Origin of the sequence: Campylobacter sp., from assembly GCF_030528245.1 — a bacterium.
Taxonomy (GTDB): domain Bacteria; phylum Campylobacterota; class Campylobacteria; order Campylobacterales; family Campylobacteraceae; genus Campylobacter_D.
In genome coordinates this window covers 56,101-105,003 of record NZ_JAUMZG010000001.1, presented here as the reverse complement: position 1 = coordinate 105,003, position 48,903 = coordinate 56,101, and the positions used below count along the sequence as shown (strand labels likewise).

The window sequence follows — 48,903 nt, the reverse complement described above, 5'->3', positions numbered from 1 at the left end:
CCATTTGACCGAACTCGTCATTGCCTTGAATTTTAATGGTGCTGATGCTTTTGCTTTTGTGGTTGAGAAAGTCGAAGAAGGCGACTATAGAGTCTAGCAGAATGTTGAGGCGTCGTCCTATCATGCGATTGATGATGAAGAAAATAGGCACAGAAACTAGAAGTATCATAACCAAAGAGGAAGCTATGACAATAAACTGCACTCGCCTCAAATCCTTCGTAACCTCATCGATAGGGACGGATAAGAGCATGTAGAAGGTATCGGAGTCTTTCACGCTGAATTTTTTCATGGCTAGGTAGGAAACATAGCCTTTTGAGGTGGTGAATTTATCGCTTACCATTTCTGTTTTTGGACTCGCCATAAAATCCCTGACAATCTGCTTAGATTCTTCATTGACAAAGTCATAAATAGGCTTTCCCCAGAGTTCTTTATTAGGATGGGAGGCGTAAATGCCGTTTCGGTCGATGATGCCTCTTAGGTTGTTTGGGTAGATGTCAAAAATGGGATCTTGTAATAATTTATTGAGCGTATCAAGGCGAAAAATGAAGCCTATCACGGCTATGACTTGATTAGCCCCATCGAAAACGGGATAAGAGATGTTGATCCCAAAAAATTCCTCGTTAGGAAGTGAAAACAACCTAGGCTGTCCGAAAGAAGGGCGCTTGTCCTCGATCACGCGTGCGAAAGCCTTTCTTTCGGTGATCCAAGTGTTGGGCTTGATGCCTTGGATGCCCCCTTTTTCTCCACATCATTGTCCTTAAAAAGCATCATCAAGCGACCATTGGGCGCGGTGTACATGGGATAGTGCTCTTTCATATTTGGCAGGGGCTTGGGGATGTATAAAAAGGCATAGGCCGCATGATCGCTCGCGTCTAGGTTGGCCTTAATCGTGTTTTCGATATCGTTCATTTCCCAATTGTTTTTAGAATACTGATCCTGCAATTCATTAGAAATGCTCTCAAGTAGGGTTGCTAGCTCTTGAAAATTGCCTTGAATGTAGTTGATGTAACGATTGACACTGGCTTCAAGTAGCTTATCGTTGGACCTTTGGATGGAGTCGGAAAAATTGTAAGAAACGATGGAAATTAAAACAGCCACATTGACGAAAAATACCGCAACGATGATGGTAACGAGTTTTGAACTGATCCTGTGGAACATATTGTAAGCCTTTCATCAATTTGATAATTCGCTGGTAATTTTACAGAAAATTTTGTAAACCAATGAAATCGTAATAGAAGCAAGAAAAATTTACAAGACGAATTGCGATTTTTTTCTCAATGCATCAAAAATTTTTCTTGGTTCTTCTTGATCTTCTACGATAACGCGTAAAAGAAAGCTTTGATATTTGCCATTTGTGCTAATGTTTGAGAGTTTGTATTCAAATTTCTTATGCTTTAAAATCTCTTCAAAAATTTTCTCGGCATTGTCTTCTTTTTTTAATATAACCTTAAATTCCAAAAAAGTGGAATGATGAATATCTTGTTTCTTATTGTGTAAATTTTCCAAATTTTCCATATAAAACTCTCAAAATCTTATTAATTTAAAGTTATAATTATTGCCATCAGCGATTGTAGCGAAAATATTTGCTACATCTATACTAAAGTTCGACATTATCATTAATTTTATAGGAGAAATCATGCCCTGGGATGAAGAAGATTTTATTGAGGATGGTGAAGATAGCTACGAGGAAGAGCAAGAGGAGCAAAAGCAATACAACTACGATGAGGACGATTACAGCTATGAGGATGATGGCGACGAAGAGGATTATTATGAATATTAGAATTTTAGCCGCCGCACTCCTGTTTTTAGACTTCGCACGAGCTAATTGCTCCAGTGCCGAGGTTACCGTTTCTACCGACCTGAGCACGCTTTCTTGCGATCCCTCCACTGCGCCCTACAAGCTGAATGTAACCGAAAGCGGAAAGCTCAAAAGCGTTACCCTCAAGGGCGATGCGGTCATTGAAAATAAGGGAAGCATCATTGATACCGACTCCGTAGTCCAGGGGTCCAATTCCGTAAATTCCTACGGCATCCGCGTCCATAACGCGCAGGCCAACATAAGTCTTACCAACTCAGGCACGATAAGCGGCCAACAATACGGCACCAATTTCGACTCCGTCACGCAAAAAATCACCCTTCAAAATTTCACCAACTCAGGCACCATCTCAGGAGATAACAACGAAGGGGTATTTTGGGGCGGTGAGGTCGAGGTGGAAAATTTCACCAACTCAGGCACGGTTAAGGGCTCGCAGGGGTTTTGGATCACAGAAAAATCAAGCAAGCGCCCCACTGTCAAAAATTTCACCAACTCAGGCACCATAGAGGGCAAAACTCGAGGCATAGTTTTGAACAAAGCCACCATCCAAACCCTCACAAATTCGGGCAAGATACAGGGAGAGACCCACGCTGCCATAGAAGTGCGCCAGGACTCCACCCTAAACAAGCTCATCATCGATGGCAGTGGTGCGGAGCTTAGCCAGAAAAACGGCACTAGCAACAGCTACAACGCCACGGATAATTCCTCTTCAAAGGGCGGCATCCACAATCGCGGGACGATTGAAGCGATAGAGCTTAAAAATACGGCTAAGGTGGTGGATTTGATCAACGCCAAAACCAACGGTCAAACGCCAAACAAAGAAGGGGTCATCAAAAATTTAAGTCTGGAGAGCGGCGCTTTGGTGAATTTGGTGGATAATGCTGGGCAAATTGACGCGATCAGGGTGAGTGGGGCGGATTCAAAAATCCAAAAGCTAGAAAATTCAGGCAGTATCCAAAGTATCACCTCTGAAAATGGGGGTGAAATCACCGAGCTTTTCAACAAACAGGGCGGCAAAATCACGGGCAGCATCCACCTCAATGAAAAAACCAAAAGCATCAAAAATGAGGGGGAGATAACGGGGAGCTTGAATTTCAACGAAAGCGTTACCAAGCTAGAAAATTCAGGCAGCATCGCTAATTTCATCGCGCACAAGGAAATCAGCGACTTGACCAATCACAAATCCCTCACCCTTCAGGGCTCAGGCCTCATCACAAGCTCCCTCAAGCAAGAAGCGGGAGCGACTTTGTCGGGGGTGGATATTCATTTTACTGGGGAAAATATTGCGTTTGAAAACAAGGGCAGCATCCAAAACAGGCTTTACAATCGTCAAAATTCCAAGCTCAGCACATTCAGTAACGAAGGAAGCGTGGAGTATCTCCACAACGATGGGCGCATTCACAGCTTTAAAAATAACCAAAACGCAAGCCTTAAAACCCTCATCAATGCCGGCCACATCAGCGGAGGGCTACAAAATAGCGGGAATATTGAGCATTTGGAGAATTTAGGAAACATCGAGCCCAATGCTACCAACGAGCACATCAAAAACGATGCGGGCAAGATAAGCGTGAAAAAATACTACATCCGCTCCAATCGGCGCATCCCTTTGGCGGAGCATAAAAATTTTGTCCATCCAGCGGATGTGGACTCGCGCCTTGTCATCACGGGAAATGGGGCTAGCGATGTCGATTTTAGCGCGGCGCAAATTTACATCGATGCGCATCAGTATGATTTCGGCGTGGAATACGACATCAAGCACAGCATTTTGCTGAAAAATTCCCCCCACAAGCCCAGCGCAGCCTCCCCTCTAAGCATCAGCAATTTCGCCGATGCCAAGCGCTACATCATCGTCTATAACAAGGCCTCAAACACCTTCGTGATCAACCCAAACTCCAAGGCCCTTTTCGGCGCAGTTTTTGCGGACTTTTTGGTCAATTATGTCCAAAGGCGCACCATATTTTTGGACACGCTTTTGAGCGATGAAAACACCAAGCTTTTGAGCCGCGAAAATCCTGAGGACAAGCATTGGTTTTTCCTACCCTTTTACGGGCACGATGATTTTTCTTTGAGCGCTAGGGAGGCCGACAGCAAGGCCAATACTCAGGGCTTTGTTACGAGCTTTAGCCATTTTGATAGCGCGTCTTTTTACGAGTGGTTTTTGGGACTCAGTCGGGCAAATTCCAAAACGCAAATCAACGATGCGGGGAGCTTTATCAGGTTGGATGGTAAGCATAAGGGCGCTTTTACGGGCCTGAAGGTCAAGTCTTTTTTGGCAAATAGCGACCCCTACGGGCTTGCCCTGCAGGGCACGATCAAGCTAGCCAAGCGCTCAGCAGATCTCACCCTGCTGCAACAAAGGGCCCATACGGTCCGCGATAAGGTTAGCATTTATGGTATGGGCGCGGCAGCGAATTTGGAATTCTACGCCAATGGGCTTGAGAATAGTTTGCGCCTTAAAAATGGCGTGGGCTATGAGGGCTTTAGGATAGGCGCTTTTGATTTGAATTTAAAAAACGAGGCGCAAAATATCAATCTGCTTCATAATTTTTTAAGTCTGAGCTGGGTGAAAAACTGGCAAAACAATCTTTCAACGACCCTGGAGCTTGGCAATAAATTTTTACTCAATAATAAAATCAAAACGCATTTTGAAAACGACAGCGACTCTTTCCGTTTGCCGCGAAACTATGCCTTCACGCAAACAAGCTTGCAGTATGCCCTGCGGAAAAATTTATCGCTTTCCCTTAGCTACAATGGCTCATTTGCGCACAATGGCAGCTCACATAATGGCTTTGCAAGTGTGAATTTTAAATATTAAATGAGGATCAATGAAAACGAAACTTTCTAAAAAACAGCTTAAAATTCTAGGCCTCTCCTCGCTGGGCGGTACCTTGGAATTTTATGATTTCATCATTTTTGTTTTTTTTGCCAGCATCATTTCTAGGCATTTTTTCCCCGAGAGCCTCAGTCAAACTTGGCGAGACATCAACACTTACGGCATCTTTGCAGCAGGATACTTGGCGCGGCCCTTGGGGGGGATTGTGATGGGACATTTTGGCGACAAATTTGGGCGTAAAAATATGTTCATGCTTAGCATTTTACTCATGGTCATCCCCACCTTTTTGCTAGCCATCGTGCCGACCTTTGAGAGCGTGGGCTATGCAGCGCCTATCTTTCTCATCCTTGTGCGGCTTTGTCAGGGCATAGCAGTGGGGGGCGAGCTGCCCGGAGCTTGGGTTTTCATTCATGAGCATGCCCCAGAAGGGCGGAAAAATCTTTATTTGGGTTGCCTCACGGCCTCGGTAACGGCTGGAATTTTACTGGGAGCCTTGGTTTATCTTGGAATTTACGCGGTTTTTGACGCGAATGAGGTGCAAGAATGGGCTTGGCGCGTGCCTTTTGCCCTGGGCGGGATCTTTGGAATCGTTTCGGTGTATCTGCGTAAATTTTTAGAAGAAACGCCCGTTTTTCAGCAGATGAAAATGGACAGCGTTTTGGTGCGATTCCCCCTCAAAGAAGTGCTTAAAAGCTCTAAATTTGGGGTGGTGGTCTCCATGCTCATTACCTGGATGCTCACGGCCTGCATTTTAATTTTCATCCTGATAATGCCTAATTTTTTGGTCGCGCCAGATGCCAATGGCGTTAAAATTTTGGATTTTTCCGCGTTTGAAAAGACCTACTTGCAAATTGGTGGCCTCTTTTGCCTCATAAGCGCTTTGATTTTCGGCGGCTTTTTGGCGGATAAATTCAAACCCCACAAGGTTTGCATGGCCTTCACTCTTGCCTTTGCCTTTTTTGCTTTTTCATTTTTTGCGGCCATTTACACGACCGATAAAAATGAGGCGCAAATCGTGTTTTTGTATTGCTTGGTGTGTTTGAGTGCGGGGGTGGCGAATTTTTGCCCGATTTTTATGAGCGATGTTTTCAAGTCCCACATAAGATTTAGCGGAATTTCGTTCGCCTATAACATCGCCTACGCGCTTTCTGGTGGCTTCACGCCCCAGCTCATCACTTATTTGCACATCAAGGCCCGCAGTGCGCAGGCGGGATCTTGGGCGAGTTATGGGCCGAGTGTTTATATTTTTTCAGTTTGTTTGGCGACTTTGCTGGCGAGCGTTTTGATGGCTAGAATTTATAAGGCTAATAATAGCCCACGCACAAAGAAGAGGTGATTTTTATCCGCCTCTCCAGTGGTGTGGGGCTGAAAAAATGGCACTTTTCAATGTAAATATGCTGATGATACTCAAGCCCCAAAAAGTCGTAAAATTTCCTCAAATGCACAAATTTAATCCCCGCAATTTCTTTGAGCTCCAAAAGTTTGTAAATGGCGGAGTTGTTTTTTTCGACCAAGTGCGAGGGCGAAAGACCCGTAAAAGAACAAAAAGCACTTGCAAGCACGAAGCCGCTTAAATCCGTGCATTTTTCCAGCGCGCCCTGATGTCTGGTTAAAATGGTGTTTTTATGCAAAAAAATGGTCCGTGTGCCCTGATACCTGCCAATCTCCACTTTTTTCCAAAATTTATAAGCGTTTTTGGAAATGCTTGCGAGGCGGCAAAATTCTGCGTTCAGGACATAGTGGTCTAAAAATTCATTGGGCGGCAAAATGATGCTTTTCATGCCATGTTATTTTTAGCCTTGGGCGGGAGTTTGTCCAGAAAATTTTCAAGATCAAACACAATCCCACTCCCCGCAGCCTCTTTAATCAAAGCGATCGCCGCCTCAACGTGAAATTTTGACGCACCGTCGTAGGGCGCGAAGATGTGGTTGGTGATGGCGAGGGCGTAGGCGGACTTTCTCACCGCATCCGAGGCAGAATGCGGGGCGCCAACAAAGCAAATGCTTTCTATGAGGCTTTCGTCAAAATTCCAGCGATGCAGTAAAAATCCCAAAAAGGCTATGTGATCCACGCCCAAAAATTCATTTTCAATCAAGGCGATGTTTGAAAAATTCGCCCCCTTGAGCCTTTCTAGGAATTCTTTATCCTTGCGATTTTGGATGAGAAAATTGGAAAAAATGATCATCCCCAATCGCAGCAGCATCGCGCAGGGCACGAGGGAGTGAGAGAGCTTTTTGTCCTCATCGCCCAGCCAGCTTGTGATGAAATTCGCCTCATCGTTGCAAGAACTCAAAAAGTCGCTTGTGTCCAAGCCATAGGGGCTCATATCGATTTTGAAATTGTCCTTGATGGAGTTGGCGATTACGATGTTTTTGATGTTTGCGATGCCAAGCAGGGTTATGACCTGTGTGATGGTTGTGATCTCCCTTGAAAAGCCGTAAAATGGAGAATTCGCAAGCTGCAAAAGTTTGGCCGTGAGGAGGGGATCTGCTCCGATGATGCTAGCGACTTTTTCGGTTCGCACTTCACCACCGGCTGTGTCGATGTATTCTTTGAGCTTGTTGACTGTGTTGGGCAGGGGGGGCAGAATTTCAACGCTTTGAAGTAAAAGTTCATTTATATCCATGCTTTTTCCTTTGGATAACAAATTTTGCGGGGATTATAATTTATTTGATTTAATGTGATCAGAAATTTGAAGCAAAGTGAGAGCCAAGTCTCACTGGTTTTAAAGGGCCTTTTTCACAGCCTCTGCGATCTTTGCAAAGGCGGCCGTGTCATTCATGGCTAAGTCGGCTAGGATCTTTCTATCCAGCGCGATGCCAGCCTTTTTAAGCCCGTTGATGAATTTAGAATAACTCAAATCATTGAGCCTGCAAGCCGCATTGATACGCACGATCCAAAGGCGGCGGAAATCCCGCTTCCTACGGCGTCTGTCGCGATAGGCATAGACCAAGCTTCTTTCGAGTTGTTCCTTCGCTTTTCTAAAATGCTTGTGGCGTCCGCTATAAAAACCACGCGCCGATTTTAAAATTTTCTTATGTCTGCGGCGCCTCACCACGCCCGTTTTCACTCTTGCCATTTTTATTTCCTTTCATAAAGTGGCGTCCAAATTTGGATCTTTCCCTTGAAATTTCAAGGGGAGCTTGAATGACCTCGGTCAAAAACTAAATCCCTAGCATCTTCTCCACAGCCTTAAAATTCGTGCTATGGACATATTTTACCGCGCGTAAATTGCGCTTTCTCTTTGCGGGCTTTTTCGTCAAAATATGGCTGCGAAACGCCGAGCCTCTTTTGATCTTGTTTTTGCCCACTTTGAAGCGTTTGACCGCGCTTTTAACGCTCTTCATCTTTGGCATCATGCTTTCCTTCATTGGGTAAATTTTTCCTTAAGAAAGGGCGGGATGATAGCAAATTTTTCTTTTTTTAGACTGAAATGCGGGTGAAATTTATGGCACGCATTTTGCTTGTCCATCCTATAAAATTTATAAAAAAAGTAAAAAGATGATCATCAATGCGGCAAATCCTTACCAAAATCTGTCCCTAGCAAACCCCGCTAAAAGTGCGCAAATTCCAAGAGCGACCCTCGTTGAAAAGACTCAGGATGCCCAAGAGGAGAGGCCAGAAAACTCAAACGCCACCTTCAAAAACACCTTCGCTAGCGAATTTGGCTTTAGGGTCGATGAGGGGGGCTTTTTTGAGGAGGATTTGAATAAAATTTCCAAACTCCCCCACTCCTATGCCATCCACATCAGCACCGCAAGGGCTCTGGCTAAGGAATTGGCGAGGCAGAATGAAAATTTTAGGCCCGACAAAATCGATCTCCCCCAGCTTTTAAACGAGCATCACAACGCCCTCAAAGCCCTCAATCCCACCTTCAAAAGCGAGGACAACGCCCCCCTAAGCCGCAGCGAGCTTGCCGAGCTTAACTGGGGCTTTTCCACGCAGGAGGGCGATTTTGCGGGGAGGATCGCGCGCATTTATGCAGACAGGGATCAGCTTCAAGCGGCCCAGAGCGATCTTGCCGGGCTCAACGCGCATTTTTTGGACAATAAAATCACAAGCTTTCAACTGGATAAAACCCTCAACAACACCGCCGCTAATGCCATTTTAAAGCCCTATTTGACAAAAAACGCAGAGCTTAGTAAATCGGGCGTTTTGGCCAATTTTGCCTACTGGAATTTAAAAGAGCAAAACGATAAGGCCTTGAATTTCTTCATGAAGCCCGTGAATTTAGACGTTAGTGCCCATCAAAATTTATACAAAATCCTCAAAGGCGAGCTAAAACCGGAGGACTTCATCAAGGAGAGCAACGAGCAAAAAATGAGCTTTGACCTCTATCTTTATGTCAATGGCGTGGATAAAAAAACCACTCCAGAGGACAAGCTTTCGGTATTTTTCCAGCAGTATGTCAATTACCAAAAAGATATGGATTTGAGGGAATTCACCCATTCGAGCTCCATTTACAAGCTTTATAGCGATGCTGTGGCGGAGGATTTTGCAAGGATGCGGGGGGAATTTGAAGCCCAAAGGGGCACGGCGCAAACCTTAGAGCGCATCAACCTCGAGCGAGAGCGGGGCAGAGAGGACTTTTTAGGCGATCGTCAAAGGCAGGCAAGGCTCAATCAAATCCTATCTTCTTACCTTTCCGTGATGTCCTAGGCTTTAACTTAAATTTATAAATTTTCGCTATCATCCACGCCATTTTAAGGACAAAAATTGTCCTAATTAAAGGAGCCCCTCCAGCGATGAAAGTTTATTTAGACAATAACGCCACCACCATGCTAGACCCCGAGGCCTACGCCCTGATGCTTCCCTTTTTCACCGAGCATTATGGCAACCCAAACAGCCTCCACCAGTGGGGCAGCGCCACGCATCCAGCCCTAAAAGAGGCTATGGATAAGCTTTACGCAGGGCTTGGGGCGAGCGATTTGGACGACATCATCATCACCTCCTGTGCGACGGAGAGCATCAATTGGGTCCTAAAGGGCGTTTATTTTGATCATATTTTAGACAGGGAGCGCGATGAGGTCATCATCTCGGGCGTGGAGCACCCGGCCGTTTCTGCGGCGGCGAATTTCCTTAAAAATTTAGGCGTGAAGGTTCTTGAGCTTCCCGTTGATGGCGAGGGCATCTCGGGCGTGGAGCATTTGCGCGAGCTCATCAGCGATAAAACTGCCCTTGTTAGCGTCATGTGGGCGAATAACGAGACGGGCATGATCTTCCCCATCAAAGAAATGGCCGAGCTAGCCCACGAATTTGGCGCCCTCTTCCACACAGACGCCACGCAAGCGGTGGGGAAAATTAAGGTCAATTTGCAGGCTTCAGGTGTGGATTTTGCTTCCTTCTCCGCGCATAAATTCCACGGCCCCAAAGGCGTGGGCGGGCTTTTCATCAAAAAGGGCTTGGAGCTCAGCCCGCTTTTGCATGGCGGCGAGCACATGGGCGGACGGCGCAGCGGCACGCTCAATGTCCCCTACATCGTGGCGATGGGCGAGGCCTTGCGCATAGCCAACGCGATGCTAGAATTTGAAGACTCCCACATCCGCCGCTTGCGCGACAAGCTCGAGGACGAAATTCTAAGCCTTGAGGACACTACCGTGGTGGGCAGCAGAGAAAGGCGCGTGCCCAATACCATCCTAGCTAGCATCAAGGGTGTCGAGGGCGAGGCGATGCTTTGGGATTTGAATCAAAACGGCATAGCCGCCAGCACGGGCTCGGCCTGTGCGAGTGAGGACTTGGAGAGCAATCCCATCATGGAAGCCATCGGCGCGGGGAATGACCTGGCCCACACGGCTTTGCGGCTTTCTTTGTCGCGCTTTAACACCGAGGCCGAAATCGACTACGCCGCCGCGCAAATCAAGGCTGCCGCGACGAGACTGAGGGCGATTTCTAGCACCTATGCTTACAATCCAAATAATTACAAATAAGGAACAAAAATGGCAAAACACAATCTGATCGGCGGTTCTATCTGGGATGAGTATTCTCAAAAAGTGCAGGAGCGCATGAACGCACCCTTGCATATGGGTGAATTTAACGAAGAGGACGCCAAGGCCAAAGAGGCCAAGCTCATCGTGGCCGATTTTGGCGCAGAGAGCTGCGGGGATGCGGTGCGACTTTTTTGGCTGGTCGATGAAAAGAGCGATACCATTTTGGACGCGAAATTTAAAAGCTTTGGCTGTGGCACGGCCATCGCTAGCAGCGATGTGATGGCCGAGCTTTGCATAGGAAAAAAGGTCGATGAAGCCGTGAAAATCACCAATTTAGACGTGGAATTTGCTCTTCGCGATGAGCCCGACACTCCCGCCGTGCCGCCTCAAAAAATGCACTGCTCGGTGATGGCCTATGATGTGATCAAGCAAGCCGCAGCCACTTACAAGGGCATTTCGCCGGAGGATTTTGAAGAGCAGATTATGGTCTGTGAGTGTGCGCGTATAAGCCTTGGGACGATTAAAGAGGTGATCAAGCTTAATGACCTGCATTCTGTGGAGGAGATCACGCAGTACACCAAGGCCGGCGCCTTTTGTAAGTCCTGTGTAAAACCCGGCGGCCACGAGGCTAGAGAAAATTACCTCATCGATCTCCTAGCGCAAACGAGGGCCGAGATGGACGGGGAGCGGCTTAAAAATTCCACCCAGGCCGACCTAGCCTTTGATGAAATGACGATAGTGGGGCAGCTCAAAGCCGTCGAAGCCGTGCTTGATAGCGAGATCCGCCCTATGCTACAAGGCGATGGCGGCGATATGGAGGTGATCGACATCCAGAAGGCAGAGGGCGCGGCGATTGACATTTACATCCGCTATCTTGGTGCTTGCAGCGGCTGCTCAAGCGGCAGCGGCGCGACCCTTTATGCGATAGAAAGCGTCCTGCAAGAAGAGCTCAGTCCTAACATCCGCGTCCTACCTGTGTGAGCGGTGAAGTTGATGTGATGTGTATTTTTTTAAATATTTTTCATTTCAAAGCTTCTTGCATTGCTTTTTTAAGCAATTCCCTTCTGTCTCTCACATTGAAAAAAAGCTCAAAGGCAAAAATGCCCTGCCACAAAAGCATATCAAGCCCGTCTTTACAAAAAATTTGATGTGTTTTGCACAATTTTAAGAAAGGTGTTTCTTTTCCGTAAATCACCTCAAAGGCGCAGGGTTTGTGCCGTAGAATTTCTGCAAGCAAATCCTGACTGCAGGGCAGATCGTCCCCACTTAAACCTGCTGCTGTGCTATTTACGACAAGGTCAAATTGAAATTCCCTCAAATCCTCATACAAGGCACAAGGAAAATCCTTAAATTCTGCAAATTTCGCCCCGCTGCGATTAGCGATTTGCACCTCAATGCCCTCCCCTCTCAAAGCATGGGCAAGCGCCTTAGCCGTCCCGCCAGATCCCAAAATAAGAGCCTTCTTAAGGCACTTAAATTCCTCTATGGCCTTCAAAAATCCGGGCGCATCGGTATTGTAAGCGTGAAGTTTAGAATTTTTTAAAACCAAAGTATTTGCCGCACCGATTTTCAAGGCCATCGGATCTTGGATGTCGGCTATTTTTAAAGCCTGCTCTTTAAAGGGTAGGGTGATGTTCGCCCCGCTCAGTCCAAGCTCGTAAAAAATTTGTCGCAGCTTTTCTTTATCCTGCAGATGATAGCGGGTATAGATGCCATCAAGCCCCAGAGATTTGATGGCATTGTTGTGAATTCTAGGCGACTTGGAGTGGTGGATGGGGTCGCCTATGACGCAAAAATATTTCATTTTAGCTCAAAAGAAAAAGCATCCTTAGCAAGCTCTTGGCGAATTTTTGCAAGCTCGCCAGCAATTTTATCCTTAGCAAAGGGACCGATGAGAATTTTTGTGATTTCCTTGCCATTCACGGTGGTTTTATAAAGCTTATAAGTATAGCCCTTAGCCTTCACGGCCGCGAGCTCTTTTGACTTTTGATCCACATTGCTCACAGAAAAAATTTGCACATAAATTCCCAAGGGCAAGCCGCTCGCATGCAAAGGCGTGGCATTGACATCCTTGAAAAGCTCTTTGGCATCGCTTGCTTTTGGACTGGCCTTTGTTTCGGTTTTTGGCGCTGGCTTTGGCTTTTCAGTTTTGGGCGGGGCCGCTTTGACAGGTTGCTCCGTCTGCGCAGTCTCTGTTTTTGGTGCGGCCTCTGTTTTAGGGCTTTGCTCCTCTAATGCTGCAGTCGGCGGCATGGTGAAATTTTCCTCAGCCACCGTGCTCTGGGTTGCCCCGGCGCTTTCATTGGCATCGTTTTGAATTTGCCTTCTCAAAAGATCAAATTGATCCTCAAGCTCATCCTGCACGATGGGCATGTTTTGAAATTCGCCCCCATCATTCTCGCTCGTCTGCACGCTCGTAGGCTCAGATGGCAGGATATTATCCTCACTCGCCTCATCGCCATTAATCAAACGCATCACTATCATCACCACCAAAAATAAAATAACTAAAGCGATCACCCTTAGCAAAATTTTTTTAATTTTCTCATTTTTATTGCTTTTTTCCAAAATGATGTCGTCAAATTCATTGTTTTTCTTTTCCATTATCTTCCTTTCACATGTGTTTTGACCATGAGCTGCCGCGTTCCTTTTGATAGACCTCGTAAGGCACAACCAAAATATTAAATTCCCTAGGCACATCCATACTCGGAAAAACCCTCCACTCCACGGGCATCTTGCTCGCAAACATTACAGAAAGCTTGGACGCCAAAGAATAACCCTCATTGAGGGCCGTGTGTCCCTTGTGGATGTAGAGATGGAGGTGCCCGGGTGTCCTCGTTTTATAGGCGGTAAAATTTATAAAGCCCTCCTCACGCAAAATGAGCTGTGCCCTGTGCCAAAACCTCTCGGCATTGAAGCCGTTGTAATCAAAAACGATATTTTCTACCTTGTTGTCCTTGGTGATCAAATCATGAGCGACAATGATTTTTTTGCTGGCGTGATCCCTTAGGATATTGGCATTCAAGGAGGCATCGACCCTTTCAAATTTATTGAAAAAATACCTCCCGCGATACTCGCACTTGCCGACAATCCTATCCCTTTTAATATAATAATGATCGCTTATCATCTTAATGAGCGACATATCCATAGTCGAAATCAAAACATAGCCTTTGAGTAAATCATAAAATCCCTCGCTAAAATTTTAAGCTTTTCTTTAACTTCCTCTTGCAAATTTGCATTGTGGATATCGCTTAAAATATCCGCGATGTAGCCTGCTACCTGCTGCATTTCTCCCTCCTTAAAGCCCCTTGCGGTCAGTGCAGGAGTGCCAAGCCTTAGTCCACTCGTTATGAAGGGGCTTCGCGTCTCGCCCGGGACGGTGTTTTTATTCGCCGTGATGCCAGCATTACCCAGGGCTAAATCCGCATCCTTGCCGCTAAAATCTCTATCCAAAAAGCTCATCAAAACAAGATGATTATCCGTCCCATCACTCACTAGCTTGAAATTTCTATCCATCAAGGTTTTGGCTAAGGCCTTGGCATTGCGCACGACTTGCGCGGCGTAAATTTTCCACTCGGCACTCAAATTAAATTTAAAGCCCACAGCCTTAGCGGCGATGACATGCATCAGCGGACCGCCTTGGATCCCGGGAAAAATCGCCGCATTGATCTTTTTAGCGATGTCCTCATCGTTGCACATGATGATGCCCCCCCGCGGCCCCCTTAGGGTTTTATGCGTGGTGGAGCTTACCGCATGAGCGTGAGGGAGAGGGCTTGGATGCTCGCCAGCCACCACCAGCCCAGCGATGTGAGCAATATCGGCAAACAAATACGCCCCCACTTCATCGGCGATTTCTCTAAATTTCGCAAAATCGATCACCCTAGCATAGGCACTGGCCCCGCAAACGATGAGTTTTGGCCTGACGATGTGGGCGATTTGACGCACCTTTTCGTAATCAATATAGCCATCAAGCTCAACCCCATAAAAAAAGCTTTCATAAATTTTCCCCGAGCTGCTCACCTTAGCACCATGCGTGAGGTGTCCGCCGTGGCTAAGGTCCATCCCTAAAATTTTATCCCCCGGATTTAAAAGTGCGGTATAGACGGCTTGATTGGCCTGAGAGCCTGAGTTGGGCTGGACATTGGCAAAATTACAAGCGAAAAGCTTTTTACAGCGCTCGATGGCTAAATTTTCTATTTCATCAACCACCTCACAGCCACCATAATAGCGCTTGGCCGGATAGCCCTCGGCGTATTTGTTCGTCAAAACACTGCCCATAACCTCCATCACCTCAGGCAGGGTAAAATTCTCACTGGCTATCATCTCAAGCCCCTCACACTGGCGTTTTAGCTCTGCGTGGGTGAGTTCAAAAATTTCTTTATCAAAACGCTCCAAACTCATTTTTTATCCTCCTTCAATTCTAATTTTAGCGGACGCATCGCGGGAAATAAAATCACATCGCGAATCGACTTCTTCCCCGCAAGAAGCATCACGAGCCTGTCGATGCCTATGCCCTCCCCCGCAGTGGGCGCCATGCCATAGCCCAAGGCATTGACAAAGTCCTCATCCATTTCACAGGCCTCCTCATCGCCCGCATTTTTCGCCTCAATCTGCTTCAAAAACCTCTCATACTGATCAAGTGGGTCATTGAGCTCGTTAAAGCCGTTGGCAAGCTCCTTACCACCGATGAAAAGCTCAAAGCGCTCGGCTATGCTCTCATCGCTCTCACTGCGCCTTGAAAGGGGGCTTATGGAAAGCGGAAAATCCACGATGAAAGTGGGATTTATGAGCTTATCTTCGACATAGCGATCGAAAAGCTCGGCCTGCAAATGCCCCAAATCAAGCCCCTCATTCGCCTCAAAGCCATCATTCTTAAGCTTGGTTAAAATTTGTTCCCTGCTTTCTATCAGGGCCTCACTCAAATCGCCGTATTTTTTGAGGGCATCCTTGTAGGTGATGCGCTCAAAGGGCTTTGAAAAATCGATGCTCATCCCGTCAAATTCAAGCCTCTGCCCCAGATCAAGCTCCCTCAAAAGCAGGACGAAAAGCTCCTCGGTCAGGTCCATCAAATCCTCATAATTATGATAGGCCCAGTAGAATTCAATGGTCGTAAATTCAGGGTTGTGCGTGAGGTCCATACCCTCATTTCTAAAGCAGCGACCGATTTCAAAAACGGCCTCAAATCCCCCTACAATCAGCCTCTTAAGATAAAGCTCGGGAGCGATCCTTAAAAATCTCTCCACGCCCAAGGCATTGTGAAAGGTAACGAAGGGCTTGGCATTTGCTCCGCCAGCGATGGGGTGCATCATTGGGGTCTCAACCTCCAAAAAGCCCCTGTCCTCAAAAAAACGGCGGATGAGGCTCACCACACGAGAGCGCAGGATAAAATCCCTGCGAACCTCGGTATTCATGATCATATCCACATAGCGCTTGCGGTATCTTTGCTCGATGTCTGTGAGGCCGTGATACTTCTCAGGTAGTGGCACGATGGCTTTAGCGGCTAGGATCAGCTCGCTCACGCGCAGGCTGAATTCTCCCGTTTTGGTCAAAAAGGGATAGCCCTTAGCGATGACGATGTCGCCCACTTCGAGATTTTTTTTGAAAAGATTGTATTTTTCCTCGCCCAGACTGTCTTTGGAAAAATAAATTTGCGTGTTTTCGCTTTCGTCCTCTATATTGGCAAAAATGGACTTGCCCGCAATCCTCAAAAGCTTCAAGCGCCCCGCGATGCAAACGGACGCGCTGGCGTCTCTTTTCTCTTCGGTGTTTTGGATGTAGGAAAATTGACGCTTGAAATTTTTAATGGACGCGTCTTTTTTCAAAAAATGAGGATAAGGATGAACCCCAGTCTGCCTTAGCTCCTGGGCCTTTTGGATGCGCTGCTGCTCTAAGACATTCTCAAACATCTCCCGCCCCCTTGTCGCAATCACTACAAATGCCATAAAGCTGCATCAAATGCCCTGTAAGCTTGAATTGATGCTCTTTGGCGATGAGGGACTGCTGCCTTTCTATGATGGGGTTTTCAAATTCAATAATCTTACCGCAGCCCTTGCATATCATGTGATCGTGATGGGGTTTGTTGGCGAGCTCGTATTTTTTGCCCGCTGCGCCAAAGGAGATCGACGTAACCATCGCGGCCTCTTCAAGTAAATTTAAGGTGCGGTAAACCGTGGCGATGCCGATATTGAGCTCAGGATGCGTCTGCTTGATCTCTATATACAGGCTTTCTGGAGTGTAGTGCATCTGGCTGTGATAGAGGGTTTTGAGGAGAATTTCCCTTTGCTTGGTATATTTGAGGCCACCCTCGCGTAAAATTTTTTTAAATTCATCCAGCAAAACATCGTATTCTAAATTTTCAATCACCATCTACCCTTCTTATGTCGCGTTCAAATCTTTCTGCAAGTCCTGCCTTATTTCGTCTAAATTTGGCATGCTGAGGGACTGATTCATGATCAAAGAGCCTACATTTTTAAGCACGGACAGGGTGTAGCTACCGGCTGCGAATTTTTCCAATTTGTCGTCCAAAAAGTCTATCCTAGCGATGCAAAAGACCAAAATGGCAAAGACCAAGAAAATTTTCGCGCTTCCAAAAACAAAGCCACCCATTCTGTCCAAAAAGCCCAGTCCGCTGAGCTTGATGAGCTTGGCTAAAAAATTTCCAAACAAGAGACAGAAAATCCAAAAGAGGATCAAAATCGCTAAAAATCCCGCGAAGGAGGCTAGGGCTTCGTTTTCAATTTTATAGAAGGTTTCGCGTATGAATGCAGCGCATTTGTCCGCATACACAGATGCGAGGAAAACGCCCCCTATGATGCCTAAAAGCCCGAAAACTTCTTTGATGAGTCCGTTTAAAATTCCTTTAAGTCCCAAAAGCAGAGTGAAGCCTATCACAAAAGCATCGAACCAGTAAAAATTCATCGTAGCTACCTAAAAATAATCTTTTTTGAGGGTGATTTTATCTTAAGCGAAAAAATGTTGGGTTAATCACTCAATGATTTTTGGCACGACAAAAAAACGCTCATCGCTCTTGGGCGCACAGGCTAAAACCCCGTCAATCACATCCTCTCCTCGTGCCTCATCGCATCTTAGGGGTGTGCCCCCCTCGAGGGTGCTTACGGTAACCTCAAGCTCGCTCAAATCCAGCTCATTGAGTTTTTCTACGAAATTCACAATCTCGCTCAACTCGGCAATCACGTCTTTTCTTTTTTCATCGTCAATCTTCAAGGCGCTTAAATTTTCAAGCTTACTCAAAAGTCCCGCGTCAATCTGCATCTTAAAACCTCACAATGTAAAATTTTCACAAGATGATAACACAAAAAGCCTTGGATTGTTTAGCATATCCTATTTTTATTATGTTACACTATGGCATCTTTATCAAAAGGATTTGACTTGGCACTCAAAGATAATTTAAAGGCCATCAAAGCGCAACTTAGCACCGAAGAGCGCTTCATAGAAAATTTCATCAAAAGCGAACGATTCATCAAAAAATACAAATTCTACCTCATCGGCCTCGCTATCGTTTTGACCCTGTGGTTTGCCGTCAGTTTTATCATGCAGACACTGAAGCAAAAGGGCATCGAGGAGGGCAATGCGCTCTACACGCAGCTCATACTTGAGGATGGCGATCTGGCTAGGGCTCAGGGCTTAAAGGAGAAAAATCCCAATCTTTACGCCATTTTTTTGATGCAAAAATTCAATTCCGATCCTCAAAATTCCCAAATTTTAAACGCAATGAACGCCTTAGGCGAAAGCTCGGAACTCAACCCACTGCTTCAAAACATCCTCGCCCTCAGCACAGGCGGCAAATCCGTGTTTTTGAGGGATTATGACAAAATTTTACAGGCCTACGGGCTTTTGAAAGAGGGCAAAATCGAAGAGGCAAATGTCCTGCTCTCACAGATAAAGCCGGATAGCTCCTTGGGACAAATCGCTAAAAATTTCCAACACTACAAAGGTATAACCGAATGAAAAAAATTTATTTGACAATTTTTTGCCTAGTGCTTTTTTGCGGATGCGAGAGTAAGAGGCAGTATTTTGAGCCTGCACAAACGGACGGAGCTTTGAGTTTTGATGCGTATTTGGGGGATAAGATCATCGACTGGAATTCAAACGCCGCCAAGCTCAACAAGGGCGTCATTTACAAAGGAATAATACCGCTCAAGCTTGGAAAAAACGAAAATCTTTTAGCCTATCAGGATGGCGAATTTGTCATAGCCGACAACGAGGGGAATCTTAAAATCCTCAACGAGCGTCAAGAAGAAATTCACGCTCACAAATTCGACTCAAGTGTCGTCAGTGCGCGTTTGGATGGGGATGACTTGGCCTTGGTTTTAGCGAGCAATAGCATCGTTTTAGCCGATCGAAACTTGAGGATTAAATTTTCGCAAGATTTCACCCCTGCCCCCACTCGAGACAACCGCGCCGCCGCGCCGATATTTTTAAACCAGCTCATCATTTACCCTACTTTGGATGGGAGATTGATCATTTTTTCAAGGGATACGGGGCAAATTCTCAATGATGTCGTGGTTTCAGCGGCGGATTTTTTCAACAATGTCTTGCATCTTAGCGTGTTTGAGGACAGGATGATAGCCGCCACTTCCCATAAAATCATCATCATTTCTCCGCAAAAAACCTTCCATCTGGATGCGCAAATTAAGGATGTCATCACGGATGGGGGCGACATTTTCATCCTGTGTAAGGACGGCAATATCATCAAAGCCGACCTCAGGCTCAACAAAATCCTAGAAAAAAAATTTGACTTTGCCATCTTCAACAAGGCTCAAATTTATGAGGGATTTTTGTATATTTTTGAAAAAAAGGGCTATTTGATAAAAAGCGATTTGAATTTAGCAAACATCCAAACATTCAAGCTTCAAGCCGCTGTCGATAAGATGTCTTTCATGGGTGATGGCAAGTTTTACTATGATGATAAAATTTTAAACCTACCATGATCATTTTAGAAAAAAGTCTGGCATTTTTGAAACTGCCCCAAGCGAAAACTCTCGATTTGCAAGAACACACACGCAAAAAAACCTATCTTTGCCTGCATGGTGGCGGGGCATTGGCCCTCATTTACAGCGGCAAGGCGAGATTTTTGCTCAAGGACGCTTTATTCTTGGAGGATTTGCGCGAAAAAATTTGCGCGAAACATCAAATTTCCCCCTCAAAAAAATATTTCTTCTTGCAGTCCCCCCTTTGCTCGAAGGCTAAAAATTTGCTCCTAGAAAAAGGTTTCATCGTCCATGCTTTTGTGTGATATTGGTAATTTCAGCGCGAGTTTTTTGGATGAAAACAAATATTTCATTTTAAGCATCGAGGAATTTTTAAAATTTCAAAGTCAAGAAAGGGTCTATTACATCAGCGTCAATGACAGGCTCAAAAGCCACCTGCAAGCCCAAAATCATTATGTCAATCTCGAGCCTTATTTTCGCTTTGATACGATTTATCAGGGCTTGGGGGTGGATAGGATCGCGGCTTGCTATACGATCAGCGATGGGGTGGTTGTGGATGCGGGAAGTGCCATTACTGTGGATATTGTTTCCAATTTTATCCATCTTGGAGGCTTTATTTTGCCCGGGATCGCAAACTACAAAAAAATTTACGCCCACATTTCACAGCGCCTCAAGTGCGAATTCAACACGCAGGTCAGTTTTGACGCCTTCCCGCAAAGGACAAGCGATGCGCAAAGTTATGCCGTTTTCAAGGGAATTTATTTGCTCATAAAAGATGCCGCCAAAAACGAACGACTTTATTTTACCGGAGGGGACGGGCAGTTTTTGGCGAATTTTTTTGACAACGCCATCTACGACAAACTTCTTATTTTTAGAGGTATGAGAAAGCTCATTGAAGAAAACCCAACGATTTTCAAATCATAAAAATGTGCGATATTTATCCAAAATTTTTACTCAGTTTATTTTTTTGGACTAAACTTTACAGAAATTAAATTTGCAACGAGATTGCAATGTTTTGAATTTTAAGGAAAACGATGAAATGGCAAGAATTTGATGTGCTTGTTATCGGTGCTGGCGTTTCAGGATCGGCATTGTTTTATCAACTGGCAAGATACACAAATATCAATAATATCGCCTTGATAGAAAAATACAGCGCCCCCGCCTTGCTTAATAGCAAAAGCACGAGTAACTCGCAAACCATACATTGTGGCGACATTGAGACGAACTACACCCTCGAAAAGGCCAAAAATGTCAAAAGAAGCGCCGATATGGTCATCAAGTATGGGATGCTCCAAAATGCGCAAAATCGCTTCATGTTTTCGCATCAAAAAATGGCTCTGGCTGTGGGCGATAGCGAGTGTGAATACATGAAAAATCGCTACGAGGAATTTAAAGAACTTTACCCCTATATCCAATTTTTCGACAAGGATAAGATCAAGCAAATAGAACCCAAGGTCGCCCTGGGTGAGGATGGCCAAAAGGATAGGGGTGAAAACATCGTAGCTATGGGCGTTGAGGAGGGGGAGAATTTCACTACGATTGACTTTGGCAAGATGAGCCAGAGTTTTGTTGAGGAGGGTCAAAAGCAGGGCAAGAATACCCTAGTGGCCTTCAACGAAGAGGTGAAATTCATAGAAAAAAACGGGGATCATTTTGTCATCAAAACCGCGAATTCAAAAGAATATCGCGCTAAGGCTGTTGTGGTGAATGCTGGGGCGCATTCTTTGTATCTTGCGCACAAAATGGGACTGGGGCTTGATAAATCTTGCTGGCCTGTGGCAGGTAGTTTTTATCTTACAAAACAAAAGCTTTTAAATGGTAAGGTTTATATGGTGCAAAATCCTAAGCTCCCATTTGCAGCACTTCACGGAGATCCTGATTTAATGGCGGATATGAACACGCGCTTTGGTCCCACGGCCCTAGTGATACCCAAGCTTGAGCGTTACAGGGGGCTTAAATCCATGCCCGAATTTTTTGAGGCCCTGAGGTTTGATCGGATTGTGATGAAGATCAGTTTTGACATGCTTAAAGATTCAACGATCAGAAATTACATTTTTTACAATTATCTTTTTGAAATTCCACTTTTAAACAAAAGATTATTCGTCAAGGATGCGAGAAAAATCGTCCCGAGCCTTAAGATCGAGGATATTTACTACGCTAAGGGCTTTGGCGGGATTCGTCCGCAGATCATCGACAAAACCAACAAAGAGCTCATGCTAGGAGAAGCGAGCATTAACGAAATGGACGGCATCACCTTTAATATGACCCCAAGTCCGGGCGCGACAAGCTGTCTGGGTAACGCCGAAAGGGACACCAAGGCGCTTTGTGCCTATTTGGGGGCGCGTTTTGATGAGGATAAATTTGCAAGCGAGTTGCTGTAGCTTTAAAATCAATCATGCCTCCGCAAAACACTACAAAGGATCCGGTTGTGCTTAAAAAAACGAAGATTGTCGCCACCGTAGGGCCAGCGAGTGAGAGTGAAAAGGTTTTGCGCCAGATGATCATCAATGGGGTGAATGTCTTCAGGCTCAACTTTTCCCACGGCACTCACGAGTATCACAAAGAAAATTTAAACAAAATAAGAAAGGTCGCCGCCGAGCTTAGAAACAGAGTGGGGATACTCCAGGACATCAGTGGTCCTAAAATTCGCACCGGGGAGCTCAAGGAGCCTTTTGAGCTGAAAAAGGGCGATAGGCTTGATTTTTACAGGGGAAAAATTCTGGGCGAAAAATGTGCCCCAAGCCACTACAAGCTCAGCATCAATCAAAGCGATATTTTAAACAGGCTCAAGCTCGATGAATACATCTACCTCTACGATGGAAGTATCCGCGCTAGGATAGTGAAAATCAATGAGGATTTTGTCGAAAGCGTTATTGAAAATGATGGATTTTTGAATTCCAACAAGGGCATCAATTTCCCCAACACAAAAATCAATATCGACATCATCACGCAAAAGGACAAAAGGGATCTGCTTTGGGGCATTGAAAATGCGGTGGATTTTTTGGCCATTTCTTTTGTGCAAAATGCCCACGATATTCACGAAGTGCGGGAAATTTTGGCGCAAAACAATGCCAAAATCGCCATTTTTGCCAAGATAGAAAAATTTGATGCGGTGGAGAATATCGATGAGATCATCGCATCCAGTGATGGGATTATGGTCGCTCGCGGGGATTTGGGCATCGAAGTGCCCTACTACAAAGTGCCCAACATCCAAAAAAAAATCATCCAAAAAGCCAACAACGCAAGCAAACCCGTCATCACTGCCACGCAAATGCTTTTTTCTCTAACGAAGGTCAAAACCGCCACTAGGGCTGAAATTTCTGATGTGGCCAATGCCGTTTTAGACGGCACGGATGCGGTGATGCTGAGTGAGGAAAGTGCGGTGGGGGTGGATCCTGCCAATGCTGTTGATATCATGTGCAAGACCATCATCGAGGTGGAAAAATACTATCCTTACAATAAATTTGGCTCTTTTGAGTATCTTGATGATACTGATAAAATCATGCTTTCAAGCGCCCATTTGGCGACAGATTTACAGGCTGGGGCCATCATTTCACTCACAAGTAGCGGCAAGTCGGCCATTAAAATTTCAAGATATCGCCCTAACACCCCCATCATCGCCGTGGCCCACTCGGAAAAAACGCTCAATTTTCTTAGCATAGTTTGGGGGGTTGATCCTGCGATTTTGGTGAGTAAAAGCGATGAAATGACGAAGCTGCTTAAGGACTCTGTGCGCTCCTGCGTTGAAAAGGGGCTGATGGATAAAGACAGGTGCTACATCCTAACGGCGGGCTTTCCAACAGGCATCGAGGGGACGAGCAACCTCATCCGCATCCTCAAAAAAGACCAAATCGCCTATTACTTAAGGTAAGCGCACGCCCCTCTCCGCACTTCGCATCCTCTTCACTTTGGCACATCCTTCCTCGCACCTCAAAGGCCGCGCGACAAGCCTCTCTCACTCAAAAATTTCCACCCCATCCCCATCAACCCCGCCTTTGAATTCATTGTAGTCTGCGTTGGTTTTTTGCATGTTTTCGGCCGCTGGCAAATGGGCATTGAGGGAATTTAGGGTGTTTTTATAAAAGGCGATGAAGGCCTTATCGATCTCAAAGGCAGGACGCTCTAAGCCCTTATTGATCTGAGTCGGCACGGTGCTAAGCGTGGTTTTAAATGGCCCCAGGCCCCCATCGCTTTTCACCGGATAATTGATATCGATCCAAGAATCCAGCTTCGTATTGCTAGTGATATTGGTAACATTTTGCGGATTGTGCGCATCGATAAAATCAAGCCTAGCCTCAAATTTCAAGCCCAGTTTGGACGCGACATAGCTCCCGCTTAGCCACTCATCCGCCCTTTTGGCCTCCTTTTCGTCTATGTAAATTTTAATCAAGCCCACAAGATTATAATCAGCCACACCCTCACTGAGCTCATAGCCCTTAAGCCCCACCACGACCCTCATTTGCTCCTCTAAATTTTGCTTCAAAAGCTCCGCTTCTTTCTGCATCCTTATCCTCAAAATGGAATTTTCAAAATCATCAGAATAATTATTATTTTGCTCCACTTCTAAAGCCCTCACCGCAACCCTAATGCCAGAGCTTGGCACGTCAACCTGTGCTTGCTCCTGGGGCTTGAAGCTTGGCAATGAAACATTGACAAATTCAGAGCTCGTATGGACACAAGCCGCAAAAAACAAAGCCACAAACGCAAAAAAATATTTTTTCATCCACAAAGCCTTTGGGTAAAATTTAGGCCAATTGTAGCGGGTTAAAGTTTTTTTGTTATCTTAAACTTTCAAATCAAGTAAAATCAGGTTTTGTGATGGAATTTTGGCGTCAAATTTATATGCATTTTGATGTGGTGGCTTTTAGTATTTTTGGTTTTAAGGTGCATTGGTATGGCATCATGTATGTCATCGCTTTGCTTTTGGCCCTCGTTTTGGCGAAATTTTTTGTGAAAAAATTCCAGTTCGACATTCGCGATAAAATCCTTGATAACTATTTTGTTTGGGCGGAGATTGGCGTTATTTTGGGTGCTAGAGTGGGTTATGTTTTGATTTATGATGCAAACACGGCCTATTATCTCACGCATCCTTGGCAAATTTTTAATCCCTTCGGTAGAAATGGTGAATTTATAGGTATCCGCGGGTTGAGCTATCACGGTGCGATTGTTGGATTTTTGTTAGCGACTGTTCTTTTTTGCAAAAAATACAAGCAAAATCTTTGGCTTTTTTTGGATTTGGCTGCTCTGAGTGTGCCTTTGGCCTATGTTTTTGGACGCGTGGGGAATTTTCTCAATCAAGAGCTTTTTGGACGCGTTAGTGATGTGGCTTGGGGGATTTATGTGGAGGGAATTTTGCGCCATCCCTCTCAACTTTATGAGGCCTTTTTGGAAGGCTTTGTTGTTTTCATCGTGGTATTTTTAATGAAATTTAAACAGAGCTTTCAAGGTGAGCTCGCCATTGTCTATGCCGGGGCCTATTCTTTAGCGCGTTTTGTGTGCGAGTTTTATAGAGAGCCTGATTTTGGGATCGGCTTTGTGGCTTGGGGTTTGAGCATGGGTCAAATTCTTAGTTTGCTGATGTTTGTCGTGGTTTTTTTGTCTTATTTTTATTTAAAAACTAAAATAAAATTTAAATTATCTTAAAGGCTAGTATTAATATAATCAAGCCCTTTTAATTTCACATCGCAAGGAGAAAAGATGAGCGAGCTTATCGAAGGATATTTAGGCAAGAGCATCGATGGCAAAAAAAGCAAAATGCCAGCCAGGCTTGACTTTATCCAAAGCGCCTCAGGGCTTTTTTTGGGACTTTTTATGTGGCTACATATGCTTTTTGTATCCACGATTTTGGTGAGTGAAGATTTTTTTAACTCTGTTGTCCATTTTCTAGAGTTAAAATTTGTTTATGATAACCCTATTATGAGTTACATCACTTCATTTCTTGCAGCCTGTGTTTTGATTATTTTCATCGTGCATGCAGCGCTGGCGATGAGAAAATTTCCTATTAATTTCCGCCAATATCAGCTTCTAAGAACCCACTCTAAAAAGATGAAGCACGAGGACACCACGCTCTGGTGGGTGCAGGCCTTCACGGGCTTTGTGATGTTTTTCTTAGGTTCGGCTCATCTTATCTTCATCATCACAAATGCCGACAAAATCAGCGCGGACATGTCAGGCGAGAGGGTGGTCAATCACTTCATGTGGCTTTTTTACATCGTCTTGCTCATTTGCGTGGAGCTTCACGGTAGCATAGGGCTTTATAGGCTTTGTGTTAAATGGGGCTGGTTTGAGGGGAAAAATGCAAGGGAGAGTCGCAAAAAGCTCAAAAGGGCCAAATGGGCTATCAGTGCTTTTTTCTTGGCGCTTGGCGTTTTGTCCCTTGCCGCTTTTGCAAAAATAGGCTTTGAGAATTATCAAATTCAAGCAAACGCGATGATAAAAAACTACAATGGAGCAAATCATGAATATACAATATAGTGATGCCTTAGTCATAGGCGGCGGTCTAGCAGGGCTTAGAGCAGCCATTGAGGTGGCAAAAAGTGGGCAAAGCGTAACGCTTTTAAGCATTTGCCCGGTGAAGCGCTCACACTCGGCTGCCGTGCAAGGTGGTATGCAAGCAAGTCTTGGAAATGGTGCTAAAGGCGAGGGTGATAATGAGGACTTGCATTTTGCCGATACGGTGAAAGGCTCGGACTGGGGTTGTGATCAGGAGGTAGCGAGGATGTTCGCTCAAACGGCGCCAAAGGCGGTGCGGGAGCTTGCGGCTTGGGGAGTGCCTTGGACTAGGGTTACGAAGGGTCCTAGAACGGTCGTTATCAACGCACAAAAAACCGTGATTGAAGAAAAAGAAGAGGCACACGGACTTATTAACGCAAGGGACTTTGGCGGCACGAAAAAATGGCGAACCTGTTATATCGCCGATGCTACGGGGCATTGTATGCTTTATGGCGTGGCAAATGAAGCGATTAAGCATCAAGTTAAAGTTATTGATAGAATGGAAGCGGTGCGCATCATGCACGATGGGAAAAAATGCTTGGGCGTCATCGCTAGGGACTTGACAAATGGGCAGCTCATCGCCTACATCGCACGCGGCACGATGATAGCAACGGGCGGCTATGGTAGAATTTACAAGCAAACGACCAATGCCGTTATCTGCGAGGGGACAGGCGCGGCGATTGCCCTTGAAACAGGACTTTGCAGACTTTCTAATATGGAAGCGGTGCAATTTCACCCGACCCCCATCGTGCCGAGTGGAATTTTACTGACTGAGGGCTGTCGTGGGGATGGCGGAATTTTGCGCGATGTGGATGGATACCGCTTCATGCCTGATTATGAGCCAGAAAAAAAAGAACTTGCTAGCCGTGATGTGGTGAGCCGTAGGATGATGGAGCATATTCGCAAGGGTAAGGGTGTGAAAAGTCCTTATGGGGATCACTTGTGGCTTGATATTTCTATTTTAGGCAGGGCGCATGTGGAGAAAAATTTGCGCGATGTGCAAGATATTTGCAAAACTTTCAACGGCATAGACCCGGCCGATGAGGGGCCGAAGGGCTGGGCGCCCGTGCTTCCTATGCAGCACTATTCAATGGGTGGAATTCGCACTAAGCCAACAGGAGAAAGTCAGTGGCTTGAGGGGCTTTTTGCCTGCGGGGAGGCGGCTTGCTGGGATATGCACGGCTTTAACCGCTTGGGTGGAAATTCTTGCGCGGAGACCGTTGTGGCGGGGATGATAGTAGGAGATTATTTTGCGGATTATTGTAAAAATAATGGCGAAGTTGTAGATACTAATGTTGTAAAAGATTTTTTAAGTAAAGAATATCAATATCTTAAATCTTTAGTGGATAAAGAGGGACAAAATGATGTTTTTGAAATTAAAAATAGAATGAAAGAGGTAATGTGGGATAAGGTTGCCATTTTTAGAACGGGCGAGGGCTTAAAAGAAGCCGTTAATGAGCTTGAAGAGCTTTATAAAAAATCTTTAAATGTTAAAGTGCATTGCAAAGAATTAAATGCGGCAAATCCTGAGCTTGAAGAAGCTTATAGAGTGCCTAGAATGCTTAAAATCGCCCTTTGCGTTGCTTACGGCGCGCTTTTGAGGACAGAAAGTCGCGGGGCGCATTACAGGGAAGATTATCCAAAAAGAGATGATTTAAACTGGATGAAAAGGACGCTTGCTTATTGGGTTGAGGGCGAGACTCTGCCAAAAATCGAGTATGATGAGCTTGACATTATGAAAATGGAAATGCCCCCAGCCTTTCGTGGATACGGCGCAAAGGGCAATATCATAGAAAACCCACTAAGCGAAAAGCGTCAAGCCGAGGTGGATGCCATACGGGAAAAAATGGAAAGTGAGGGCAAGGGGCGCTATGAAATTCAAAACGCTCTAATGCCTTATGAGCTTCAGGCAAAATACAAAGCACCCAATCAAAGAATAGGAGTCGATTATGAGTAGAAAATTAATTGTGAAAGCGTTTAAATACAACCCTTTAAGCAAAATTTCAAAGCCACATTTTGTAACCTATGAGCTTGAGGAAACTCCTTTTATGACGGTCTTTGTGTGCCTCACTCAGATTCGCGAGAAAATGGACGCGGATTTGAGCTTTGACTTTGTTTGTCGGGCGGGGATTTGCGGATCTTGCGCGATGATGATCAATGGCGTTCCAAAGCTTGCCTGCAAGACCCTCACTAAGGACTATCCTGAGGGCGTCATCGAGCTCATGCCCATGCCAGCCTTTAGGCATATTAAGGATCTGAGTGTCAATACGGGCGAGTGGTTTGAGGCGATGTGTAAGAGGGTAGAAAGCTGGGTGCATAATGAAAAAGAAACTGATATTTCTAAGATCGAGGAGCGCATCGAGCCCGAAGTGGCCGAGGAGACTTTTGAGCTAGATCGTTGTATTGAGTGTGGCATTTGCGTCGCCTCCTGCGCGACCAAATTAATGCGTCCTAATTTCATCGCGGCTACGGGCTTGCTTCGCACGGCGCGCTATTTGCAGGACCCACACGATCACAGAAGCGTAGAGGATTTTTACGAGCTTGTGGGTGATGATGATGGGGTTTTTGGCTGCATGTCGCTTTTAGCTTGTGAGGATAATTGCCCTAAGGATCTGCCGCTTCAAAGCAAGATCGCCTACATGAGAAGACAGCTTGTTGCGCAAAGAAGTCGGTAAAATTTCCCTCCTCGGAGGGAAAATATGAAAGAATTTTTGGAACAAATTTGGCAAAACCATCTGCAATTTTTAGACTTCAACTCCCATTTTAAAGACAAAAACGCTCTTGATGTGAGTGAGTTGGCCATACTTTTGAGTGCCAATAAAGATAATTATGAGAGATATTTTCTCCTAAAGGAATTTGGAGCAATCTTCAAAAAAATCGCTTTAAGAGTGGATATTTTTAGCATACAAGAGGCTCAAATTCGCACCATCAATCTCCTAAAAAAAGGCCTTTTAGACAAAAAAGAGCTCATCAAGGCCCTAGTCATTTTAGACAAAATCACAAATACCGCCTTTGTGAGAGGATATTTAGAGCAGCTCCAAACCCCCCAGATCGATCAAAAATCCCTCCTTCAAGCTTCGTTTAAAGAACTTGATGGGATAAATTTAGAGCTCATAAACCTTTGCGAGAGCGAGGAAAGAAAAAAAAGATTGGAAAAATCCTTAAACAAATTTAAAAATTTGCATTTTAGCATCGCCATCACGGGCGTGATGAATGCGGGCAAATCAAGCCTCCTCAATGCCCTTTTGAAAAAGCCCATTTTGGGCGTTTCCAATGTGCCCGAAACGGCAAATTTGACCCTTTTAAAATACGGCAAAAGCAAGGGGGCAAAGATTTATTTTTGGGATGAGAGTGAGTGGCGGGACATACTTTCAAATTCCTATTTTAACGAGGACCTTAGCCGCTTTATCCGTGAGCTTGGTGCGGAATTTGACCTCAGTGCTTACATCAAGCCCGAGGCCCTGATGCAAGAAATCCCTCTTGACGAGCTGCAGAGCTTTAGCAGTGCGCAAAATAAAATTTCTGCCCTCATCAAAAAAATCGAGCTTGAGGGTGAGCTGGAATTTTTGCAAAATAATATCGCCATCGTGGATACTCCGGGGCTTGATGACATCGTGGTGCAAAGGGAAATTTTGACCCGCGAGTATCTCAAAGAAAGCGACTTTCTCATCCACCTCATGAACGCCTCTCAGAGCCTCACGCAAAAGGATGCGGAGTTTTTGATTTCCTGCCTCCTCAACTCCCGTCTTAGTAAATTTTTGATCGTGCTGACAAAGGCGGATTTGCTCGGGGATGAGGATTTGAATGAAGTGATCAACTACACTAAAAACACCCTAAAATCAAGGCTTGGGGACTTGCAGTCCCTTGCAGAACAGATCGATTTTCTGCCCGTGAGCGCCAAAAAGGCTAACGCATTTTACGCAGGAGAGGCCGATGAAAGTGCCCTTGAGGAGAGCAAAATCCCCCAGTTTGAGGCCTACTTGCTAAACGCCCTCTACTCGGGCGAAAAAAGCAAAACCGCCCTTAGTGCCTATAAAAAAGAGTTGGGGCTGGAGCTGGGCCGCTTGCTGGAATTTTATGCCTTGCAAAGAAAATTATTGACCGAGCGGGGGCATGAAAAGAGCGGCGAAAATGAGGATTTGTTGGCTAGGATGCAGGTTTGGCAAGAAAAATTTGAGCAAGCCAAAAAGGACATTTGCGATTCTATTGAGCGTTTGCAGGGCTTGGAAAATGGCGTTGATAGGCGGATTTTGCTTTTGGCTAAAAAGCTTAAGGAGCGCTTGATTGATGAGCTAAAATACCTGCAAAATCATCGCAAAAAGCTTAATTTGGAGCGCATTTTAAACATCATAGAGCTCACGACAAGGGACGGCATCAGCGATATTTTGAGGGAGGTTAATTTTGAAAATTTCAAGCAGATGGAGAGCATTAAGGATGCTTTAAGCATCAAATACGACTTTTTGCAAGCGGAATTTAATAGCGACTTTGAGAGCTTTAAAAGCGGGATTTCTAAGGGGATAGAGGCGATTTTTGCAGCGGACAAATTCGCAAAGCTTAAGAGCAAAATCACACAAATTCTCAAGGAAAAAGACGATATTTTCAGCCTAGAAACGAGGCTTTTTGAGCTTATTGATGAGGGGTTTAGGGGCTTTGGACTTGAAGAGGTGCTTAAAAATTTAAAAATCAATGAGAGTTTTTTTAACTTTTTGAACGAAAAATTAACGGCCTACCAACAAAGCTCACAGGAGAAGATCAACGAGCTTAGCGCCTTGCTGGAGGGGGTTGAGGGCGAGAATTTGAAACTCAATGCAATGCGCCAAGAAACCGAGGCCAAAATCCAAAAACTCCACGCCCTAAAGGAGATGCTGGATGCAAATTGAACGCTTGCAAAATTTCATCAAGGCCTACGAAAAGGCCTATAAGGTGGAATTTGACTCAAGTTTTAAGGGCAAAATTTCTGCCCTGTGCAAGGAGCTTGATGAGCCCTTCATGCACCTTAGCCCTCGCTTAAAAACCCTCTTGCACGACCTGCAAAATTCGCTGGATAGAAACATTCAAGTGGGCATTATCGGGCAGTTTTCAAGCGGTAAATCAAGCCTCCTCAACCTCATCCTAAAAAGACCCTGCCTCCCCACAGGCGCCGTGCCCGTAACCTTCAAGCCCACTTTTTTGCACTACGGCAAGGAATATTTTCTGCGCGTGGAATTTAACGACGGCAGCGACCTCATCACCCATCTTGAAGAGCTTGAAAACTACACCGACCAAAGAAAAAGCATCAAAGAAGCAAAAAAACTCCACATCTACGCCCCCGTGCCGCTACTTTCCAAGCTCACTCTAGTCGATACCCCGGGCCTGAATGCCAACGAAAACGACAGCCTCACGACCTTCGGCGAGCTTGAAAATCTCCACAGCGTCATTTGGCTTAGCCTCATCGACAATGCGGGCAAAAAAAGCGAGGAGGACGCCATCAGGGCGAATTTGGAGCTTCTGGGCGATAGCAGCCTTTGCATCCTCAATCAAAAGGACAAAGTCAGCCCTGAGGAGCTTGAGCGGGTTTTAAACTATGCTAAGGGCGTATTTTCAGGCTATTTTAAGGATGTCATCGCACTTTCTTGCAAGGAAGCAGCCCAGGGACAGCTTGAAAAATCCAACCTCCCAGCCCTTATCAAGCATTTACAAGGCCTAAATTTGGACCAAATCAAGCAAAATTTTGTCCGCAAAAAAATGCACAAATACTGCCAAAGTCTCCAAGAAGAAAATCAAATTTTCATTGGAGCCTTTGAGCTTTTGGAAGAAAAATTTACAAATTATGAGGGCTATTTGGGGCAGCATTTTGAGGCAATTTTACACAAAAGCACCCTTTTGGGGCACGAAATTTTGACCCAACTCAAAGGCATAGCGGGGAGGATCAGCACGGAGCTTTTTGGGCACATTAAGGAAAAAGAATGCGCCTTTTACAGGAAGGCGAAGGGCCTTTTTCAAAAAAATCTCTACCAAAAATACCCCTACAAAGCGCCCTTCATTTCAGGCGATGATGCCTTTTTGGCGCTTTTTTATCACTCCGAGCTTTTGCGTAAGGAATTTCAAAAAATCAAAAGAGATTTTGAGAATTCTTTTGAAAATTTAAAGCAGGATTTGAGGGCGGGTTTTGAGAGGCTGCAAAGGGAAATTTTGCTTTTCAAGGCTAGATTTTCCAACATCCAAAAAGACAGCCCCCTGCAAAGCGAGGCGAATTTTGCCCATTTGCGTGCCTTTGCGAGTGCTAGCGAGGAGCATTTTTTGAGGGATTTTGAAAACGCTTTGCTTAAAAGCACCTTAGAGCTTGAGCTTTTTTTTGAAAAACTCAAAAGCAAGACCCTTAGCAATTACGAAAACGCCGCCAAACTCAGCCTAGCCTTTTTCGAGCGCAAAATGAACGAAAGTCGCGCGCTTTACGAGCTAGACAGCACCGAATTTGCCCTCTTCACCCCGCAAAAAACCGAGCTTGATGAGAGACTTTTAAGCGAGCTTTGCGTTTATGAGTTTGAAAATTTCCTCATCAACAAGCCCCTCATCAACAAAATCATAAAAAATTTACTGGAAAAAAATCTCAGCCTCTGCGCCCAAAAAAAATCCCTCATCGCCACGAAAAGGGATGAAATTCAAAAGCGCGTGAGTCGGGTTTTAGACATTGAAAAGAAAGTGGAGTGTTTATGAAAAAAATTTTGATGCTATGTTTTATCCTCAATTTAGCCCTGGGGGCCGATTTGCAGAGGGCCTTGGGGCTTTATGAGAACAATCATTTCACTAAGGCTTACGCGATGTTTGAGGCCTTGTGTCAAAAAAATAGCCCCAAAGCGTGCTTTTCCTTAGGCGTGATGCACGAGAAGGCGCAGGGTGTGGGGCAGGATGCGCAAAAGGCGCGGCATTTTTACGGCAGGGCTTGTAGGCTGGGCCTCAAAAAGGCTTGTTCAAATTTGGCCCTCAGTTTTGAGGAGGAGGGGCGGAAAAATGAGGCGAATTTGGCCTTCAATGAGGCTTGCAAGTTGGGCGATTTTCAAAGCTGCAACACATTGGCCGCGTTTTATGAGGGGGAGCGGGATGGTGAGCTGGTCCTGTATTTTTACCAAAAATCCTGCAAACTCAAGGACCCAAGGGCCTGCTACAAGCTGGGACTGCTCTATGAGCGAGGTGAGTGGGTGCGGGCCAACCCCAAAAAGGCTCTAGCTTCTTACTCAAATTCCTGCAATTTGGGGCTTGGGGAGGCATGCTACAAGCTGGGGCGCTATGAGGAGCTTGAAAAAAAGGACTTGCAAAGGGCCAAGCGCTATTTTGGGATGGCTTGTGATAAAAAGCACCAAGAGGCCTGCGCGGCCTATAAAAATTTAAACGATAGGGGGATTGAAATCCACTGACCTCCTCGCGCAGGATGCGCTGGGAAGGGTTTGTGCTGGGGGCAAATTTCACTGTCGCGGCGGGTGCGGAGCTAGATCAAATTCTTGGCCTTCAAAATCGTCCAAAGCCTGATGGTAGAGATGAAAAAGGTCAAAATCGCAGGGCCTAGGATGATCCCCCAAAAGCCAAAGCTTGAAATACCTGCTAGCATGGAGAGGAAGATCAAAAGCTCGTTGATCTGCGTGGGGGTTTTCACAAGCCTTTCGTTGATCCACTTGATGATGAGGGGCTTGATGAGGGTATCGGCGATGAAGGAAATCACCACCACGCAATAAATGAAAATCCCCGCCGCCGCGCTGAGGCCATTTGTGGCGAATTCATAAAGGCTCACCGGCACATAAATCAAGGCCCCGCCCACAGCAGGGATGAGGGAGCTGACCGCAAAAACCACGCCCATCAAAAGCGCCTCATAGCCATAAAAAGCACAAACAAGCGCGAACAAGGCGCCCTGAAAAATCGCCACAATCACCATAGAATAAAGCACCACGGCCATCACATTGCCCACCTCGCCCAGAATTTCGTCCAGCTCCTTTTTCTCCACGGGGATGATGGATTTGAGGTAGATGACAAGCTGCGCGCCGTATAAATTCGCAAAGAAATAAAAAATGCAAATGAGCACCATGTCGATGAGAAATTTCGCACCCGACTTGGTGAAGCTTGAAACAAAGCCAAGCGCTTGTTTGTAGAGGCTACCAAGATCAAGCCCGGCTAGAAATTCTTTAATCTTGGGCTCTAGGAAACTGAGGCTTTCGGGCAGGGAGAAGTGGTAGTTTTTTACAAATTCTAAGGTCTGCGTGATGAGGTTGAAATCAAAGTCCTTCAGGGCATTGACAAGCTCCACCGCCGTATAAACGAAGGGCGCGAAAAAAAGCAAGATCACGCAAAGCGTCGTCGCAGCTGCTGCGACCACGCGCTGCCCCTTGGCGAGGCTTAAAAATTTCGCGTTCAAATTCGCCGTAGCAACCGCCATCAAACTCGCGATTGTAATGACCATCAAAAAATCTTTAAAAAGATAAAGCAAAAGGGCTAAAACCACCAAAATAAAGGCAATCAAAAAAAATTTCCCGTTTTTCAAGGCTCAATCCTCAAATAAATTTTTATCATACTCAAGCCTCAGGGCGCGGTAGCTCTTCGCGCTCGCCACCCTGCCCTTAGCCGTGCGCTCGATGTAGCCGTTGGCTAGCAAATAGGGCTCGATCACATCCTCGACTGTGTTTTCATCCTCGCTCAAAGCCGCCGCAATGCTAGCAAGCCCCAGGGCCCGGCCCCGGTGGGCTGTCAAAAGCTCCAAATAGCGCAAATCCATCCCGTCAAAGCCCAGTTCATTGACGCCTAAGGAATTCAAAGCCTCCCGCGCCCTAGCTAGGGTGATGCGCTCCTCATCGCTCACATCGGCAAAGTCGCGCACGCGTTTTAAAAGCCGCAGGGCGATGCGGGGCGTGGAACGAGAGCGGCGGGCAATCTCAAGGGCGGCGTCTTGCTCGCAAATTTTTTGAAGCTTTATGCTTGCTCTTTTGAGAATTTCGGCCAACTCCTCGTGGCTGTAAAATTCAAGGCGAAACTGCATCCCAAAGCGATCGCGCAAGGGGTTGCTTAGCATGCCAGCGCGGGTGGTCGCGCCGATGAGGGTGAATTTGGGAAGGTCGATTTTTATCGTTTGAGCGGCCGGGCCGCTTCCGATGATGATGTCAAGGCGGTAATCCTCCATCGCAGGGTAAAGCACCTCCTCGATGGCGGGGCTAAGTCTGTGAATTTCATCGATGAAAAGCACATCGCCCTCGCTCAAATTCGTCAAAATCGCCGCCAAATCGCCGCTTTTTTCTATCATAGGAGCGGCGGTGGTTTTGATGCTAGCGCTCATTTGCGCGGCGATGATGTTGGCTAGGGTGGTTTTGCCAAGCCCTGCTGGGCCGCTAAAGAGGATGTGGTCTAGGCACTCGCTGCGCTTTTTGGCCGCGGCGATGAAGATGGTGAGGTTTTTTTTGATGCCCTCCTGCCCGATGTAGCCTTCAAAATTTGAGGGCCTTAGAGAGGTCTCGTAAGTCTCATCGGGGGAGAATTTTTCTAGCTCTACGATTCTGTCCATTTTTACTCTCTTAAAACGCTTGGAAACAAGGTGAGAGTTTAGCGAAACTTGGTTTTAGGTTGGTAAAATGCGGGCTTTGTTTGGAAAGGAAGAAGAATGGACGCGTGGAAGAAAGAAATTTTAGTTGATGAGTGGGTGCGATGTAGGCTAAAATCCATCGGGTTGAAATTTGGCAAGGATTTTTTAGAAAAAGATGCAAGCGCCTATCTCAAAGACGCCCTAAAAGGCGCAAGCAAGACTAAAAAGCAAAGCGGCACGGGAGTGCCTGATTTTGTGATAGAAAAATACAAGATTGATGATGGGATTATTCCCATTATTTTTGAGTGTAAGCTGGGTGCTGGCAAGCTTGAAAAATACGCAAAGGATAATGAAAAAGCTCTAGATTTTTCTAATGATGCCATTAGCAAATACGCCCTAAATGGGGCCTTGCATTATGCAAGGGTGGCATTGCAAAATGAAAGTCAAAAGCAAAATCCCTACAAAGAAATCATCGCCATAGGCATAGCAGGCGATAGCGCGCAAAATGTAAGGGTAAAAATCGCTTGCGTCTTTGCGGACTCTTCGCTCTCCTACAAGGAGACACAAGGTGCGAATTTAGACTTTTTAGAAAATTCACACAGCTTTGCAAATTTTTACGAGCAAGAGTGTAGGCTCACAGAAGCGGACAAGCATAAGCTATTATTAAGAGCTAAGGGGCATTTGTCCTACCATAGTGCCCAGCTCAATAAGCTTATGCACAATCACAACATCACTGCCCCCCAAAGAGTGCTTTACATCGCAGGTATGATTCTATCCATGCAAAGCGTGATGCGTAGCGAGTATAAAATCCCGACCAAGGGGCTAAGCCCGGATGATTTGCATGGCCGACAAGATGAGGGGCTAAGAGATGGGGAGCGAGTGTTTGAGCGCATTAAAGAATTTTTAGAGGTCAAGGTCCCAGATGGTGCAAAAAGAAAGCTTATGTTAGATTCTTTCAATGAAATTAGAAAAGATAGCGACAGGGATAAAATTCCTAAAAATTTCACTTACAAAGAGGGCGAGAAGAAAAATCCAAACCACAAAATCATAGCCCACATTCTCAAAGAGCCCTCAAGTATCAATAAGCAGATTTTCGCCTACATTTACACGCATATTTATAAAGAGATTGATGGGCTTAATGGGCATTTGGACATTATGGGTGAGTGTTACAGTGAGTTTTTAAAATACGCCCTAGGCGATGGCAAGGAGCTAGGCATAGTCCTAACTCCCCCTTATGTTACCAAAATGATGACTCAAATCCTAGACATCACACAGGAAGATAGGGTTATGGACTTAGCCACAGGATCAGCTGGATTTCTCATCTCCAGTATGGAGCAAATGATAGAAGATGTCTATAAAAAGCACAGCAAGCACAGCACGCAGGCAAATAAAGCCATTTTAGAGCTTAAGACCAAGCAGCTTTTAGGCGTGGAGTATAACGCCGAGATGTTTGCCCTAGCTACTGCAAATATGATTTTACGCGGGGATGGCTCGAGCAAAATTTATAAGGCCAATACCTTTGAGACAGAGGACTCGCTTTATCTAAACTTTGCCCCCACGAGAATCTTGCTTAATCCCCCCTTCACTTGGGATTACAACGGACTGCCCTTTATAGAATTTGGACTCGATAGGATGCAGCGTCATGGCTTAGGAGCTATCATCATCCAAGATAGCGCGGGCAATGGACAAGCCACCCCCATCACGCAGTCCATACTCACAAAGCACACGCTAAAGGCTAGCATCAAAATGCCCATAGATTTATTTCAGCCTATGGCAGGTGTGCAAACAAGCATTTATATCTTTGAGGCCAAAATCCCGCACGATTTTGAAAAGCCTGTGAAATTTATAGACTTTAGAAATGACGGCTACAAACGCACAAAAAGAAGCTTGCAAGAAGTGGATAACCCCACCCAAAGATACCGAGACATTCTTAAAATCTACAAGCAGGGCTTGAACGCCAAGATTGACAATAATGCGTATGAAAAGCCCATTAACTTAAGCGAAGTGTATGTAGAAGATTTCATTAGTGAAAGTGGGGCGGACTGGAACTTTGACCAGCATAAAAAGATAGACACAACGCCCACTTTGGCGGACTTTAAAAAATGCGTGAGTGAGTATCTAGCGTGGGAAGTAAGCAATGTGCTGAAAAATTCTACACAAGGTGGGACGGAGGGAAACGCCCTTAGCCCTCGTTTAGCAAAGCTTGAAAACGACTTCAAGCAAAACGGGGGCGCGTGGAGGGAATTTAAGCTTGGGGAGTTGTTTGAGCACATCAAACCTACAAAACACGCTTACGCGAAGGGAAATTTACCCACAGAGCCGAGTGCAGAGTGCGACCTACCCGCCATTACTTGCACAAGTGTAAATCAAGGCATAGCCTGCTATATGCCACGCGGCGGGGCAAAAATTTTAAAAAATGTCATTTCAGTAGCGGCAAACGGCGATGCGCCGGCCTTTTATCAGCCGCACGAATTTGCTATCTTGCAGGATGCGTATGCTTTGCGTTTTAGGAGTGAATTTATGCAAGATGGTGCGGAGTTAAGCTCACTTTGCTATCTTTACCTTACCTCACTTTTGCAAAAAATCTTGCAAAAATACAACTGGAACAACAAATCAGGCTGGGCTAAGGTTTCCAAGGAGTTTATAACCCTGCCCGTTTTAAACGAGCAAATCGCTTTTGACTTTATGGAAAGCTACATTAAAGAACTTGAAGCCGAGCGTCTTCAAGAACTTGAAGCCTATCTTAAGGTTACAGGCTTAGATGATTACACCCTAACGCAAAAAGAAAAAGAAGCCTTAAAAGCTTTTGAGAATCTAAGCATACCAAACGAGAGAGTAATCGGCATTTCACACGAAATGCCGATTAAAGCCTTACAAGATTCTACGCTTACAGATTCTAGAGAGTGGCAGAGCTTTGCTAACACTGCCCTAAGCACCCTCGCACAAAAAGAGCTAGAATCTAGCAGTGCAAAAGAGGGCATAGAGTGGAGGGAATTTAAGCTTGGGGAGTTGTTTGAGGTAAGCACACCTAAGAAAAAATTTAATGCTAATGAACTTAGGTTTAATGGAAAATATCCTTATGTGGCAAGAGGGGATTCTAATAATGGAATTCGTGGGTATATTGATAAAGATGAAGCCTTTTTAAACGAAGCAAATACGATAAGCTTTGGGCAAGATACGGCTACGATTTTTTATCAAACAAGCCCCTATTTTACAGGTGATAAAATCAAAATCTTTACTTTTAAAAAGGGTAATTTAGATAGATATAAAGCAAATTTTCTTATCGCTGTGATGAAAAGGGCTTTTTCTAGTTTTAGCTGGGGGAGTAGCTCTTTTAATGTGGGGGTTTTAAAAAATGTGTGCGTTTTGCTGCCTATTTTAAATTCTGGCACGATAAATTTTACCTTTATGGAAACTTTCATCAAAGCCATAGAAAAACAGCACATTGAAAAAATTTATGCTTTTTGGGAGACTAAGCTAAAAGCTTATGATGCCGTGATTAACGGGGGGGGGGGGTAAGATTTACCCTTAGTGAGTATGAAGCGTTTTGCAAAACTTATAGCACAGATTCTACACACTCATCTCTTCAGTGGAAAAGCTTTAAATGTGAAGAGCTTTTTAGTGTGAAGTCTAATCCGCAGTTAAATAAGGATAGTTTTAGTTTTAGCGAAAATGCCCCATACCCTTACTTTACGCGCACTTGTTTAAATAATGGCATAGCAGGTTATGTGGAGTATTTGGACGAGGAGCATAAAATCAAGGGAGAAAGCATAGCCGTAGGTATGCTTGGAATGCAGTTTTTCTATATGCAAAAGGACTTTTATGCAGGGCAATTTACTAAAACTTTATATCCAAAATTTAATGGGCTCAATACTACAATCGCACAATTTTTCATCGCTTGGCTAAATAAAAATCAAAAGATTTTTCAAGGTGTTTTAGTGAGAGATTTTGAGAAGACTTTCAATAAAACAGAGATTTTACTGCCTGTTTTAGATTCTCATAATATTGATTTTGACTTTATAGAATCTTTTATCAAAGCTATCCAAAAAGAGTGTATAAAAAGCGTGGTGTTATGGCAGGAGAGGGAGAGGGAGGCTTATGCGGAGGTGTTAGCTTAAATTTGCTACAATCGTGCTAAAAAATTAAAGCGGTGAAAATGGGGATTTTGACAAAATTAGAGCTTGAGTATGAGGGCGAGGCGGTGGAGAAATTTTTGCACTTTTTTAGAAAATTCTGCGATGAATTTGAGCCCCTTACTGTCAAGCTGGGTAGCGATAAAATAAAATACAAAGAGGCCATAAAGGAGCTTGATACCTTAGCGCATAATACGGCTTGAAACTTAAGATAACTTCAAGGCTGGAATCCCCAGCCTTGAAATTTTTAAAGAAGAGAATTGAGCTTGTCGGCGATGTTTTGCTTGGACTGTGCGCCGACAAATTGCCCTGCCACCTGTCCGTCCTTGAAAAAGATCAAAGTAGGGATGGATCGCACCCCGTATTCAGCGGCCAGATCCCCCTGCTCATCGGTATTGACCTTGCAAATTTTTGCCCTGCCCTCAAAGTCATTGGCCAATTCATCGATAATTGGACCAAGCATCCTGCAAGGTCCGCACCAAGGCGCCCAAAAATCCACCAAAGCCACCCCTTCTTTAGCCGTGCTAAAATTTTCTGAAGTCAGTTCAACATACTTTCCCATTTTGTTCTCCTTGAAAATAAATAAAAAGCCAGTATTTTATTTGAATAAATAAAATTCTAACTTAAAAACTAATGTTTTCAAAAAATTGTATCTCATCCCCAGAAATGCAAATCAAATCCAGCTGAAAATCCCCATCAAAGCCCCTGTCAAGCTTATAAAATTCTATGGTTTTGAGGAGTTTTTCGGTTTTTTTGCCATCCAGTCTTTCGTAGGGCTCATGGTCCGCTTTTTGCGTGAATTTCACCTCCACAAAGTGCAAGATCGCATCCCTTTTGGCGATGATGTCTATCTCGCCCATCCTAGAGCGGAAATTCCTCTCCACAAGCTCAAAGCCGCGCTTTTTCAAAAAGGCACAGGCTCTATTCTCGCCTAAAATTCCGCCCAAATACGACCTAAGCCCCATCAATCCTCAATGCGCATCCTAAAAGGCTCGTCTTTAATGAATTCTTGTTTTTTGAGGATTTGAAGCAGAGTTTGAATGCTTTTTTCATAACTTTTATGCGTGGTAAAAAACAGGGTACAATAGTCCCCGTCCGCCTTAGGCTTTTGCAAAAAGCTATCGATAGAAATGTTATTTTCACTCATTAAATTTGTGATCTTAGACAAAACGCCTATCCTATCCTCAACCTTCAGCCTCAAATAATACTTGGTATAAATTTTCTCCCTTTCCAGCAGGGTATAAGAGCTAGGATTTTTAAAGCCCAGCATCGGCGATTGAAGCTCCTTTCTGGCTATCTCCATGAGATTGGCCACCACAGCACTCGCCGTAGCCTCCCCCCCCGCTCCCGCGCCGTAGTAAAGACTCTCCCCGAGCATATCCCCCACTATGCTTACAGCATTCATCACGCCATCGACCTTAGCGATCATCGTATCCTTGCTTATCATCGCAGGATGCACCCGAAGCTCCACCTCATAGCCCTTAGCCTTCGCTACGCCCAAAAGCTTGATGCAGAGGTCAAATTCCCTCGCAAAATACATATCCTCAGCGCCTATGCCCTCGATCCCCTCGCATAAAATTTCCTCAGGCAAGGCACGGATGCCATAAGCCAAAGATGATAAAATCAAAAGCTTGTGTGCAGCGTCCATCCCCCCGACATCAAAGCAAGGATTCGCCTCCGCATAGCCCAAATTTTGAGCTTTTTTCAGGGCAGCCTCAAAGCTCATCCCCCCCTGCATCGCGCTTAAGATGTAATTACTCGTGCCGTTTAAAATGCCCTTAATGCTTAAAATATTATTCGCCGCCAAGCCTTCCTTGAGGGCCTTGATGATGGGTATCCCCCCCGCCACACTCGCCTCATAGCCAAAGGCCAAATTCTCCGCCAAAGCCTCAAGCTCATAGCGATGGTAGGCCAGCATGGCCTTATTGGCGGTGACGACATTTTTGCCCCGTTTCAAAAGCTCCCGCACTATCCTAAACGGCTCCTCAACCCCCCCCATAAGCTCCACATAAACATCAATATCCTCACGCTCCAAAACCGCACCCAAATCCTGCGTGATGGGGATGAGAGCTTGTTTTTTCGGACTTTTGGTAAGGGCAATGATGGGCTTGATTTCCTCTCCGCACCTTGCGCGGATGATCTTTTGATTTTCCAGCAAAACCCTCGCCACAGCAGAGCCGACCGTGCCATAACCCAATAACGCAATTTGCATCAACTTTCCTTAAGGTATTTTTTAATATTTCGCGCCGCCTGACGGATGCGGTTTTCATTTTCAATCAAAGCAATGCGCACGAAGGCATCCCCCGCCTCTCCAAAACCCACGCCCGGACTGACCGCCACACAAGCCTTTTGCAAAAGCTCCTTGGAAAATTCTAGGCTGCCAAGGTGCATCTTACTCTGGGGCAATCTCGCCCACACAAACATACTCGCGCGAGGTTTTTTCAAGCTCCAGCCCGCATTCGCAAAGGCTTCGAGTAAAATTTCCCTCCTTTTTGCGTAATTTAGCTTGATGGCCTCCACGCACTCCTGATCCCCATCTAGCGCTATGGTAGCCGCCACTTGGATGGGGGTGTACATCCCGTAGTCGAACCAGGATTTGATTTTTTTAAGGGCACTGATGAGGCGCTTGTTTCCCACGACAAAGCCCACGCGCCAACCTGCCATGTTGTAGGATTTTGAGAGAGTGTAAATTTCCACCGCCACATCCCTAGCTCCTTCCACTTCCAAAATGGAGGGCGTTTTGTAATCATCAAAAGTCAATTCCGCATAGGCGATATCGCTGATGATGTAAAATCGCTCTTTTTTGGCTAGGGCGACTAGCCTTTCATAAAAGCTTTTTTCGCAGGTGATGGTGGTGGGATTGTGCGGGAAATTTACGATCAGATATTTCGCCCGAGGCAGGCTCTCTTTGAGGCTTTTTTCTAAATCCGCGAAAAATTGATTCTCATCCAGCTCGAAATTTTCGTTGTAGCGAAGGGGCATTTTGGCGACATTGCCCCCGGCGATGATGAAGGCCTGCGTGTGGATGGGGTAGGCAGGGGTGGGCACGATGGCAGTATCGCCCGGATTGATCACCGCGCGGGCTAAATTCACAAAGCCCTCCTTGCTTCCCATGGTCGCTACGACCTCGCTTTCAGGGTCCAAATCCACGCCATACTTACGCTTGTACCAGTTACAAACGGCAAGGCGGAGTTTGTAAATTCCCATGGAGGTGGAGTAGCCTGAAGTTTTTTCTTTGTTGGCGCTTTCGCAAAGCTTGTCGATGATGTGCTGCGGGGTTTTGCCGTCTGGGTTTCCCATGGAAAAATCAATGATGTCTGCCCCCGCTCTGCGCGCGGCCATTTTGATGGCATTAACCTCCGCAAAGACATAGTTGGGCAGTCTTTCTATGGTGTGAAAGGTGATTTCCTCAAACATCTGCGCTCCTATTTTTTAAGTGTGATGGTCAGTCCTCGGCGGATGTTGTCCAAATTATACATGTCGCTGATGATGGCATAAATCGCGCCGCTGGGGATGGTCTGGGAGAGGGAGTTGCTTTTTTCTGTGCTTTTGATCGCTTTGATCAAGCCTAAATTTTTATCCAAAAACAAAATCTTAGCGAACCAATTATCCGCCGCATTTGCCTCGACAAGCAGTGTTGAGGCCCCTTTTAAATTCAAAACATAATCCTTAAAAGGCTTTTCGAGCTTTGTGGGGGTATTGAGCGGGAGGTTGGTGTTGGTTTTGAGCCTTGCATCGCCAAAATCAAGCTCGTATGCGTAGTCGTATTTTGAAAGGGCTTTGACATTTGTGATATAAACAGAGCTTGATTTTAAAAGCCTGTAAAATGTGCCCGGATCTAGGATGTATTGCGATTCGACCTGTATGGTGTAGTCGATGGAGTCTTGCATTAAATTCAAATCCGTCGGGGTGAAATACACATACCCCGCATCGCTTAGGGCCTCGTTGATGATCTTAAAAAACAAAACCGCATCGCCTTTGGCCTTGAAATTTAGCGTCAAAGTTCTGGAGCTTGGCAGGGTGAGGTTGAGTAGGGAATTTGTTTTGAGGATTCTAGAAATTTTATCAAGGTCCAAATTTCCATTGCCATCGGTATGATTTTGATGAGCGAATAAAAGATTAAGCTGCGAAGATTTAGCATCCCCTACGATGTTTCTCGCCAGATCCAAGCCAGAAAGCGCAAAAATTTGGGAGCAAAACACAACAAAAAAAAGCGCGATTTTCATCTACCAGTCTTTCCCGCCGTTGAGGCGCCTAAATTCCCCCGTGTCGATGCTCGTGATCCTGCCCTCTTTGATGAGAAAGCGCTTGGACGCACCCGCAGGATAGCTCCGCTCTCTGCCCTCCTCATCCACGACGCTAAAGGCCGCCGCACCCGCTAAAATAAGCTTATCTTCCGATAGGGAAATGTTAAAATCCGCCTCTTTGACCCAGGTCGTTTTTCTCAAATTTTTAAGCTCTATCACCCCCACCCAAACCTTATTTTTGACCCTAAAGATCGCTTCACTGGCCTTGGTATCTTGCTCTGGGGCCGCAGAAATTTCATCATCGCTAGCATCCTCTTGATCGATCGAATTTGATCCTTGCGCGCTTGCGTTATTTTCTTCTTGATGATTAAGCGCAGACTCTGGCGCGCTCGCATTTTTCTCGTCATTATCCACTAAAATCACAGAGCTTTTTTCCAAATCTTGCAAATTTTGCTCCGCCTCTTTGAGGACGTTGATGCTTACGATGTTGGCATTATCTTCTAGGTCGTTGAGAAAAAATGCCTTGATGCTCTCAAAATAATAGGCCCCAAATCCCAAAACGCAAACCATCACAACGCCCAAAATCAAGGGCAGGGCAGAGCCTTTGTGGGTGTAGGAGATCAGCGGGGGGGTGGTTGGCTTGCCCTCTTGTGAATGGAGGCGATTTTCGTTCAAATAATTTTCATATTCCTCATTAAAATCGCTAAAATCAAGTCCATATTCGCGCTCTAAAATTTTTAAAAAGCCCTTCACATTGAAGCGATTTAAGGTTTTAAAATTTTTATCCTGCAAGGCCTGCAAAAATTCAAGCTCAATCTGCGTTTTGTTGGAAACCTCTCTTAAATTCAAATCCTGTAATTTTTTATAATTTTGCATGCATCATCCTATCGCAAAGTATCGCAAAAGCCGCGCTGACATTGAGGCTATCAAAATCGTTTTTCATCGCTATGCCCACGCAATCATCGCATTTTCGCATTATTTTTTGACTCAAGCCCTCGCCCTCGCTTCCCATGATCAGGACCTTTTTGTCCGCACCCGGCTTGAAATTATGAATCGCACCCCCACCGCTGTGCGCACCGTAAAGGCTAAAACCCACCTGCTTGAGTTCATTAAGCACGCTCAAACCATCCTCAGCCAACACGATGGGCAAACTAGCCGCCGCCCCGCTACTGGTGCGAAGCAGGGCTTGTAAATTCAGCCTAGGAGCGACAAAAATCAAGCCATCCACACCCAAAGCATAGGCCGTGCGGATGATGGCGCCGCTATTGCCCATATCGCTCACACCCCAAAGCATCGCGAGGAATTTGCCCTTTTTCACCGCCTGCAAGGTCGCGAGGGAAGGCTCTTTAATGTCCATCAAAAAGCCCTGATGGTTGCCGCCTTTTGCATAGGCCTGTGCCGTTTTAAAATCAAGCTTTTTTATCTTAAGGCCACTTTTTGCCAACTCAGAAAAAGTAAGCCTATCGCACTCCTTAGCCAAGTAAAGCTCATTGACAAGCTCCCTGTGCCTTCGCAAAAGGTAAAAAAATACTTGCTTTCCGTAAATTATCATCGTTTGATTTTATCTAATTTTGACTTAAAAGCAGTTTTTTATAAAGCTCTTTTGGATTTTTTCCATTCAATTTTGCTAAAAGCTTGCTCTTGGTTTTCAGCGGCAGAGGCAGCTCTAAAATGTCCCTCTCGCAAAGCAAATTTCCCCCCGCCTCATCCTCAGATCCTGCGACCACCAAAACCCATTCTCCACTCAAATTCGCCATTTTAAGCTCGCTTAAAACACTCTCCGCCCTGCCTTTGAAAGACTTTTGAAATTTTTTAGAAATCTCCTTCATCGCAAAAAGCTCCCTAGCGGGCTCACGCTCAAAAATGCACTCCACCAAAGACAAAATGCGCCTAGGCGACTCATACACCACACTGGGGTGGGGGCTTTTCAAAAGCCCCTCCACCTCCTTTTGCCTTTGCTGCCCCCTGTTGGCTAAAAATCCCAAAAAAGTGAATTCCTTGCGGCACAGGCCTGAGCTCACAAGGGCCACCAGGGCGGCATTCGCGCCGGGCAAAACCTCATAAGCGATGTGATTTTTGAGGGCAAATTCCACCAAACCAAGCCCCGGATCGCTAAGGCCGGGCATCCCCGCATCGCTCAGGTAGGCGACATTTTTTTCAAAAATTTTCACATCCACATCCTTTAAAAACTGCTTTTCGTTATGGCTGTGGAGGGGGATGAAATTTTTGATGTGAATTTGAGCGTCAAATCTGGCATTGAGTAAAGAAATGAGGCACTTGCTGACCCTCGTATCCTCGCAAAATACAAGCTCACAAGTGCTAAGAATGTCTAAAGATCGGAGGCTGATGTCGGCTAAATTTCCTATGGGGGTAGGAATGAAATAGAGCATTTTACTGCATTGCGTATTTTTTCTTAAATTTCTCCACACGACCCGCCGCATCGACGATTTTCTCACTGCCCGTGAAAAAAGGATGGCAGTTTGAACAAATATCCAAGCGCAACTCGGGCTTGTTGGATCTTGTTGTGAAAGTATTGCCACAAGCGCAGCTGACCTTGCATTCTACATATTCTGGATGGATTTCTTTTTTCATTGGGATTCCTTGAATTTTTAAAGTAAGGGCTTGATTGTAAAAGATCCAAGATAAAAAAAAGATTAATTTAAGCCAATCTAAAGCAAAATTTTTGAAGCCAAGGCCAAGGCCGCGGTTTGACTTTTTAGGATATTTTGACTTGTAAGAGAAATTTTTTCCTTAAATTTTCTCCGCTCCTCCGCACTGAACCCACCCTCAGGTCCTATAAAATAAAGCCTTTCTTTCTTAAATTCACCCCGCTTGGCCCCAAAATCCACCAAAATAACCCCGGGATAAGCCATCAAAAACGCATCCACGCTTTCAAAAAGCTCAAGCCCCATCAAATCCCCACGCCCACACTGCTGCGAAGAGGCGATGAGGATTTTTCTCAAGCGCTCAAAATCCACCTTGAAATTTTTTTGAGAAAATTCACTATAAACCAAAATCAAGCGCCCCACCCCAAGCTCGTTCAAGGGGGGCAAAATTTTTTCCAAAACCTTAGAATCAATCACCGCTAAGGCCAAAGAAAAATCGCTTCGTCGCTGAGGGTTTTGCCTTTTGCTCAAAAATTTTAGCACGCAAAAATGCCTTGCAAACTCTGTGATTTCATACTCGTATAAAAAATTATCTTCAAGATTACGCAGGCTTAAGGGCTCGCCGACCTTCAATCTTCGAACCTTAAGATGCCTCAAGGCTTCATTTTCCAGCCTTAAAAATGCCTCGCCCGCATCCTTATGAAACAAAAACTGCATTAAAATTTGAGATAAAAAGGAAGAAGTAGCAAGACAAGCTCTGTGAGCAAAATCACCACACTCATCCAGCGAAAAGCCTTATACTGCCTAGCTCTTCTAGCCCTTTTGAAAAGTATGAAATGAAAAATAGCCAAAGCAAAAATCCCAAGCCAAGCCGCAATCATCAGCCAAAAATCGCCCCGCATCGTGAAATGATTCAGGGCTAAAAGCAGGAGGCCCGTGAAGAAAATCAAAGCCAAAAAAAGATAATAAATGGGCAGAAAAACACGAATTCTGCGAACAAAGTCAAATTCGGTCTTGAAATCGCCCTGCGTGAGTGCAAAGTAAAAAGTCATCAAAAAGCCACTCGCATAGAGCGTGTAAAGATGCACGGCCAGAAACAATTCATAATTCTTATCCATCTAAGAGCCATCCTCGACAGGCAGGGGTAAATTTGTCTCGTTGAGGTCTATTTTTGCATCACTCTGCTCGATTTGCACCGCCTTCTCTTTTGGCTTTTCGCTCTTTGAAAATTCTCCATCCCTCTCGCCACACGCTAAGAAAAACAAAACACCCACCAAAACCAAAAAAATTCTCACTCACAACTCCTTAGGATCGGTAAACGCCACTCTTATAAGGCTTTTCACAGGAGCCAGCCCCGTCTTGCTTCGTCTTGATTTCTGGTGCCAATTCTACACTCTCAAGTTTAAAATTTTTATTAAAATTCACCCAAGCATCCTCCTTAAAGCCCTATGCATGGCCCGTTCGCTCTTGTGATGATCCCATTCGCTTTTGTCATTTTGGAAAATAGGCCATCGATCCAAAGCGCGACAAATTCCAGCGGTTAAATTCTCCGCGATCCAAGCGCTTCACACCCGCGCAAACCCCGCAGCCCCTCACAGCAAAATTCCCGGCCTTCCCCCTTTCGTGCCCAGGGTCCGCGGGGTTAAATCACAAGCGCCCCCGCCCCCTCGCACGCTCAAAAAATCCTCAACGAAAATTTAGCCTCCCGTCTGGTAAAAGGCGCGGCGAGAAATTTCGTTGCCCACCTCCCTCCACGCGTTTTTTCGGGCTTGTTTTGTAAAACCCGCATCAAAATTTCCAAAGCCTTACTCAGGTTCCTTTTTTGCATGGCTCCCTTGATGCTTAGGGCCTCATCGTGATACAAACAGGGGATGAGCAAGCCCTCAGCGCTCAAACGCAGACGGTTGCAAGTCGTGCAAAAAGCATCGCTATGCGGGTCGATGATGCCAAATTCATAGCCTCCAGCATCATACAGGCTCGCAGGGGACTTGGTGGCTTTTTGGATGGGGGTGATGGGGTATTTTTGGGCTAGAATTTGAAGGATTTCATCCCTCTTTAAGCCTCTCAAAGCCCTGTGAACGCGGGTGTTTTCCATAAATTCAATGAAGCGGATTTGGATATTTTTTCGCCTAGCAAAGTCCAAAAGCGCGACCAGCTCGTCCTCGTTGAGACCCTTGAGGGCTACGGTGTTGAGCTTGATTTTAAAGCCCAGCCTCTCAGCCTCCTCAATCCCCGCCAAAACGCTAGGAAGGACATCTTTTTGCGCGAGAATTTTTGCCTTTTTGGCATCGAGGGTGTCTAAAGAAATATTAATGCGCTCAAGCCCCGCATCCCAAAGCGCCTCGGCGAAATCTTTCAGCAAA

Annotated in this window: 50 protein-coding genes and 4 pseudogenes (1 of these 54 only partly in view); 23 read left to right on the top strand and 31 right to left on the bottom strand. The window is 45.4% G+C overall.

Annotated features, from left to right (window positions below; genetic code table 11):
* From Q4A73_RS00570 to Q4A73_RS00560, 3 genes are all read right to left on the bottom strand, one after another.
* Positions 1-676: hypothetical protein (locus tag Q4A73_RS00570; protein ID WP_303205484.1), on the bottom strand; the 676-nt coding region annotated here is incomplete at its 3' end.
* On the bottom strand, positions 673-1,158 hold the full coding sequence (locus Q4A73_RS00565; RefSeq protein ID WP_303205483.1) for a hypothetical protein: 486 nt from the start codon (positions 1,156-1,158) through the stop codon (positions 673-675). The genes Q4A73_RS00565 and Q4A73_RS00570, both read right to left, overlap by 4 nt.
* A 90-nt stretch (positions 1,159-1,248) precedes the next feature.
* Positions 1,249-1,515: a DUF493 family protein gene (locus Q4A73_RS00560; RefSeq protein ID WP_303205482.1), complete on the bottom strand. Its 267-nt coding sequence runs from the start codon at positions 1,513-1,515 to the stop codon at positions 1,249-1,251.
* A gap of 121 nt (positions 1,516-1,636) precedes the next feature.
* Between Q4A73_RS00560 and Q4A73_RS00555 the strand changes: the two genes are divergently transcribed.
* From Q4A73_RS00555 to Q4A73_RS00545, 3 genes are read left to right on the top strand one after another with little or no spacing between them, the layout of a single operon-like run.
* Positions 1,637-1,780, top strand: a complete 144-nt coding sequence (locus Q4A73_RS00555) for a hypothetical protein (protein WP_303205481.1) — start codon at positions 1,637-1,639, stop codon at positions 1,778-1,780.
* Positions 1,770-4,631 (top strand): hypothetical protein, encoded by a 2,862-nt coding sequence (locus Q4A73_RS00550; RefSeq protein WP_303205480.1) that lies wholly within the window; start codon positions 1,770-1,772, stop codon positions 4,629-4,631. Before Q4A73_RS00555 ends, Q4A73_RS00550 begins: the two co-directional genes overlap by 11 nt.
* A 10-nt stretch (positions 4,632-4,641) precedes the next feature.
* On the top strand, positions 4,642-5,985 hold the full coding sequence (locus Q4A73_RS00545) for an MFS transporter (protein ID WP_303205479.1): 1,344 nt from the start codon (positions 4,642-4,644) through the stop codon (positions 5,983-5,985).
* On the opposite strand, the gene cheQ is transcribed toward Q4A73_RS00545, so the two are convergent.
* The 4 genes from cheQ to rpmI all read right to left on the bottom strand — a co-directional run bounded on the left by cheQ (position 5,954) and on the right by rpmI (position 8,005).
* The gene (gene cheQ, locus Q4A73_RS00540) at positions 5,954-6,430 is read right to left on the bottom strand and encodes a cheVAW transcriptional regulator CheQ (protein ID WP_303205478.1); all 477 of its coding nucleotides are present in this window, start codon (positions 6,428-6,430) and stop codon (positions 5,954-5,956) included. The genes Q4A73_RS00545 and cheQ overlap by 32 nt on opposite strands.
* Positions 6,427-7,275: an HDOD domain-containing protein gene (locus Q4A73_RS00535; protein WP_303205477.1), complete on the bottom strand. Its 849-nt coding sequence runs from the start codon at positions 7,273-7,275 to the stop codon at positions 6,427-6,429. Before Q4A73_RS00535 ends, cheQ begins: the two co-directional genes overlap by 4 nt.
* 99 nt (positions 7,276-7,374) lie before the next feature.
* On the bottom strand, positions 7,375-7,728 hold the full coding sequence (gene rplT, locus Q4A73_RS00530; RefSeq protein WP_303205476.1) for a 50S ribosomal protein L20: 354 nt from the start codon (positions 7,726-7,728) through the stop codon (positions 7,375-7,377).
* Between the two features lie 85 nt (positions 7,729-7,813).
* Complete coding sequence (rpmI, locus tag Q4A73_RS00525; RefSeq protein ID WP_303205475.1) at positions 7,814-8,005, bottom strand: 50S ribosomal protein L35; 192 nt, start codon at positions 8,003-8,005, stop codon at positions 7,814-7,816.
* A 145-nt stretch (positions 8,006-8,150) separates the two neighbouring features.
* On the opposite strand from rpmI, the gene Q4A73_RS00520 reads away from it, so the two are divergent.
* The 3 genes from Q4A73_RS00520 to Q4A73_RS00510 all read left to right on the top strand — a co-directional run bounded on the left by Q4A73_RS00520 (position 8,151) and on the right by Q4A73_RS00510 (position 11,557).
* Positions 8,151-9,308 (top strand): hypothetical protein, encoded by a 1,158-nt coding sequence (locus Q4A73_RS00520; protein ID WP_303205474.1) that lies wholly within the window; start codon positions 8,151-8,153, stop codon positions 9,306-9,308.
* A gap of 86 nt (positions 9,309-9,394) precedes the next feature.
* A complete protein-coding gene (locus Q4A73_RS00515; protein WP_303205473.1) occupies positions 9,395-10,576 on the top strand; it encodes a NifS family cysteine desulfurase in 1,182 nt (393 codons plus the stop codon).
* A gap of 9 nt (positions 10,577-10,585) precedes the next feature.
* A complete protein-coding gene (locus tag Q4A73_RS00510; RefSeq protein ID WP_303205472.1) occupies positions 10,586-11,557 on the top strand; it encodes an iron-sulfur cluster assembly scaffold protein in 972 nt (323 codons plus the stop codon).
* Between the two features lie 40 nt (positions 11,558-11,597).
* Here Q4A73_RS00510 and Q4A73_RS00505 read toward each other — a convergent pair whose 3' ends face one another.
* From Q4A73_RS00505 to gatC, 8 genes are all read right to left on the bottom strand, one after another.
* Positions 11,598-12,380 carry a shikimate dehydrogenase gene (locus Q4A73_RS00505; RefSeq protein WP_303205471.1) on the bottom strand — a complete coding sequence of 261 codons (783 nt, stop codon included), beginning with the start codon at positions 12,378-12,380 and terminating at the stop codon, positions 11,598-11,600.
* On the bottom strand, positions 12,377-13,177 hold the full coding sequence (locus Q4A73_RS00500; protein ID WP_303205470.1) for an SPOR domain-containing protein: 801 nt from the start codon (positions 13,175-13,177) through the stop codon (positions 12,377-12,379). The genes Q4A73_RS00505 and Q4A73_RS00500 overlap by 4 nt, the downstream gene beginning before the upstream one ends.
* 10 nt (positions 13,178-13,187) lie before the next feature.
* Positions 13,188-13,733, bottom strand: a complete 546-nt coding sequence (locus tag Q4A73_RS00495; RefSeq protein WP_303205469.1) for a DUF1882 domain-containing protein — start codon at positions 13,731-13,733, stop codon at positions 13,188-13,190.
* Positions 13,730-14,974 carry a serine hydroxymethyltransferase gene (locus Q4A73_RS00490; RefSeq protein WP_303205468.1) on the bottom strand — a complete coding sequence of 415 codons (1,245 nt, stop codon included), beginning with the start codon at positions 14,972-14,974 and terminating at the stop codon, positions 13,730-13,732. The genes Q4A73_RS00495 and Q4A73_RS00490 overlap by 4 nt, the downstream gene beginning before the upstream one ends.
* On the bottom strand, positions 14,971-16,479 hold the full coding sequence (lysS, locus tag Q4A73_RS00485; protein WP_303205467.1) for a lysine--tRNA ligase: 1,509 nt from the start codon (positions 16,477-16,479) through the stop codon (positions 14,971-14,973). The genes Q4A73_RS00490 and lysS overlap by 4 nt, the downstream gene beginning before the upstream one ends.
* A complete protein-coding gene (locus Q4A73_RS00480) occupies positions 16,472-16,939 on the bottom strand; it encodes a Fur family transcriptional regulator (RefSeq protein WP_303205466.1) in 468 nt (155 codons plus the stop codon). The genes lysS and Q4A73_RS00480 overlap by 8 nt, the downstream gene beginning before the upstream one ends.
* Before the next feature lie 9 nt (positions 16,940-16,948).
* Positions 16,949-17,491 carry a CvpA family protein gene (locus Q4A73_RS00475; protein ID WP_303205465.1) on the bottom strand — a complete coding sequence of 181 codons (543 nt, stop codon included), beginning with the start codon at positions 17,489-17,491 and terminating at the stop codon, positions 16,949-16,951.
* Positions 17,492-17,557: 66 nt separating this feature from the next.
* Entirely contained in the window at positions 17,558-17,845 is a 288-nt protein-coding gene (gene gatC / locus Q4A73_RS00470) for an Asp-tRNA(Asn)/Glu-tRNA(Gln) amidotransferase subunit GatC (RefSeq protein ID WP_303205464.1), read from the bottom strand.
* Positions 17,846-17,962: 117 nt separating this feature from the next.
* On the opposite strand from gatC, the gene Q4A73_RS00465 reads away from it, so the two are divergent.
* From Q4A73_RS00465 to pyk, 6 genes are all read left to right on the top strand, one after another.
* A complete protein-coding gene (locus Q4A73_RS00465) occupies positions 17,963-18,541 on the top strand; it encodes a hypothetical protein (protein ID WP_303205463.1) in 579 nt (192 codons plus the stop codon).
* Complete coding sequence (locus Q4A73_RS00460) at positions 18,538-19,524, top strand: hypothetical protein (protein ID WP_303205462.1); 987 nt, start codon at positions 18,538-18,540, stop codon at positions 19,522-19,524. Before Q4A73_RS00465 ends, Q4A73_RS00460 begins: the two co-directional genes overlap by 4 nt.
* On the top strand, positions 19,521-19,829 hold the full coding sequence (locus Q4A73_RS00455) for a tram-like protein (protein ID WP_303205461.1): 309 nt from the start codon (positions 19,521-19,523) through the stop codon (positions 19,827-19,829). Before Q4A73_RS00460 ends, Q4A73_RS00455 begins: the two co-directional genes overlap by 4 nt.
* A complete protein-coding gene (locus tag Q4A73_RS00450; RefSeq protein ID WP_303205460.1) occupies positions 19,816-20,448 on the top strand; it encodes a type III pantothenate kinase in 633 nt (210 codons plus the stop codon). The genes Q4A73_RS00455 and Q4A73_RS00450 overlap by 14 nt, the downstream gene beginning before the upstream one ends.
* A gap of 110 nt (positions 20,449-20,558) precedes the next feature.
* Positions 20,559-21,905: an FAD-dependent oxidoreductase gene (locus Q4A73_RS00445; RefSeq protein ID WP_303205459.1), complete on the top strand. Its 1,347-nt coding sequence runs from the start codon at positions 20,559-20,561 to the stop codon at positions 21,903-21,905.
* Positions 21,906-21,952: 47 nt separating this feature from the next.
* Positions 21,953-23,395 (top strand): pyruvate kinase, encoded by a 1,443-nt coding sequence (gene pyk / locus Q4A73_RS00440; protein WP_303205458.1) that lies wholly within the window; start codon positions 21,953-21,955, stop codon positions 23,393-23,395.
* Between the two features lie 84 nt (positions 23,396-23,479).
* On the opposite strand, the gene Q4A73_RS00435 is transcribed toward pyk, so the two are convergent.
* A complete protein-coding gene (locus Q4A73_RS00435; RefSeq protein ID WP_303205457.1) occupies positions 23,480-24,247 on the bottom strand; it encodes a hypothetical protein in 768 nt (255 codons plus the stop codon).
* Positions 24,248-24,342: 95 nt separating this feature from the next.
* On the opposite strand from Q4A73_RS00435, the gene lgt reads away from it, so the two are divergent.
* Genes lgt through Q4A73_RS00400 form a run of 7 tightly spaced genes read left to right on the top strand, consistent with a single transcriptional unit; the run spans position 24,343 to position 33,410 of the window.
* Complete coding sequence (gene lgt / locus Q4A73_RS00430; RefSeq protein WP_303205456.1) at positions 24,343-25,167, top strand: prolipoprotein diacylglyceryl transferase; 825 nt, start codon at positions 24,343-24,345, stop codon at positions 25,165-25,167.
* A gap of 54 nt (positions 25,168-25,221) precedes the next feature.
* Complete coding sequence (locus Q4A73_RS00425; protein WP_303205455.1) at positions 25,222-25,998, top strand: fumarate reductase cytochrome b subunit; 777 nt, start codon at positions 25,222-25,224, stop codon at positions 25,996-25,998.
* Positions 25,982-27,973 (top strand): fumarate reductase flavoprotein subunit, encoded by a 1,992-nt coding sequence (locus tag Q4A73_RS00420; protein ID WP_289233151.1) that lies wholly within the window; start codon positions 25,982-25,984, stop codon positions 27,971-27,973. Before Q4A73_RS00425 ends, Q4A73_RS00420 begins: the two co-directional genes overlap by 17 nt.
* Complete coding sequence (locus tag Q4A73_RS00415; protein WP_303205454.1) at positions 27,966-28,691, top strand: fumarate reductase iron-sulfur subunit; 726 nt, start codon at positions 27,966-27,968, stop codon at positions 28,689-28,691. Before Q4A73_RS00420 ends, Q4A73_RS00415 begins: the two co-directional genes overlap by 8 nt.
* Before the next feature lie 24 nt (positions 28,692-28,715).
* Positions 28,716-30,896, top strand: coding sequence for a dynamin family protein (locus Q4A73_RS00410; protein ID WP_303205453.1), 2,181 nt, complete (start codon positions 28,716-28,718; stop codon positions 30,894-30,896).
* A complete protein-coding gene (locus Q4A73_RS00405) occupies positions 30,886-32,712 on the top strand; it encodes a dynamin family protein (protein WP_303205452.1) in 1,827 nt (608 codons plus the stop codon). Before Q4A73_RS00410 ends, Q4A73_RS00405 begins: the two co-directional genes overlap by 11 nt.
* Positions 32,709-33,410 (top strand): tetratricopeptide repeat protein, encoded by a 702-nt coding sequence (locus Q4A73_RS00400; protein WP_303205451.1) that lies wholly within the window; start codon positions 32,709-32,711, stop codon positions 33,408-33,410. Before Q4A73_RS00405 ends, Q4A73_RS00400 begins: the two co-directional genes overlap by 4 nt.
* A gap of 71 nt (positions 33,411-33,481) precedes the next feature.
* On the opposite strand, the gene Q4A73_RS00395 is transcribed toward Q4A73_RS00400, so the two are convergent.
* Complete coding sequence (locus Q4A73_RS00395; protein WP_303205450.1) at positions 33,482-34,525, bottom strand: AI-2E family transporter; 1,044 nt, start codon at positions 34,523-34,525, stop codon at positions 33,482-33,484.
* A 3-nt stretch (positions 34,526-34,528) separates the two neighbouring features.
* Positions 34,529-35,536, bottom strand: a complete 1,008-nt coding sequence (ruvB, locus tag Q4A73_RS00390; protein ID WP_303205449.1) for a Holliday junction branch migration DNA helicase RuvB — start codon at positions 35,534-35,536, stop codon at positions 34,529-34,531.
* 96 nt (positions 35,537-35,632) lie between these two features.
* Between ruvB and Q4A73_RS00385 the strand changes: the two are divergent.
* The 4 genes and pseudogenes from Q4A73_RS00385 to Q4A73_RS00370 form a co-directional block, all read left to right on the top strand.
* Positions 35,633-37,711: pseudogene (locus Q4A73_RS00385) on the top strand (class I SAM-dependent DNA methyltransferase); the annotation flags it as partial.
* Complete coding sequence (locus Q4A73_RS00380) at positions 37,694-39,073, top strand: restriction endonuclease subunit S (protein WP_303205490.1); 1,380 nt, start codon at positions 37,694-37,696, stop codon at positions 39,071-39,073. The pseudogene Q4A73_RS00385 and the gene Q4A73_RS00380, both read left to right, overlap by 18 nt.
* Before the next feature lie 80 nt (positions 39,074-39,153).
* Positions 39,154-39,672: pseudogene (locus tag Q4A73_RS00375) on the top strand (restriction endonuclease subunit S); the annotation flags it as partial.
* Positions 39,673-39,710: 38 nt separating this feature from the next.
* Positions 39,711-39,887, top strand: a pseudogene (locus tag Q4A73_RS00370) (histidine phosphotransferase); the annotation flags it as partial.
* A 47-nt stretch (positions 39,888-39,934) separates the two neighbouring features.
* On the opposite strand, the gene trxA reads toward Q4A73_RS00370, so the two are convergent.
* From trxA to moaA, 13 genes and pseudogenes are all read right to left on the bottom strand, one after another.
* Positions 39,935-40,249: a thioredoxin gene (gene trxA / locus Q4A73_RS00365; RefSeq protein ID WP_303205448.1), complete on the bottom strand. Its 315-nt coding sequence runs from the start codon at positions 40,247-40,249 to the stop codon at positions 39,935-39,937.
* A 61-nt stretch (positions 40,250-40,310) separates the two neighbouring features.
* Positions 40,311-40,652 (bottom strand): YraN family protein, encoded by a 342-nt coding sequence (locus Q4A73_RS00360; protein ID WP_303205447.1) that lies wholly within the window; start codon positions 40,650-40,652, stop codon positions 40,311-40,313.
* Positions 40,652-41,899 carry a homoserine dehydrogenase gene (locus tag Q4A73_RS00355; RefSeq protein WP_303205446.1) on the bottom strand — a complete coding sequence of 416 codons (1,248 nt, stop codon included), beginning with the start codon at positions 41,897-41,899 and terminating at the stop codon, positions 40,652-40,654. The genes Q4A73_RS00360 and Q4A73_RS00355 overlap by 1 nt, the downstream gene beginning before the upstream one ends.
* Entirely contained in the window at positions 41,899-43,104 is a 1,206-nt protein-coding gene (locus tag Q4A73_RS00350; RefSeq protein WP_303205445.1) for an LL-diaminopimelate aminotransferase, read from the bottom strand. The genes Q4A73_RS00355 and Q4A73_RS00350 overlap by 1 nt, the downstream gene beginning before the upstream one ends.
* 8 nt (positions 43,105-43,112) lie before the next feature.
* Complete coding sequence (locus Q4A73_RS00345) at positions 43,113-43,913, bottom strand: hypothetical protein (protein ID WP_303205444.1); 801 nt, start codon at positions 43,911-43,913, stop codon at positions 43,113-43,115.
* Positions 43,914-44,810 (bottom strand): hypothetical protein, encoded by an 897-nt coding sequence (locus Q4A73_RS00340; protein WP_303205443.1) that lies wholly within the window; start codon positions 44,808-44,810, stop codon positions 43,914-43,916.
* Positions 44,797-45,486 carry an RNA methyltransferase gene (locus tag Q4A73_RS00335; RefSeq protein WP_303205442.1) on the bottom strand — a complete coding sequence of 230 codons (690 nt, stop codon included), beginning with the start codon at positions 45,484-45,486 and terminating at the stop codon, positions 44,797-44,799. Before Q4A73_RS00335 ends, Q4A73_RS00340 begins: the two co-directional genes overlap by 14 nt.
* Positions 45,487-45,499: 13 nt before the next feature.
* On the bottom strand, positions 45,500-46,324 hold the full coding sequence (rsmI, locus tag Q4A73_RS00330; RefSeq protein ID WP_303205441.1) for a 16S rRNA (cytidine(1402)-2'-O)-methyltransferase: 825 nt from the start codon (positions 46,322-46,324) through the stop codon (positions 45,500-45,502).
* Position 46,325: 1 nt separating this feature from the next.
* On the bottom strand, positions 46,326-46,526 hold the full coding sequence (gene rpmE, locus Q4A73_RS00325; RefSeq protein ID WP_303205440.1) for a 50S ribosomal protein L31: 201 nt from the start codon (positions 46,524-46,526) through the stop codon (positions 46,326-46,328).
* 77 nt (positions 46,527-46,603) lie between these two features.
* Positions 46,604-47,257, bottom strand: coding sequence for a 16S rRNA (uracil(1498)-N(3))-methyltransferase (locus Q4A73_RS00320; protein WP_303205439.1), 654 nt, complete (start codon positions 47,255-47,257; stop codon positions 46,604-46,606).
* The gene (locus Q4A73_RS00315) at positions 47,257-47,658 is read right to left on the bottom strand and encodes a hypothetical protein (RefSeq protein ID WP_303205438.1); all 402 of its coding nucleotides are present in this window, start codon (positions 47,656-47,658) and stop codon (positions 47,257-47,259) included. The genes Q4A73_RS00320 and Q4A73_RS00315 overlap by 1 nt, the downstream gene beginning before the upstream one ends.
* Entirely contained in the window at positions 47,659-47,835 is a 177-nt protein-coding gene (locus Q4A73_RS00310; RefSeq protein ID WP_303205437.1) for a cytochrome C, read from the bottom strand.
* Between the two features lie 402 nt (positions 47,836-48,237).
* Positions 48,238-48,903, bottom strand: a pseudogene (gene moaA, locus Q4A73_RS00305) (GTP 3',8-cyclase MoaA); it runs 295 nt beyond the window's last position.

Excerpts from the sequence above, each read along its gene's own strand:
- Q4A73_RS00565 (WP_303205483.1), bottom strand. The coding sequence starts at position 1,158 with ATGTTCCACAGGATCAGTTCAAAACTCGTTACCATCATCGTTGCGGTA.
- Q4A73_RS00560 (WP_303205482.1), bottom strand. The coding sequence starts at position 1,515 with ATGGAAAATTTGGAAAATTTACACAATAAGAAACAAGATATTCATCAT.
- Q4A73_RS00555 (WP_303205481.1), top strand. The coding sequence starts at position 1,637 with ATGCCCTGGGATGAAGAAGATTTTATTGAGGATGGTGAAGATAGCTAC.
- Q4A73_RS00550 (WP_303205480.1), top strand. The coding sequence starts at position 1,770 with ATGAATATTAGAATTTTAGCCGCCGCACTCCTGTTTTTAGACTTCGCA.
- Q4A73_RS00545 (WP_303205479.1), top strand. The coding sequence starts at position 4,642 with ATGAAAACGAAACTTTCTAAAAAACAGCTTAAAATTCTAGGCCTCTCC.
- cheQ (WP_303205478.1), bottom strand. The coding sequence starts at position 6,430 with ATGAAAAGCATCATTTTGCCGCCCAATGAATTTTTAGACCACTATGTC.
- Q4A73_RS00535 (WP_303205477.1), bottom strand. The coding sequence starts at position 7,275 with ATGGATATAAATGAACTTTTACTTCAAAGCGTTGAAATTCTGCCCCCC.
- rplT (WP_303205476.1), bottom strand. The coding sequence starts at position 7,728 with ATGGCAAGAGTGAAAACGGGCGTGGTGAGGCGCCGCAGACATAAGAAA.
- rpmI (WP_303205475.1), bottom strand. The coding sequence starts at position 8,005 with ATGCCAAAGATGAAGAGCGTTAAAAGCGCGGTCAAACGCTTCAAAGTG.
- Q4A73_RS00520 (WP_303205474.1), top strand. The coding sequence starts at position 8,151 with ATGATCATCAATGCGGCAAATCCTTACCAAAATCTGTCCCTAGCAAAC.
- Q4A73_RS00515 (WP_303205473.1), top strand. The coding sequence starts at position 9,395 with ATGAAAGTTTATTTAGACAATAACGCCACCACCATGCTAGACCCCGAG.
- Q4A73_RS00510 (WP_303205472.1), top strand. The coding sequence starts at position 10,586 with ATGGCAAAACACAATCTGATCGGCGGTTCTATCTGGGATGAGTATTCT.
- Q4A73_RS00505 (WP_303205471.1), bottom strand. The coding sequence starts at position 12,380 with ATGAAATATTTTTGCGTCATAGGCGACCCCATCCACCACTCCAAGTCG.
- Q4A73_RS00500 (WP_303205470.1), bottom strand. The coding sequence starts at position 13,177 with ATGGAAAAGAAAAACAATGAATTTGACGACATCATTTTGGAAAAAAGC.
- Q4A73_RS00490 (WP_303205468.1), bottom strand. The coding sequence starts at position 14,974 with ATGAGTTTGGAGCGTTTTGATAAAGAAATTTTTGAACTCACCCACGCA.
- lysS (WP_303205467.1), bottom strand. The coding sequence starts at position 16,479 with ATGTTTGAGAATGTCTTAGAGCAGCAGCGCATCCAAAAGGCCCAGGAG.
- Q4A73_RS00480 (WP_303205466.1), bottom strand. The coding sequence starts at position 16,939 with ATGGTGATTGAAAATTTAGAATACGATGTTTTGCTGGATGAATTTAAA.
- Q4A73_RS00475 (WP_303205465.1), bottom strand. The coding sequence starts at position 17,491 with ATGAATTTTTACTGGTTCGATGCTTTTGTGATAGGCTTCACTCTGCTT.
- gatC (WP_303205464.1), bottom strand. The coding sequence starts at position 17,845 with ATGCAGATTGACGCGGGACTTTTGAGTAAGCTTGAAAATTTAAGCGCC.
- Q4A73_RS00460 (WP_303205462.1), top strand. The coding sequence starts at position 18,538 with ATGAAAAAAATTTATTTGACAATTTTTTGCCTAGTGCTTTTTTGCGGA.
- Q4A73_RS00455 (WP_303205461.1), top strand. The coding sequence starts at position 19,521 with ATGATCATTTTAGAAAAAAGTCTGGCATTTTTGAAACTGCCCCAAGCG.
- Q4A73_RS00450 (WP_303205460.1), top strand. The coding sequence starts at position 19,816 with ATGCTTTTGTGTGATATTGGTAATTTCAGCGCGAGTTTTTTGGATGAA.
- Q4A73_RS00445 (WP_303205459.1), top strand. The coding sequence starts at position 20,559 with ATGAAATGGCAAGAATTTGATGTGCTTGTTATCGGTGCTGGCGTTTCA.
- Q4A73_RS00435 (WP_303205457.1), bottom strand. The coding sequence starts at position 24,247 with ATGAAAAAATATTTTTTTGCGTTTGTGGCTTTGTTTTTTGCGGCTTGT.
- lgt (WP_303205456.1), top strand. The coding sequence starts at position 24,343 with ATGGAATTTTGGCGTCAAATTTATATGCATTTTGATGTGGTGGCTTTT.
- Q4A73_RS00425 (WP_303205455.1), top strand. The coding sequence starts at position 25,222 with ATGAGCGAGCTTATCGAAGGATATTTAGGCAAGAGCATCGATGGCAAA.
- Q4A73_RS00420 (WP_289233151.1), top strand. The coding sequence starts at position 25,982 with ATGAATATACAATATAGTGATGCCTTAGTCATAGGCGGCGGTCTAGCA.
- Q4A73_RS00415 (WP_303205454.1), top strand. The coding sequence starts at position 27,966 with ATGAGTAGAAAATTAATTGTGAAAGCGTTTAAATACAACCCTTTAAGC.
- Q4A73_RS00410 (WP_303205453.1), top strand. The coding sequence starts at position 28,716 with ATGAAAGAATTTTTGGAACAAATTTGGCAAAACCATCTGCAATTTTTA.
- Q4A73_RS00405 (WP_303205452.1), top strand. The coding sequence starts at position 30,886 with ATGCAAATTGAACGCTTGCAAAATTTCATCAAGGCCTACGAAAAGGCC.
- Q4A73_RS00400 (WP_303205451.1), top strand. The coding sequence starts at position 32,709 with ATGAAAAAAATTTTGATGCTATGTTTTATCCTCAATTTAGCCCTGGGG.
- ruvB (WP_303205449.1), bottom strand. The coding sequence starts at position 35,536 with ATGGACAGAATCGTAGAGCTAGAAAAATTCTCCCCCGATGAGACTTAC.
- trxA (WP_303205448.1), bottom strand. The coding sequence starts at position 40,249 with ATGGGAAAGTATGTTGAACTGACTTCAGAAAATTTTAGCACGGCTAAA.
- Q4A73_RS00360 (WP_303205447.1), bottom strand. The coding sequence starts at position 40,652 with ATGGGGCTTAGGTCGTATTTGGGCGGAATTTTAGGCGAGAATAGAGCC.
- Q4A73_RS00355 (WP_303205446.1), bottom strand. The coding sequence starts at position 41,899 with ATGCAAATTGCGTTATTGGGTTATGGCACGGTCGGCTCTGCTGTGGCG.
- Q4A73_RS00350 (WP_303205445.1), bottom strand. The coding sequence starts at position 43,104 with ATGTTTGAGGAAATCACCTTTCACACCATAGAAAGACTGCCCAACTAT.
- Q4A73_RS00345 (WP_303205444.1), bottom strand. The coding sequence starts at position 43,913 with ATGAAAATCGCGCTTTTTTTTGTTGTGTTTTGCTCCCAAATTTTTGCG.
- Q4A73_RS00340 (WP_303205443.1), bottom strand. The coding sequence starts at position 44,810 with ATGCAAAATTATAAAAAATTACAGGATTTGAATTTAAGAGAGGTTTCC.
- Q4A73_RS00335 (WP_303205442.1), bottom strand. The coding sequence starts at position 45,486 with ATGATAATTTACGGAAAGCAAGTATTTTTTTACCTTTTGCGAAGGCAC.
- rsmI (WP_303205441.1), bottom strand. The coding sequence starts at position 46,324 with ATGCTCTATTTCATTCCTACCCCCATAGGAAATTTAGCCGACATCAGC.
- rpmE (WP_303205440.1), bottom strand. The coding sequence starts at position 46,526 with ATGAAAAAAGAAATCCATCCAGAATATGTAGAATGCAAGGTCAGCTGC.
- Q4A73_RS00320 (WP_303205439.1), bottom strand. The coding sequence starts at position 47,257 with ATGCAGTTTTTGTTTCATAAGGATGCGGGCGAGGCATTTTTAAGGCTG.
- Q4A73_RS00315 (WP_303205438.1), bottom strand. The coding sequence starts at position 47,658 with ATGGATAAGAATTATGAATTGTTTCTGGCCGTGCATCTTTACACGCTC.